Source organism: Nonomuraea sp. NPDC001636, from assembly GCF_040298265.1.
Taxonomy (GTDB): domain Bacteria; phylum Actinomycetota; class Actinomycetes; order Streptosporangiales; family Streptosporangiaceae; genus Nonomuraea.
The window spans coordinates 1-55,693 of sequence record NZ_JBEOZT010000026.1 but is presented as its reverse complement, the minus strand read 5'-3'; the positions used below and the strand labels follow the sequence as shown (position 1 = coordinate 55,693).

Annotated in this window: 54 protein-coding genes and 1 pseudogene (1 of these 55 cut by a window edge); 33 read left to right on the top strand and 22 right to left on the bottom strand. The window is 71.0% G+C overall.

Features of this window, described 5'->3' with window-relative positions; all coding sequences use genetic code 11:
* A protein-coding gene (locus ABT158_RS37605) for an FtsK/SpoIIIE domain-containing protein (protein ID WP_352361879.1) crosses the window boundary here: on the bottom strand, window positions 1-3,854 show its 5' portion. It extends 847 nt beyond the left edge of the window; 3,854 of the gene's 4,701 nt are visible here — the first part of the coding sequence; it begins with the start codon at window positions 3,852-3,854; its stop codon lies off the left edge, out of view.
* A gap of 351 nt (window positions 3,855-4,205) precedes the next feature.
* On the opposite strand from ABT158_RS37605, the gene ABT158_RS37600 reads away from it, so the two are divergent.
* The 12 genes from ABT158_RS37600 to ABT158_RS37545 all read left to right on the top strand — a co-directional run bounded on the left by ABT158_RS37600 (window position 4,206) and on the right by ABT158_RS37545 (window position 14,456).
* Window positions 4,206-4,883, top strand: a complete 678-nt coding sequence (locus ABT158_RS37600; protein WP_352361877.1) for a hypothetical protein — start codon at window positions 4,206-4,208, stop codon at window positions 4,881-4,883.
* A 1-nt stretch (window position 4,884) separates the two neighbouring features.
* Complete coding sequence (locus tag ABT158_RS37595; protein WP_352361875.1) at window positions 4,885-5,601, top strand: CpaE/TadZ family protein; 717 nt, start codon at window positions 4,885-4,887, stop codon at window positions 5,599-5,601.
* Window positions 5,598-6,893: a TadA family conjugal transfer-associated ATPase gene (locus ABT158_RS37590; RefSeq protein WP_352361873.1), complete on the top strand. Its 1,296-nt coding sequence runs from the start codon at window positions 5,598-5,600 to the stop codon at window positions 6,891-6,893. Before ABT158_RS37595 ends, ABT158_RS37590 begins: the two co-directional genes overlap by 4 nt.
* A gap of 2 nt (window positions 6,894-6,895) precedes the next feature.
* Window positions 6,896-7,744, top strand: coding sequence for a type II secretion system F family protein (locus tag ABT158_RS37585; protein WP_352361872.1), 849 nt, complete (start codon window positions 6,896-6,898; stop codon window positions 7,742-7,744).
* The gene (locus tag ABT158_RS37580; RefSeq protein ID WP_352361870.1) at window positions 7,737-8,657 is read left to right on the top strand and encodes a type II secretion system F family protein; all 921 of its coding nucleotides are present in this window, start codon (window positions 7,737-7,739) and stop codon (window positions 8,655-8,657) included. Before ABT158_RS37585 ends, ABT158_RS37580 begins: the two co-directional genes overlap by 8 nt.
* Window positions 8,657-8,890: a hypothetical protein gene (locus ABT158_RS37575; protein ID WP_352325818.1), complete on the top strand. Its 234-nt coding sequence runs from the start codon at window positions 8,657-8,659 to the stop codon at window positions 8,888-8,890. Before ABT158_RS37580 ends, ABT158_RS37575 begins: the two co-directional genes overlap by 1 nt.
* Entirely contained in the window at window positions 8,874-9,296 is a 423-nt protein-coding gene (locus ABT158_RS37570; RefSeq protein ID WP_352361867.1) for a TadE family protein, read from the top strand. Before ABT158_RS37575 ends, ABT158_RS37570 begins: the two co-directional genes overlap by 17 nt.
* A complete protein-coding gene (locus ABT158_RS37565) occupies window positions 9,293-9,688 on the top strand; it encodes a TadE family protein (protein ID WP_352361865.1) in 396 nt (131 codons plus the stop codon). Before ABT158_RS37570 ends, ABT158_RS37565 begins: the two co-directional genes overlap by 4 nt.
* Complete coding sequence (locus ABT158_RS37560; protein WP_352361863.1) at window positions 9,685-10,095, top strand: Rv3654c family TadE-like protein; 411 nt, start codon at window positions 9,685-9,687, stop codon at window positions 10,093-10,095. The genes ABT158_RS37565 and ABT158_RS37560 overlap by 4 nt, the downstream gene beginning before the upstream one ends.
* Window positions 10,096-10,267: 172 nt before the next feature.
* A complete protein-coding gene (locus ABT158_RS37555; protein WP_352361861.1) occupies window positions 10,268-12,904 on the top strand; it encodes an AfsR/SARP family transcriptional regulator in 2,637 nt (878 codons plus the stop codon).
* Window positions 12,901-13,527, top strand: a complete 627-nt coding sequence (locus ABT158_RS37550; protein WP_352361859.1) for a hypothetical protein — start codon at window positions 12,901-12,903, stop codon at window positions 13,525-13,527. The genes ABT158_RS37555 and ABT158_RS37550 overlap by 4 nt, the downstream gene beginning before the upstream one ends.
* The gene (locus ABT158_RS37545) at window positions 13,524-14,456 is read left to right on the top strand and encodes a hypothetical protein (RefSeq protein ID WP_352361857.1); all 933 of its coding nucleotides are present in this window, start codon (window positions 13,524-13,526) and stop codon (window positions 14,454-14,456) included. Before ABT158_RS37550 ends, ABT158_RS37545 begins: the two co-directional genes overlap by 4 nt.
* Before the next feature lie 9 nt (window positions 14,457-14,465).
* Here the strand turns inward: ABT158_RS37545 and ABT158_RS37540 are convergent, their stop codons facing one another.
* The 5 genes from ABT158_RS37540 to ABT158_RS37520 form a co-directional block, all read right to left on the bottom strand.
* Entirely contained in the window at window positions 14,466-14,897 is a 432-nt protein-coding gene (locus tag ABT158_RS37540) for a MarR family winged helix-turn-helix transcriptional regulator (protein WP_352361855.1), read from the bottom strand.
* Window positions 14,898-14,994: 97 nt separating this feature from the next.
* Window positions 14,995-15,150, bottom strand: coding sequence for a hypothetical protein (locus tag ABT158_RS37535; RefSeq protein WP_352361853.1), 156 nt, complete (start codon window positions 15,148-15,150; stop codon window positions 14,995-14,997).
* Between the two features lie 201 nt (window positions 15,151-15,351).
* Window positions 15,352-15,864, bottom strand: a complete 513-nt coding sequence (locus tag ABT158_RS37530) for a methylated-DNA--[protein]-cysteine S-methyltransferase (RefSeq protein ID WP_352361851.1) — start codon at window positions 15,862-15,864, stop codon at window positions 15,352-15,354.
* Window positions 15,861-17,264 carry a DNA-3-methyladenine glycosylase 2 family protein gene (locus ABT158_RS37525; protein WP_352361849.1) on the bottom strand — a complete coding sequence of 468 codons (1,404 nt, stop codon included), beginning with the start codon at window positions 17,262-17,264 and terminating at the stop codon, window positions 15,861-15,863. Before ABT158_RS37525 ends, ABT158_RS37530 begins: the two co-directional genes overlap by 4 nt.
* A 77-nt stretch (window positions 17,265-17,341) precedes the next feature.
* Complete coding sequence (locus ABT158_RS37520; RefSeq protein WP_352361847.1) at window positions 17,342-18,568, bottom strand: MFS transporter; 1,227 nt, start codon at window positions 18,566-18,568, stop codon at window positions 17,342-17,344.
* 90 nt (window positions 18,569-18,658) lie between these two features.
* Between ABT158_RS37520 and ABT158_RS37515 the strand changes: the two genes are divergently transcribed.
* Window positions 18,659-19,657 carry an ArsR/SmtB family transcription factor gene (locus ABT158_RS37515; protein WP_352361845.1) on the top strand — a complete coding sequence of 333 codons (999 nt, stop codon included), beginning with the start codon at window positions 18,659-18,661 and terminating at the stop codon, window positions 19,655-19,657.
* On the opposite strand, the gene ABT158_RS37510 is transcribed toward ABT158_RS37515, so the two are convergent.
* The 3 genes from ABT158_RS37510 to ABT158_RS37500 form a co-directional block, all read right to left on the bottom strand.
* Complete coding sequence (locus ABT158_RS37510) at window positions 19,615-20,556, bottom strand: NYN domain-containing protein (protein WP_352361843.1); 942 nt, start codon at window positions 20,554-20,556, stop codon at window positions 19,615-19,617. The two genes, ABT158_RS37515 and ABT158_RS37510, sit on opposite strands and share 43 nt — an antisense overlap.
* Before the next feature lie 107 nt (window positions 20,557-20,663).
* A complete protein-coding gene (locus ABT158_RS37505) occupies window positions 20,664-20,864 on the bottom strand; it encodes an acyl-CoA carboxylase subunit epsilon (protein WP_352361841.1) in 201 nt (66 codons plus the stop codon).
* On the bottom strand, window positions 20,861-22,450 hold the full coding sequence (locus ABT158_RS37500; protein WP_352361839.1) for an acyl-CoA carboxylase subunit beta: 1,590 nt from the start codon (window positions 22,448-22,450) through the stop codon (window positions 20,861-20,863). The genes ABT158_RS37505 and ABT158_RS37500 overlap by 4 nt, the downstream gene beginning before the upstream one ends.
* 36 nt (window positions 22,451-22,486) lie before the next feature.
* Between ABT158_RS37500 and ABT158_RS37495 the strand changes: the two genes are divergently transcribed.
* Window positions 22,487-24,970 carry an ABC transporter ATP-binding protein gene (locus ABT158_RS37495; protein ID WP_352361837.1) on the top strand — a complete coding sequence of 828 codons (2,484 nt, stop codon included), beginning with the start codon at window positions 22,487-22,489 and terminating at the stop codon, window positions 24,968-24,970.
* Between the two features lie 323 nt (window positions 24,971-25,293).
* Entirely contained in the window at window positions 25,294-27,870 is a 2,577-nt protein-coding gene (locus ABT158_RS37490) for a phosphoenolpyruvate carboxylase (protein WP_352362104.1), read from the top strand.
* Between the two features lie 50 nt (window positions 27,871-27,920).
* Here ABT158_RS37490 and ABT158_RS37485 read toward each other — a convergent pair whose 3' ends face one another.
* A complete protein-coding gene (locus ABT158_RS37485) occupies window positions 27,921-29,000 on the bottom strand; it encodes an epoxide hydrolase family protein (RefSeq protein ID WP_352361835.1) in 1,080 nt (359 codons plus the stop codon).
* Window positions 29,001-29,159: 159 nt separating this feature from the next.
* Here ABT158_RS37485 and ABT158_RS37480 point away from each other — a divergent pair, with 159 nt between their 5' ends.
* On the top strand, window positions 29,160-30,974 hold the full coding sequence (locus ABT158_RS37480; protein WP_352361833.1) for a hypothetical protein: 1,815 nt from the start codon (window positions 29,160-29,162) through the stop codon (window positions 30,972-30,974).
* A 65-nt stretch (window positions 30,975-31,039) separates the two neighbouring features.
* Here the strand turns inward: ABT158_RS37480 and fdhD are convergent, their stop codons facing one another.
* Together fdhD and ABT158_RS37470 are read right to left on the bottom strand one after the other, a co-directional pair.
* On the bottom strand, window positions 31,040-31,882 hold the full coding sequence (gene fdhD / locus ABT158_RS37475) for a formate dehydrogenase accessory sulfurtransferase FdhD (protein ID WP_352361831.1): 843 nt from the start codon (window positions 31,880-31,882) through the stop codon (window positions 31,040-31,042).
* Window positions 31,879-34,083: an FdhF/YdeP family oxidoreductase gene (locus ABT158_RS37470; protein WP_352361829.1), complete on the bottom strand. Its 2,205-nt coding sequence runs from the start codon at window positions 34,081-34,083 to the stop codon at window positions 31,879-31,881. The genes fdhD and ABT158_RS37470 overlap by 4 nt, the downstream gene beginning before the upstream one ends.
* An 85-nt stretch (window positions 34,084-34,168) precedes the next feature.
* On the opposite strand from ABT158_RS37470, the gene ABT158_RS37465 reads away from it, so the two are divergent.
* From ABT158_RS37465 to bfr, 7 genes are all read left to right on the top strand, one after another.
* Window positions 34,169-34,990 (top strand): biotin--[acetyl-CoA-carboxylase] ligase, encoded by an 822-nt coding sequence (locus tag ABT158_RS37465; RefSeq protein WP_352361827.1) that lies wholly within the window; start codon window positions 34,169-34,171, stop codon window positions 34,988-34,990.
* A gap of 45 nt (window positions 34,991-35,035) precedes the next feature.
* Complete coding sequence (locus ABT158_RS37460; protein WP_352361824.1) at window positions 35,036-35,554, top strand: PH domain-containing protein; 519 nt, start codon at window positions 35,036-35,038, stop codon at window positions 35,552-35,554.
* Between the two features lie 84 nt (window positions 35,555-35,638).
* Entirely contained in the window at window positions 35,639-36,556 is a 918-nt protein-coding gene (locus tag ABT158_RS37455) for an adenylate/guanylate cyclase domain-containing protein (RefSeq protein WP_352362102.1), read from the top strand.
* A gap of 15 nt (window positions 36,557-36,571) precedes the next feature.
* Window positions 36,572-37,657 (top strand): S-(hydroxymethyl)mycothiol dehydrogenase, encoded by a 1,086-nt coding sequence (locus ABT158_RS37450; RefSeq protein ID WP_352361822.1) that lies wholly within the window; start codon window positions 36,572-36,574, stop codon window positions 37,655-37,657.
* Window positions 37,657-38,277: an MBL fold metallo-hydrolase gene (locus tag ABT158_RS37445; protein ID WP_352361821.1), complete on the top strand. Its 621-nt coding sequence runs from the start codon at window positions 37,657-37,659 to the stop codon at window positions 38,275-38,277. Before ABT158_RS37450 ends, ABT158_RS37445 begins: the two co-directional genes overlap by 1 nt.
* A 120-nt stretch (window positions 38,278-38,397) precedes the next feature.
* Window positions 38,398-38,574 carry a (2Fe-2S)-binding protein gene (locus ABT158_RS37440; protein WP_125632481.1) on the top strand — a complete coding sequence of 59 codons (177 nt, stop codon included), beginning with the start codon at window positions 38,398-38,400 and terminating at the stop codon, window positions 38,572-38,574.
* A gap of 25 nt (window positions 38,575-38,599) precedes the next feature.
* Window positions 38,600-39,085: a bacterioferritin gene (gene bfr, locus ABT158_RS37435; RefSeq protein ID WP_352361818.1), complete on the top strand. Its 486-nt coding sequence runs from the start codon at window positions 38,600-38,602 to the stop codon at window positions 39,083-39,085.
* A gap of 1 nt (window position 39,086) precedes the next feature.
* On the opposite strand, the gene ABT158_RS37430 is transcribed toward bfr, so the two are convergent.
* Window positions 39,087-40,052 (bottom strand): GNAT family N-acetyltransferase, encoded by a 966-nt coding sequence (locus ABT158_RS37430; protein ID WP_352361816.1) that lies wholly within the window; start codon window positions 40,050-40,052, stop codon window positions 39,087-39,089.
* A 184-nt stretch (window positions 40,053-40,236) separates the two neighbouring features.
* Here ABT158_RS37430 and ABT158_RS37425 point away from each other — a divergent pair, with 184 nt between their 5' ends.
* The 3 genes from ABT158_RS37425 (at window position 40,237) to ABT158_RS37415 (ending at window position 42,995) form a co-directional block, all read left to right on the top strand.
* Window positions 40,237-40,776, top strand: a complete 540-nt coding sequence (locus ABT158_RS37425) for a hypothetical protein (RefSeq protein ID WP_352361814.1) — start codon at window positions 40,237-40,239, stop codon at window positions 40,774-40,776.
* Window positions 40,777-41,044: 268 nt separating this feature from the next.
* Window positions 41,045-41,713, top strand: a complete 669-nt coding sequence (locus ABT158_RS37420) for a response regulator transcription factor (protein ID WP_043620820.1) — start codon at window positions 41,045-41,047, stop codon at window positions 41,711-41,713.
* Window positions 41,714-41,717: 4 nt separating this feature from the next.
* Entirely contained in the window at window positions 41,718-42,995 is a 1,278-nt protein-coding gene (locus tag ABT158_RS37415) for an ATP-binding protein (protein WP_352361812.1), read from the top strand.
* Here the strand turns inward: ABT158_RS37415 and ABT158_RS37410 are convergent.
* Window positions 42,979-43,455, bottom strand: coding sequence for a GtrA family protein (locus ABT158_RS37410; protein WP_352361810.1), 477 nt, complete (start codon window positions 43,453-43,455; stop codon window positions 42,979-42,981). The genes ABT158_RS37415 and ABT158_RS37410 overlap by 17 nt on opposite strands.
* Window positions 43,456-43,682: 227 nt before the next feature.
* Here ABT158_RS37410 and ABT158_RS37405 point away from each other — a divergent pair, with 227 nt between their 5' ends.
* The 3 genes from ABT158_RS37405 (at window position 43,683) to purE (ending at window position 46,181) form a co-directional block, all read left to right on the top strand.
* Window positions 43,683-44,456: a hypothetical protein gene (locus tag ABT158_RS37405; RefSeq protein WP_352361808.1), complete on the top strand. Its 774-nt coding sequence runs from the start codon at window positions 43,683-43,685 to the stop codon at window positions 44,454-44,456.
* 79 nt (window positions 44,457-44,535) lie between these two features.
* On the top strand, window positions 44,536-45,684 hold the full coding sequence (locus tag ABT158_RS37400; protein WP_352361806.1) for a 5-(carboxyamino)imidazole ribonucleotide synthase: 1,149 nt from the start codon (window positions 44,536-44,538) through the stop codon (window positions 45,682-45,684).
* 20 nt (window positions 45,685-45,704) lie between these two features.
* Entirely contained in the window at window positions 45,705-46,181 is a 477-nt protein-coding gene (gene purE, locus ABT158_RS37395; protein WP_352362100.1) for a 5-(carboxyamino)imidazole ribonucleotide mutase, read from the top strand.
* 101 nt (window positions 46,182-46,282) lie between these two features.
* Here the strand turns inward: purE and ABT158_RS37390 are convergent, their stop codons facing one another.
* Window positions 46,283-47,596 (bottom strand): UDP-glucose dehydrogenase family protein, encoded by a 1,314-nt coding sequence (locus ABT158_RS37390; protein WP_352361804.1) that lies wholly within the window; start codon window positions 47,594-47,596, stop codon window positions 46,283-46,285.
* Window positions 47,597-47,719: 123 nt separating this feature from the next.
* Here ABT158_RS37390 and ABT158_RS37385 point away from each other — a divergent pair, with 123 nt between their 5' ends.
* Complete coding sequence (locus ABT158_RS37385; RefSeq protein WP_352361802.1) at window positions 47,720-48,883, top strand: acyl-CoA dehydrogenase family protein; 1,164 nt, start codon at window positions 47,720-47,722, stop codon at window positions 48,881-48,883.
* A gap of 159 nt (window positions 48,884-49,042) precedes the next feature.
* Here ABT158_RS37385 and ABT158_RS37380 read toward each other — a convergent pair whose 3' ends face one another.
* Window positions 49,043-49,243: a hypothetical protein gene (locus ABT158_RS37380; RefSeq protein ID WP_352361800.1), complete on the bottom strand. Its 201-nt coding sequence runs from the start codon at window positions 49,241-49,243 to the stop codon at window positions 49,043-49,045.
* Window positions 49,244-49,653: 410 nt separating this feature from the next.
* Here ABT158_RS37380 and ABT158_RS37375 point away from each other — a divergent pair, with 410 nt between their 5' ends.
* Complete coding sequence (locus ABT158_RS37375) at window positions 49,654-50,514, top strand: hypothetical protein (protein WP_352361798.1); 861 nt, start codon at window positions 49,654-49,656, stop codon at window positions 50,512-50,514.
* A gap of 538 nt (window positions 50,515-51,052) precedes the next feature.
* On the opposite strand, the pseudogene ABT158_RS37370 reads toward ABT158_RS37375, so the two are convergent.
* The 3 genes and pseudogenes from ABT158_RS37370 to ABT158_RS37360 all read right to left on the bottom strand — a co-directional run.
* A pseudogene (locus ABT158_RS37370) lies at window positions 51,053-51,373 on the bottom strand (transposase family protein); the annotation flags it as partial.
* Between the two features lie 28 nt (window positions 51,374-51,401).
* On the bottom strand, window positions 51,402-51,812 hold the full coding sequence (locus ABT158_RS37365; RefSeq protein WP_352361796.1) for a DUF1801 domain-containing protein: 411 nt from the start codon (window positions 51,810-51,812) through the stop codon (window positions 51,402-51,404).
* On the bottom strand, window positions 51,809-52,201 hold the full coding sequence (locus tag ABT158_RS37360) for a DUF1761 domain-containing protein (protein WP_352361794.1): 393 nt from the start codon (window positions 52,199-52,201) through the stop codon (window positions 51,809-51,811). Before ABT158_RS37360 ends, ABT158_RS37365 begins: the two co-directional genes overlap by 4 nt.
* Window positions 52,202-52,287: 86 nt before the next feature.
* On the opposite strand from ABT158_RS37360, the gene ABT158_RS37355 reads away from it, so the two are divergent.
* Window positions 52,288-52,926 (top strand): TetR/AcrR family transcriptional regulator, encoded by a 639-nt coding sequence (locus ABT158_RS37355; protein ID WP_352361792.1) that lies wholly within the window; start codon window positions 52,288-52,290, stop codon window positions 52,924-52,926.
* A gap of 38 nt (window positions 52,927-52,964) precedes the next feature.
* Here ABT158_RS37355 and ABT158_RS37350 read toward each other — a convergent pair whose 3' ends face one another.
* From ABT158_RS37350 to ABT158_RS37340, 3 genes are all read right to left on the bottom strand, one after another.
* Window positions 52,965-53,198, bottom strand: a complete 234-nt coding sequence (locus ABT158_RS37350; protein ID WP_352361790.1) for a hypothetical protein — start codon at window positions 53,196-53,198, stop codon at window positions 52,965-52,967.
* Window positions 53,199-53,421: 223 nt separating this feature from the next.
* Window positions 53,422-54,192 carry a transposase family protein gene (locus ABT158_RS37345; protein WP_352361788.1) on the bottom strand — a complete coding sequence of 257 codons (771 nt, stop codon included), beginning with the start codon at window positions 54,190-54,192 and terminating at the stop codon, window positions 53,422-53,424.
* Between the two features lie 66 nt (window positions 54,193-54,258).
* On the bottom strand, window positions 54,259-54,843 hold the full coding sequence (locus ABT158_RS37340) for an ankyrin repeat domain-containing protein (RefSeq protein ID WP_352361786.1): 585 nt from the start codon (window positions 54,841-54,843) through the stop codon (window positions 54,259-54,261).
* Window positions 54,844-54,948: 105 nt separating this feature from the next.
* On the opposite strand from ABT158_RS37340, the gene ABT158_RS37335 reads away from it, so the two are divergent.
* Window positions 54,949-55,602 carry a DNA alkylation repair protein gene (locus ABT158_RS37335; RefSeq protein WP_352362098.1) on the top strand — a complete coding sequence of 218 codons (654 nt, stop codon included), beginning with the start codon at window positions 54,949-54,951 and terminating at the stop codon, window positions 55,600-55,602.
* The last annotated feature ends 91 nt before the right edge of the window (window positions 55,603-55,693 follow it).

Genomic DNA, 55,693 nt, shown 5'->3' with positions numbered 1-55,693 from the left:
CGCCCCGGAGGCATGGACGCGGGCAGCCCCTTGAGCGGGAACCCGGCCAGCCCGTAGTCGGACGTGTCGGACAGGCGCAGCAGCAGGCGGTCGTCGAAGACCGTCGAGACCTGGCCGAGCAGGCCGGACCGGTCGCTGGTGACCACCGCGCGCAACCCCACCGCCGGGCCCTCGCGCAGGAGCTGGAGCAGGGCTTCGATCAGACGGCCGTAGTCGTAGCTCTCGAACGCGGCGACGAAGCCCTCCCAGCGGTCGAGCATGAACACCAGCCACGGCAGGCGGTGACCGGCCTGGCGGTATTCGGCGAGCGAGGCGTGGCCCGCCTCGGCCAGCAGCTGCTGGCGGCGGCCCACCTCGGCGCGCAGCCGGCCGAGCAGCCGCTCCACCCGTTCGATCTGGTCGCGGGTGACGACGGCGCCGCAGTGGGGCATCGCCATGACGGGCAGGAGCGCGCCCGAGCCGCAGTCCACCGCGTGGACGTGCACGTCGGCAGGCGATGTCCGGGCCGCGATGGCGCCGGCGATGGTCCGCAGCGCCGTCGAGCGGCCGCTGCGCGGGGCGCCCGCGATCAGCAGGTGGCCGCCGTTGGCCAGGTCGAGCGCCAGCGGGCAACGATCCTGCCGCCACGGACGGTCGGTCACCCCGAACGCCAACGGCGCCACCTCCTCGAACCCGCCGCCGGCTCCCTCGTACGGCGACGCGGGACCGGTGTGCCCGGCTCCGAGCGGGCCCTCCGGCGAGGCGGGCTCCGGCGGGGCGGCGGGCAGGTCGAGCACCAGGTGGGTGGGCAGGGGGTCGAGCCACGGGCTCGGCTGGGCCGGGACGCCCGCCAACCGGGCCGCCTCGACGAGCGCGTCCGCGACCAGGCCGAGATCGGTGACCGCCGACTCCTCGGCCGGCTCCGGAGGCGGCGGAAGCGGCCTGCCGAGCGAGCGCCAGTCCACGTCGAGCACCCGCACCCGCCCGGCCGGCCCGCCGGCGGACGGAACGCGCGCGGGGCTGCGCCCGCCCACCCTGGCCGTCTGGACGGCGATCGCCGCCCCCACCCCCGACCGCACGTAACACCGGCCAGGGGTGGACTTGGAGATCGCGGCCGCGTCGGGCAGGTCGATGACGTCGGTGGACTCGGCGGGCTCGGTCACCCGCAGCGCGATCCGCAACGAGGTGTTGGCCTGGATGTCGGCCGTGACCACGCCGGCCGGCCGCTGGGTGGCCAGGATGAGGTGGATGCCCAGCGAACGGCCCCGCCGCGCGATGTCCACCAGGCCGGCCACGAAGTCGGGCAGCTCGGCCACCAGCGCGGCGAACTCGTCGATGATCAGCACCAGGCGCGGCATGGGCGCCTGGCCGGCGTAGTCGTCGATGTCCTTGGCGCCCGCCGCCAGCAGCAGGCGTTCCCTGCGCCGGATCTCGGCCGCCAGCGAGTCGAGGGCCCGCTGGGTCAGGTGCCCGTCGAGGTCGCTGACCATGCCGACGGTGTGCGGCAGGCGTACGCACTCCTTGAAGGCCGCGCCGCCCTTGTAGTCGATCAGCACGAACGTGAGCTGGTCGGGCCGGTTGGCCACCGCCAGCGAGCAGATCAGCGTCTGCAGCAGCTCCGACTTGCCCGCGCCGGTGGTGCCGGCGATCAGCCCGTGGGGGCCGTCGAACTTGAGGTCGACCGAGAACGGGCCGTCGGGGCCGACGCCGATCAACGCCTCGGTCGTGCCGCGGGCCCGCCACCGGCCGGCCAGCTCCTTGCCGGACGGGTCGGGCATGCCCATCAGGTCGAGCAGGCGGACGGCTCCGGGCAGGTTGCCCGACGGATCGTCCCGGCTCACGTCGCGGATGGGGGACAGGGCCCTGGCCAGCCGGTCGCACCAGGCGGACGAGACCAGGTCGCCCAGCACCGGCCCGATCGCGTCGAGCCCGCCGCCGAGCAGGCGGACGAGCCCGTCGGAGCCGCACGCCGCCACCGTCTGGCACTCCTCGGGCAGCAGCCGCTGGTCGTCGTCGATGGCGAGGGTGTACACCCCGGACCGGGGGCCCTGCCGCAGGACCTGGGGCATGTTGGGCAGGCCGCGCAGGATCTGGGCGCCGTCGAGGATCACCAGGACGTCGTGCGGACGTACGTCGTAGGAGGAGAAGCTGGGCTTCTCGGGGCCGCCCAGATCGTCCCAGCCTGTGGGGATCTTGCCGAACTCGGGGATGGCGGTGTTCTGGCGTTCGTCGATGAGCGCGGCCAGCTCGGCGACGCGGCGGGCGGCCGACTCGGGGTCGGTGCCGACCAGGGTCACGCAGTCTTCGCCCGAACGCGGGGCGCAGTGCGGCAGCCAGCGCGTCCAGCCCCAGCGGCGTTCGCCGTCGGCGCGCGCGGACACGACCACGATGGCCAGGTCGCGCGGGCTGTGCAGGGTGGCGGCCTGGGCGATCAGCCAGCCGGCCAGACTGGTCGCGGCCCCGCGCGGGCCGGTGACGCCCGCGACGCCGAGCCGGCGCATGGCCAGCGCCACCGGCACGGCGCGGCAGAGCGGCGGCTCGATCGGACCGCCCTGCTCCTCCGACAGGTCGAGGTTGGCGGGCAGGTCGGCGAGGCCGACGCGCAGCCGCAGCGAGTCGGCGTCGTGGATGCGGCGCTCCCACAGACGCCTGCGCGGCCCGGTCGCGGTGAGCAGGACCTGGGCCGGGTCGGGCGCGTCGGACCTGCGCGCGGCCTCGTCGGCGGCCCTGGCCCGCTCGACCTCCTCGTCGTAGGCCCGGACGCGCTCGCCGAACTCCTTGAGCGCCTGCTTGTGCTTCTTCCTGCCGTGGCGGCGGTCGCTGACCCACTGGCCGATCATGATGATCGGCGTCATCAGGGCGACGAGCAGGTAGTAGGGGGCGTGCAGGGCGAACGCCAGCGTCACGCCGAGCACGGCGGGCAGGAGCGCGGCCAGCAACTGCAGCCGCATGCCCTCGGACCTGGTCGGCTCCTTGGGCTTGACGAACGTGCGCTCCGGCTCGGGACGGCGCAGCCTGGGCGGCCGGTTGTAGGCGAGGCCGCCCTCGCCCCTGGGCGCGAGGTGGGCGTCCTTCGGCTCGATGGAGGTCAGCACGAACACCGAGGACCCGCAGGTCAGCACCGCCTGGTCGGGCCACTCGGCGGGCCCGGTGAGCGCCCTGCCGTCGAGCTCGGGCATGTCGCCCTGCTCGGCGGCGAACTCGGCCGCCTCCCGCTCGGCGACCCGCGCGGTCAGCTCGGCGACCTCCTCGGCCCACCGCCCCTTCAGCTTCAGCCGGGAGGTCTGCCCGGAGCTCTGCCGGTGCGCCCGCTCGACGGTGATCGCGTCAGGCGTCACGCGCACGGCGACGGCCTCGGCGGCCAGGAGGGGATCGGCGACGGCCATCGCGCAGGTCGGGTCGGACCCGATGACGTGCACGCCCAGCCCCAGCCGGTGGACCGCCCCCGCCGCCGGGCCGCCGATCACGCGGATCTCGGCCACCCCGCCGGGCTCCTCGACCACGGTGGCGCGGGCCAGGCGCGGGTCGAGCGTGACCTTGTCGCCGTCGCGCAGGACGGCCGCCGCCGGCGCCCGCGGATCGAGCGGACGCCCGTCACGCCAGAGCAGCGCGGGAGAATCACCGGGCACGCCGGCGGGCACGTCGAGCCGGTCGGGGACGCGCGGACGGGGGATGCGCGCCTCGGTCCCGCCCCGCCCGCCGGCCTCGGGCGCCAGGCCGTAGGGCGCGCGCGTGCGCGGCAGGTGGACGACCTTCGCCATGGACGTGCGTCCGCTCAGCGCCTCGGTCACCCCGGCCACCGTGGCGCCGCCGTCGCCGTCGATCACGACGTCGCGGTCGCCCTGCTCGCCGAGCACGGTGAGCATGATCCGCATGTGCCGTCTCCTCGCTCGACCTCGGGCGCCAAGGTAGCGCCAGAAGCGAGAGTAGGCGTCCCGGTTGACGCCACCGGCATGAGAACGCGGTTCTGTGGATAACCCGCGCGCCGAGCGTCACGATCAAGCCTGAAAAAGCTGTGATTACTGCGACTCAAGATAAAACTGTGACCAGCATGCCGATAAATCGGTATTCGTCAACTTGGTAGAGACAATAGGCATTGATTATTCCGGGTTGACATCACGTCACCTGCGAAACAAGCATGGGTCCTCGCATTCCGCCCACGCCCCACCCGGACGCCCCACATAATGGGCGTGAATTCCGCATTTCACAATGGGAGCCCCCCACCCATGAGGACCAGTGAAAAACCTGTCGCCGACAACGCGGCGGCGGGGTTGTCCGGCCCGGCCTCGCGCAAGCTCCCCGTGCCCCCACGCGAACGCAAGCCGGCCCTCGCCGCGCTGGCGGTCCTGCTCATACTCGGCGGAGCGCTGGCCACCACGCTGCTCGTGCTGCGCAGCGGCGACCGCGTCTCCGCCATCAGGATCACCCAGCAGGTCGGCGCGGGCCAGAAGTTCGTGGACGGCATGCTCGAAGAGGTGAAGATCGCCTCGGACACGGGCGTCGACTACGTCCCCTGGTCCCGGCGGTCGGAGGTGACCAAGAGCTTCGCCGCGGTCACGATCCTGCCGGGCACCCTGCTGACCAACCAGATGGGCAGCAAGGCCAGCGACGAACTCGGCCCGGGAAAGGCGACCGTCGGCCTCGCCCTCAAACCCGGCCAAATGCCCGCCGGCATTCAACAGGGCGACCGCGTCCAGGTCGTGTACGTGCCGAACCGGACGGCCCAGGGGCAAAGTCGCGTACTGGCCGAGAGTGCGCTCGTGTTCAGCGCGGGCGACAAGAACCGGACCGGCGGTAATTCCGGGCAGATCACCGTGATCGTTGATTCGTCCGACTCACCGCAAATACTCGCCTATGCCTCCAGCGGAGAGATCGCGGTGGCCGAGCTCCCGGGAGCGCGCTGACGTGGCGCTGATCGTTCTGGCCGCCGACAAGGGCGCGCCCGGCGTGACCACCGCGGCCACCGCCCTCGCGGCGGTGTGGCCGCGGCCCGTGCTGCTGGCCGAGTGCGACCCGGCTGGCGGCGACCTCGCCTACCGGCTGCCCGCCGCCGACGGCGGCGTGCTCAACCCCGGCAAGGGCCTGCTCACGCTCGGCGCGACCGCCCGCAGGGGCCTCGAACCCGCCCAGATCCACCAGCACACGCAGAAGATCATCGGCGGGCTCGACGTGCTGGCCGGGCTCACCCACGGCGAGCAGGCGGCCGGGCTCACCTGGCTCTGGGGCCCGCTGGGCAGGTCGCTGGCCGCCATCCCCGACGCCGACGTGATCGCCGACTGCGGCCGCCTGGGCTCCCACCCGCAGATCGCCGACCTCCTCGCCGAGGCCGAGCAGGTGCTCCTGCTCACCAGGGCGACCCTCGACCACGTCGCCCACCTGCGCGAACGCCTCCAGATCACCAAGGCGCACGGCGTCGTCGTGATCGCCGACCCGCGCAACTACCGGGCCTCGATCGAGGACGTGCGCAGGATCGTCGGTCCCATCGTCCAGTTCGTCCACGGGCTGGCCCACGACCCCAAGGGCGCCGAGCTGCTGCGCGGGCAGTGGGGCGGCCGGCTCGACCGGTCCCTGCTCATCCGCACGGCCCGCGACCTCGCCGCGAGGCTGGTGAGCCACCGATGATCGACCACTCGCTCGTCAAACGTTTCCGCCAGGAGGTCGGCGACCGGCTGGCCCAGCAGCGCCGGATCGACCAGGCGAGCGGCGTCCCGCCGATGTCGGGCGAGGACGAGCGCCAGTTCGCCAGGGCGCTGATCTCGCAGGTGCTGGAGGAGCACGCGCGCAACGAGATCGGCCTCGGCCGCACGCCGCCCACCATCGAGGAGGAGGAGGCCCTGGCGGCCGGCATCCACGCCGCGCTGTTCGGCGTGGGCCGACTCCAGCCGCTGCTCGACGACCCCGAGGTCGAGAACATCGACATCAACGGCTGCGACCGCGTGTTCGTCAGCTACGCCGACGGCCAGGAGCTCATGCAGGACCCGGTCGCCGAGTCCGACGACGAGCTGGTCGAGCTGATCCAGATCCTGGCGGCGTACTCCGGGCTGTCCAGCAGGCCGTTCGACACCGCCAACCCCCAGCTCGACCTGCGGCTGCCCGACGGCTCCCGGCTGAGCGCGGTCATGGACGTCACCGTGCGCCCGGCGGTGTCGATCCGCCGCTCCCGCCTCGGCAAGGTCTTCCTGTCCGACCTGACCGGCAACGGCACGATCAGCCCGGAGATCGGGAGGTTCCTGACGGCGGCCGTCGCCGCCCGCAAGAACATCATGATCGCCGGGTCCACCAACGCCGGCAAGACCACCCTGCTGCGGGCGCTGGCCAACGAGATCCCGCCCAGCGAGCGCCTGATCACCGTCGAACGCGCTCTTGAGCTGGGCCTCGACCAGTTCCCCGAGCTCCATCCCAACGTGGTCGCCTTCGAGCAGCGCCTGCCCAACTCCGAGGGCCAGGGCGAGATCTCCATGGCCGAGCTGGTCAGGCGCTCGCTGCGGATGAACCCCAGCCGCGTCATCGTCGGCGAGGTGCTGGGCGACGAGATCGTCACCATGCTCAACGCGATGACCCAGGGCAACGACGGCTCGTTGTCGACGATCCACGCCAACTCCAGCATGGAGGTCTTCAACCGCATCGCCACCTACGCCCTGCAGGCCGGCGAGCGCCTGCCCATCGACGCCACCCACATGCTCATCGCGGGCGCGATCGACTTCGTCGTCTTCATCGAGAAGCGCAACGACTACCACGTCGGCGGCACCCTGCGCCGCTACGTCTCCAGCATCCGCGAGGTCAACGGCTGCGACGGCCGCGTGTTGTCGAGCGAGGTGTTCGTGCCCGGTCCCGACGGCACGGCCGTCCCGCACGCGCCGGTCTCGTGCCTGGAGGAGCTCGTCGCCCACGGCTACAACCCGGGAGGCTGGTGAGGATGGCGTTCGACCTCGACCCGCTCGCGATGGTGGCGGGCGCGGCCGCCGGCGGCGGCCTCTTCCTGTTCTTCCTCGCCCTGTACGGGCTGCGCCGCCGCCCGTCCCAGCCCAGACGGCCGCTCGTCAAGATGCTGACCACCCGCACCGCCGTCGCCGCGGTGGCCGCCGGCCTGGTCCTGGTGATCACCGGCTGGCCGGTCATGGCGGTGGGCGCGGTGCTGCTGGTGTTCGCCTGGCGTGGCCTGTCCGGCGGCGCGGCCGAGGAACGCGCCGCCATGCGCCGCCTGGAAGGGCTGGCCGCCTGGACCGAGTCGCTGCGCGACACCATCGCCGGGGCGGCCGGGCTGGAGCAGGCCATCCCGTCCTCCATCAGGGCCGCCGCGCCCACGCTCCGGCCGCACCTGCGGGCCATGGTCGACCGCCTGCACACCAGGATGGCGCTGCCCGAGGCGCTGTCCCGCTTCGCCGACGAGCTCGACGACCCCTCGGCCGACCTGGTGATCGCCGCGCTCATCCTCAACTCCCGGCTGCGCGGCCCCGGCCTGCGCGACGTGCTCGGCGCGCTCGCCGTCTCGGCCCGCGAAGAGCTCGACATGCGCCGCCGCGTCGAGGCCGAACGCCGCTCGACCAGGCGCAGCGTGCAGATCGTGGTGATCACGGCGCTGGTCTTCGCCGGGCTGCTCATCCTGTTCAACCCCGCCTACGTCAGCGAGTACAGCTCCACCCTCGGCCAGGCCGTGCTCGTGGTCGTCGGCGGCCTGTTCGGCGCCGGATTCGCGTGGATGCGGCGGCTGGCCAGGTTCGACAAGCCGACCCGGCTGCTGATGGGGGGAGGCGGCCATGGTTGAGGGCGTGCTGGCCGGGGCGGTGCTCGGCCTCGGCCTGTTCGTGCTGGTACGCGCGTTGTTCCCGGCCCGTCCCGGGCTGGTGGCGCGGCTGCTGGCGCTCGACGCCGTGCGCGAGGACGCCGACGCCCCGCGCATCCAGCTCCTGCTGCCCGACGAGGAGGTCAGCGCGTTCCGCCGCGGCCTCGGCGCCCGCCTGGCCCGCCTCTACGGCGCCCGCGGCTGGGAGGCCCGCTCGGTCAGGTCCGACCTGGCGCTGCTCGGACGCTCGTTCGAGGCGTTCCTGGCCACCAAGGTGCTGCTCGCCGCGAGCGGCCTGCTGGCCTTCCCGATCCTGCTCGGCTGGCTGGCGCTCATGGGGTGGGGCGTGTCGTTCACGGTGCCGTTCTGGTCGGCCGTGCTCGTGGCGCTGCTCTTCTTCTTCCTGCCCGACCTGCAGATCCGCAAGGAGGCCGCGGCCATGCGACGCGACTTCCGGCACGTCGTGGGCGCCTTCCTCGACCTGGTCTCGATGAACCTGGCGGGCGGGCGCGGCGTGCCCGAGGCGCTGATGATGGCCGTGTCGGTCAGCGGCGAGCAGCCCAACTGGGCGATGGGCCGCATCCGTGACGCGCTCGGCGGCGCCCGGATCGTCGGCATCACCCCGTGGCAGGCGCTCGGCCAGCTCGGCGAGGAGATCAACGTCGACGAGCTGCGTGACCTGTCGGCCGCGCTCGGCCTGGTGGCCGACGACGGCGCCAAGGTGCGCGCCTCGCTCACCGCCAGGGCCGCCACCCTGCGCCGGCGCGAACTGGCCGAGATCGAGGGACGCGCGGGCGAACGTTCGCAGTCGATGCTCGTGGCCCAGCTCCTCCTGTGCGCCGGTTTTGTGATCTTTCTCAGTTTTCCCGCCGCGATGAAGATGTTGGGGGCCTGATGAACCATCCCTGGATCGTCTATCTCACCGCCTACCTGGGGGTGCGGATCCAGCGCGCCCGCACCGCGCCCAGCAGGGGCGCCTCCGCCGTCGAATGGGTGATCATCACGGCCATCATCGCGGGCGTCGCGCTCGGGCTGGCCACGCTGATCAAGACCCTGGTCGAGCAGAAGTCCAGCGAGATCCAGGGCACGTTCGGCGGTGGCGGCGGCGGTGGTGGCGCGGACTCGTGAGCGGGGCGCGACCGTGATCGAGCTGGCGTTGCTGATGCCGGTCATCCTCGCGGTCGCGCTCCTCGTCGTGCAGGTCGCGCTCTGGTTCCACGGTCGCCAGATCGCCGAGGCGGCGGCCAGGGAAGGCGCGCGGGTGGCCAGGTCGGCGCCGTTCGACTCGGGCGACTGGCAGGGCGCGGCCACGGCGAAGGCCACCGACATCGTCAAGGCGGTCGGCCCGCGGCTGCTGGAGAACGCCGCGGCCACCACCTCCGAGCGCGACCCCGACCAGCGCTTCGTCACGGTCACGGGCAGCGCCGTGCAGGTCGTGCCGCTGCTGCCGCCGCTCACCTTCACGATCACGGCGACCGCGGGCGGGCCGATCGAGTGCTTCCGTCCCGACAACGGCGGTGATGACTGCCGATGAAGCCGGGCGAGCGCGGCTCGATGGCCGTGGAGACGGTGATGCTCGCCCCCGTCTTCCTGCTGTTCCTCATGTTCCTGGTTGGGGCGGGGGTGCTGGTGGAGACGCAGGGGCGGGTCAACGGCGCGGCCAGGGACGCCGCGCGGGCCGCGTCCGTGCAGCGCAGCTTCGACGACGCCGGCGCCGCGGCGGAGAGCACCGCCAAGAGCGCGCTGGACGGCAAGTGCGGCGCCGGCACGGTGAACCTGGACGGGTCCACCTGGGAGGCGGGCGGCCAGGTGCAGGCGGAGGTGACCTGCGAGCTCGACCTCGGCTTCCTCGGGTTCGGCGGCACCAAGCGGCTGACGGGCACCGCCGTGGTGCCCCTTGAGCAGCTCGTCAGGAGGGAGCCGTGAAGGCGGGGGAGCGGGGGTCCATGTCGGTCTTCACCGTGCTGTTCTCGGTCGTGGTGTTCCTGCTGGCCGGGCTGCTGGTCGACGGCGGCGCGGCGATCAACGCCCGGCTGCGCGCCGCCGACGTCGCCGAGCAGGCCGCGCGGGCGGGCGCGGACAAGATCGACATCGACCGCCTGCGCACCGGCGGCGAGGTCGCCCTGCTGGACGAGGGCCAGGTCTGCGCCAGGGCCGACGAGATCGTCGCGGCCCAGGGCGGCGACGGCGTGGCCCGCGGCTCCTGCTCGGTCCAGCAGGACCGGGTGACGGTCAGCGTCTCGGTGCGGTGGGAGGCGTTCTTCCTCGGGGCTCTCGGGTTCCCGGGCTCGGAGATGAACGGCGAGGCCACGGCCGCCCCGGAAGCCAGGTAGACCGATTCCCGCCACTCGGTGGCCGGGGCAACGCACGAGGCAGGACGCTGGACGGAAGAAGGGAGCGGCGATGCCGACGCGAGAGCCGACGCGAGAGCCGGCGCGCCCCCCGGGGCGACACCAGCCCAAGCGGCCGCCTGCGCGCATCCCGGCCAGGCGGACCTTCGGCGACGTGCTCGCCGGGCTCGCGGCGCTGGTGGCGCTGGTGGCGTTGGTGGGCGGGGTGCCGTACGCGCTGCTCAGGTTCGCCGGGCCGCCGGTCACGTCCGAGATGCTCGACCTGCGGTTCTTCACCGCCGAGGCCGGGCCGAGCACGATCCAGGCCGTGCTGGTGCTGCTGGTGTGGCTGGCCTGGTTCCAGCTCTTCGTGTGCGTGCTGGTCGAGGTGTACGCCGGTGTCCGAAGAGTCGGGATGCCTGCCCGCGTACCGCTGTCGGGCGGCACGCAGGCGCTGGCCAACAAGCTCGTCGGCGCGGTGCTGCTGCTGTTCACGGCCGGGGCCATGATCGCGCCCATCGCGCGGATGGCCGCGCCGCCCGCCGCGCCGCCGGTGACCGCGGTCGCCTACTCCGCGCCGATCGTCGAGCAGACGCTGGAGACCCACAAGACCAAGAAGGTGTACGTCGTGCAGCCCCCGCACGGGAGGCACCACGAGAGCCTGTGGGAGATCGCGGAGAAGTGCCTGGGAGACGGCCGCCGATATCCCGAAATTTACCGACTCAACCAGGCCAAGGAGCAGCCGGACGGCACCCGTCTGCGCATGGCCGACCTGATCAGGCCCGGCTGGGTGCTCGACATGCCGGACGACGCCAGGAACGTGCACATCGTCCCCGCCGGCCAGTCCCGCGAGCAGACGCTGCGCGAGCACCCCGGCGTGGCCCACACCCGCGCCCAGCCCGACGCCCGCCACCACGCCGCCAAGAAGGCCACGGAGGGCAAGGCCACCGAGAAGAGCGAGAAGGACCAGGCCAGGCACCGCAAGCCCGACGTCCGGCAGGACCAGCCCGAGATCACCATCAGGGAGGCGCAGAGCCTCGACCTGATCGACTACCTGGCCGGGGCCTCGCTGGCCGCCGCCGGGCTGCTGGCCCTGCTGGCCAGGAGGCGGCGGGAGCAGTTGTGGCGCAGGGTGTTCGGGCGCCGGATCGTCCGGCCGCGCGACGACGCCGCCCAGGCCGAGGTCGCGCTCAGGCTGGGCGGCGACGCGCCGGGCGCGCGCATCCTCGACATCGGGCTGCGGCTGCTCGGCGCCGAGCTGGCCGCCCAGCACCGCACCCCGCCCACCGTCTACGGCGCCCACCTGTCCCCGCGCACGCTCGACCTGTGGATCCACCCACCCGACGACGACCCGCCCGAGCCGTGGACGGCCCAGGACGGCGGCCAGGTGTGGCGTCTGCCCGCCCACGAGGGCCGCCTGCTGGCGGAACAGGCGGGCGGCGCGCCGTACCCGGGACTGGTCTCGATCGGCACGGACGCGAGCGGGCGGGTGCTGATCGACCTGGAGGCCGCGCAGGGCCTGATCAACATCCGCGGCCCGCAGACCACCGCGGCGCTGGCCGCGCTCGCCGTCGAGCTGGCCACCAACCGCTGGTCCGACCGCATGCGCATCACGCTCGTCGGGTTCGGCGAGGAGCTGACCGCGATCGCCCCCGACCGGATCAGGGCCGTCGGCGGCCTGGCCGAGGTGCTGCCCGAGCTGGAGGCGACCGCCGCGCCGCGCCGGGAGGTGCTCACCGGACGCGTCTCCGGCAGCCCGCGCGACGCCCACTACCTGCTGTCGGCCGTGGCGCCCACGCACGAGGAGGCCCGCCGCCTGGCGCTGCTGGCCCGCCGGGACACCGCCGGGTACGTCCTGGCCGGCGACGTCCCGCACGCCACCTGGACGCTGGAGATCGGCGACGACGGCAAGGCGCGCATCGCCGAGCTGGGCTTCGAGGTCGAGGCCCAGCTGCTGCCGCGCCGCCACTACAAGGCGCTGGTCGACCTCTTCCGCACCGCCGGACGGCTCGACGGCGAGGCATATCCCGAGGCCGAGCCGCTGGAGGGCCTGCACCCGCCCGCCGTCGAGATCAGGATGCTCGGCCCGATCGAGATCGCCGGGCTCGCGCCCCTCGAAGAGGGCCGCATGGCGCTGGCCACCGAGCTGCTGATCTACCTGGCCACGCATCCCGGCGGCGTGCACCCCGTCGTGCTCGGTGGCGTGTTGTGGCCGCGCGGGGTCCAGACCATGGTCAGGGACGCCACCATCGCCCGCGTCGCCGACTGGCTCGGCCCCGAGCACCTGCACGTCGACGAGGCCGGGCGGCTCAGGCTCGGCCCCGAGGTCCGTACGGACTGGGCCCTGTTCCGCGAGCTGGTCCGCCGCTCCCAGCACGACCCGACGGCCCGCACCGTCCTGCTGGAGAAGGCGCTCGGCCTGGTACGCGGCCCGCTCCTGGCCAACCGCCCGTCCGGCCGGTACGCCTGGCTGGCGGCCGACGACCTGGAGTACGACGTCGCGGCCAGCGTGGCCGACGCGGCCCACCGGCTGTGCGAGCTGCGGCTGGCCCAGGACGAGCCGGACGCGGCGGTGGCGGCCGTCCGCGCGGCGCTGCTGCTGGCGACCGACGACGAGGGGCTCTGGCGCGACCTGCTGCGGGCCACCCACGCCACCGGGGACGCCGTCCGCATGCGGGCCGTGGTCGAGGTCCTGACCCGCAGGGCCGCCTCCCACCCGTACGGCGGCGGGATGGCCCCGGAGACCGAGGCGTTGATCGAGGAACTGCTGCCCTCGTGGCGCATCCACGTGGTGAGGGAGTCGTCCGCATGAGACGTATGACGGTGATCGCGCTCGTCCTGCTGGTGGCGGGGTGCGGGCAGGCCGAGCGGCCGTACACGCCGCAGCCGGGCCCGTCAGGGATCACCTCGGCGACCGCGGCGGCGCCCGAGACCGGGGGCTCGGCGCGGCCCTCCGCGGACGCGCCCGGCGTCGAGACGGTCGAGGTCGGCGGCGGGAAGCTGCGGGTCGACATCGACTGGCCCGCCCGGCGCGACCCGCTCATGCGCGTCATCACCGACTGGTACCTCGCCTCCCGCAAGGTGATGGTCTCGGGAAGCGATCGATACCTGAAGGATCTGGATCTCGAACTCCAGGCGGTGCGCCAGGCGTATGACGGAGTACGCCGGTACACCGAGGAGGACAGAAGGGTGAAGGGCGTCGCCAGACTGTACGGCCTGCGGGTCACGAAGGTGCTGGACAAGGGTGCGCAGATCGACACCTGCGTGGACGAGTCGAAGGCCCGCGTGGTCAGCGCGAGCAGCGGCGAGGCCGTCTCGCCCCAGCCCTCCATCATGCGCGCCCCCTACCTCCAGAGGGCCCTCGCGCACCGCGGCGACGACGGCGTGTGGCGGATCCGGGAATTCCTCTATGACAAGGAAGGATGCGCGCGATGAACCGCGTGATCTCGCTGGCCACCGCGGCCCTGATGCTGCTGGGCCAGCTCGACGACCCCGGCGAGACCGCCGGCAGCCCCATCGAGCACGGCCGGACCAGAGGGATCGAGCTGCGCAACTCCAGGATCGTCATCTCCGGCAACGGCGCCAAGGGCGGCAAAACGGACGGATACGTCCTCAAGCGCCCCTGCTGGTACGAGCCCGGCATGACGGGCGCCGAGATGCTGAAGTCGCAGGAGGGCCTGCGCGACTACTGGTTCAGGTACACCAAGGACGCGTCCGAGGAGGGGTTCCAGGAGTTCCTCAAACAGTTCAAGGACAAGGTCGGCAAGGACGGACGCTGGTGGGGCCCCGCGTACGACGCCTCCGACCCGAAGGGCCAGGTCTGCTTCGCGGCGCTCGACCCGTTCGTGTTCGTGCCGCCGGGCACGACGCCGCCCTCCGGGATCACGATCCGGGAGCTCGCCGAGATCGCCAGGGCGTCCCTGACCGTGCCCGAGCCCACGATCAAGCTGAGCCCCGACGCCAAGAGCTTCGTCAACCTGCCCACCTGGGTCTGGCTGGAGGGCCTGGGCGAGCGGCGCAGATCGGTCACCGCGGAGATCCCGGGCGTCATGAGCGTGACCGTGGTGGCCACGCTGAAGAGCATCAAGATCGACCCGGGCACCACGAAGGACCGGGCGGAGGTGCACGAGGAGGGCTGCGGGGCGGCCGGACGTCCGTACGCCAAGGGGGCCTCGTTCACCTGTGGCGTGCGTTACCTGCGGGCCTCGATCGACCAGCCGCGCGAGGCGTACCGGCTCACCGTCACCACGTCGTGGCCGGTGGAGACGACGGGTGACGCGGTGCCGTTCCAGTTCGCGCCGGTCGAGGCGGGGGCGACCAGGGACGTGCCGGTCGGCGAGATCCAGAGCAACGTGAAGCCGTAAGGGGCCGAGCTAGGCGATCACTGCGGCCAGCGGTGCCAGCTCGGGCTGCTCGGCCGCCTCCGCCAGCACCTCCTTCAGCACGGTGTCGTGCGTCGGGCCCGCCGCGGTCAGCAGGTCGCGGCCGTCGGGGGTGACCTCGGAGTAGATGCCGCGCCGGTCGTCCTCGCACAGGTAGCGCTTGAGCAAGCCGCGCTTCTCCAGCCGGGTGACCAGCCGGGTCGTGGCGCTCTGGCTGAGCACGACCGCGCGGGCGAGCTGCTGCATGCGCATGTGCCAGCCGTCCTGGCGGGCCAGGGCGTCGAGCACCGTGTACTCGCTCACGCTCAGGCCGTGCGCCTTCTGCAGCGCCTTCTCCAGCCTGTCCTCGATCTTCGCGTGCAGGGCGGCGAGGGTGCGCCACCCCTGGGCACGCGCCTCCACGGCGTCGTCGGCCAGAGGCATGTGAACCCCTCCTCGTGCTCGTGTCCGCCATTAGTAGGCGCATGCAAATGATGCCTACGCCGTCTAACGTCGCATGAACCCCATTCTATGCCGCGGCTCAGTCGCTGAGCTCGTCCACGTTCTCGGTGGTGACGGCCCAGTCGACCCAGGTGGCGAGGAGTTCGGGATCGGGGCACTGCAGGATCCGCTCGGCCGCGTACTCGGGCACGGGGATGCCCCTGGCCGTCAGAATCCGCACGATCGCCTCAGCCATGCCCCTGGCTCTGCTGGACCTGTGCAAGGCCCTGATCTGGGCCCTGCGCAAGGCATGGTCGAAGGTCAGGCCTTCAGCTCTGCCTTCCGCGAACCATGCGACACGGCTCGGGAATCCGGGATCACGGCGCCCGTCCGTCGTCACAGGTGCGGATTCCAGGGTCGGCGACATGCGAACACATTACCGAACGCTTTCATGTCGTCACTGTAGGTTGAGGGTTTGTCCGCTTTCGTGGGCGAGGAGCCATTCCTTGACCGGGACGCCGTAGTAGTAGCCGCCGTAGCCGCCCGTGCTGGGCAGGACGCGGTGGCAGGGGACGAAGGGGGCGATGAGGTTCTGGGCGCAGGCGGAGCCGGCGGCACGGGCGGCGGTACGGGGAAGGCCGGCGGCCTGGGCCAGCTCGGCGTACGAGACCGTCGTCCCCGCGCGGACCTCGCGCAGCGCTTCGTGCAGGCGCTTTCGGGTGGGGGAGCCGGGCTGCGAGACCGGGACGGCGTCCAGGGCGTCGAGGTCCCCGTCGAAGTAGGCCCGGACGGCTTCGGTGGGGGCGCCGAGGTCGTCCACCACGTCGAGGCCCTCCGCCTGAAGGGCAGGGGTGAGGCGGACGAACATCTCCGCCGGGTCGGCCGTGAAGCCGCCCGCGACGAGGACGCCCTCGCGGGTGAGCAGCGACAGCGAGCCGATCGGCGTCGGCAGGACCTGGGCGGTGATCATGAAGAGCTCCAGAGGTGCAGGGCGGCGTAGGCCCGCCAGGGCCGCCACCGTTCGATGTGGTCGTCGGGGATGCCCAGGGCGGCCATGCGCTTGTTCAGCACGAGGTCGCCCGTGGGCCAGGCGTCGGGATCGCGCAGCGCGCGCAGCGCGATGTAGCTGGCGGTCCAGGGGCCGATGCCGGGCACCTTCAGCAGCTCGGCCCCGGCCTCGGCCGGGTCCTGGCCGCCGTCGAGGTCGATGTCGCCGTCGGCGACGCGGCCCGCCAGGTCGGCGAGGGTGGCGATCCTGCGGTTGGTCAGGCCGAGGCCCGTCAGGTCGGCCTCCCGCAGCTCGGCCGCGGTGGGGAAGAGCGGGCCGCCGGCCCTGGCGACGATGCGGCCGAGCAGCGTACGGGCTCCGGCCACCGAGATCTGCTGGCCGACCACCGCGCGTACGGCCAGCTCGAAGCCGTCGAACGTGCCCGGCACCCGCAGTCCGGGCCGGGCCTCGACGAGCGGGGCCAGCGAGGTCTGGCCGAGCGCCTCGGCGATGGCGTCGGGGTCGGCGTCCAGGTCTAGCAGGCGGCGGCAGCGGGCGACGATGCGGGCCAGCTGCCGGGTGTCGGCCAGGGCCACGTCGAGCGCGATGTGGTCCGGCCGGGGGGTGAGCGTGATCGTCCCGCCCGGCACGGCCCTGGAGTACGACTCCGGGCCCGCGACCTCAAGGCCGGGGATGGCGCGTGAGGTCAGGAAGCCGAACACGCCCGCCACGTCGTACGGCTCGCGGCGGTGCAGCCGCAGCCTCAGCGTGACCGGCCCGGCGGCCTCGGGCTCGGGCGGCGCCGCCGGACGTCCGGCCGTGGCGCGCAGCTCGCTGGGCGTGAAGCCGTACGTCTCCCGCATCGTGGCGTTGAACTGCCGCACGCTGCCGAACCCGGCCGCGAACGCCACCTCGGTGACCGGCAGCCCGGTCTCCGTCAGCAGCTGCTTGGCCAGCAGGAGCCGCTTGGTGCGGGCCACGGCCAGCGGCCCGACGCCCAGCTCGGCCACGAACAGCCGGTGCAGGTGGCGTTCGGTGATGTGCAGCCGCCGGGCCAGCCCGGCCACCCCGCGCTCGTCGGCGGCTCCGTCGTCGATCAGCCGCAGGGCCCGGCCGATGAGGTCGCCGCGCAGGTCCCAGCCGGGATCGCCGGGCGACAGCTCGGGCCGGCAGCGTTTGCACGGCCGGAACCCGGCCGCCTCGGCCGAGGCCGCGTGCCGGTAGAAGCGCACGTTCCTGGAGGAGGGGGTACGCGCCGGGCAGATCGGCCGGCAGTAGATGCGCGTGGTCGTCACCGCGGTGTAGAAGCGCCCGTCGAACCGGGAGTCCCTGGCGGAGACCGCCCGGTAACAGGAGTCGAAGTCGAGCTCTAGGGGTGACATGCCCCCGAGACTATGCGCGGGCCGCGGGTGCCGACCGGCGGAAATCGGACCTCACCATGAAAACGCAGGTCAGCAGGTCAGTACGGCCGATCGGCGGTATTCGGACCTGATCGGCGAAGGGCTGAGAAGTGGATCGGCAGCCAGCTCACGGCCATGATCACCGCACCGGCCCAGAGCGGCGCGCGCACCCCCCACACCTCGCCGAGCAGTCCGGCCAGCAGCCCGCCGAGGCCGACCGCGCCCATCAGCAGCAGCCGCATGGTGGCCGTCATCCGGCCGAGCAGGTGGTCCGGCGTGACGCGCTGCCGCATGCTCACCAGCAGCACGTTGTTCACCCCGGTACGGAACGTCAGCACGAACCACGCCGCCGCCGCGGCCCACAACCACGGCCCGGCGTCGAGGAACGGGATCACCAGCGCGGGCGGGGAGGTGGCCAGGCTGACCAGCCACACCGCGCGGCCCGTGCCGAAGCGCCGGCTGAGCAGATGGGCCGACGACGACCCGGCGAGCACACCGAGCCCGCCCACCGCCAGGTACGCCCCGAACACCCACTCCGGATAGCCGAGCCGCCCGACGATGAGCACCGGCAGCAGGACCGAGCAGAGCGGGAACGCCAGGTTCGCCATCGTGCTCTGGACCAGGGCCGCGACCAGCACCCGGTTGCCGAGGATGAACCGCACGCCCGCCGCGATCCGGGCCCGCAGGGGCTCGGCCGCCTCCGGCGAGCCGTCCAGGGGGATTGCCGGTTCGGGGACGCCGCGCAGCCAGGCCGCCGACCACAGGTAGCTCAGCGCGTCCAGCAGCACGGCCAGCGGTGCGCCCACGATCTGGGCCAGGACCCCGGCGAGGCTGCGTCCGGCGACGTCCATGCCCGCGGCCGTGCCCACGAGCAGCGAGTTGGCCGACGTCAGCCGTTCGCGCCCGACCAGCCCCGGCACGATGCTCATGGACGCCACGTCGAACAGCAGCGATCCCGCGCCCACGAGCACCGTCACCACGTAGAGCTGCGCCATGGACAACGTCCCGGCCCACCAGGCCACCGGCACCGACAGCAGCGCCACGGCCCGTGCGGCGTCCATCGCGATCATCAGGCGGCGCCGCCGGACGCGGTCCACCCACGCCCCGGCGGGCAGCCCGATCACCAGCGCCGTGAGCGTGGCGAGCGCCGAGAGCAGCCCGACCTCGCCCGCGCCCGCCCCGAGGGCGGTCACGGCGAGCAGCGGGAGGGCGACGTAGGTGATCTGGCTGCCGAGCTGGCTGACCGCGCCGGCGACGAACAGGTTGCGGAACGCGCGAAGCCGCAAGAGTGGAGCTTCCACCAAGGTTGCTGACATGTCTGCAGGATGCTGAAATGTCGGGCAAGGCCGCTATCGATTAAGTGACAAGCAAATTCAATGACCCTCGACCTGACGTTCACCGCCCACGACCTCGCCAACATCCGCTTCGCCGTCTCCCCGCTCGGCGAGGTCGTGGCCAGCGCGCGCGTGGTGAAGAACCCGGCCGCGCACCCGCTCCTGCGCCCCTGGGCCGATCAGGTGCGCCGCCGCCTCCAGGACGTGGACTGGCGGCTGCTGTCGGACCTGGTCCCGGTGCCCACCGTCTCGATCGCGGGCTTCACCTGCACCCCGCCCTCGACGTCCATGCCGGACCTGGAGCTGGAACTCGCCACGATGCGGGGTGCGGCCGCCCGGGTGCGCACGGACCTGGACCACATCGGCGGTCCCCGGACGAAACGGGTGCAGGCCCTCTACGACGACCCGGAACAGGGCCTCGAACGCCTGGCCACTGAGGTGGCCGGCTACTGGGAGGCGGCGATGGCGCCGTACTGGCCGCGGATCAGGTCGCTGCTGGAGGGCGAGATCCTGCACCGGGCCCGGCTGCTGGCCGAGGGCGGCGCCCGGCGCATGCTGGCCGACCTCGACGACGCCGTCACCTGGGACGACGGCACGCTGCGGCTGGAGCACCGGTACGTGTCCGGCCGCCGGTCGCTGAGAGGGCTCGGGCTGCTGCTGGTGCCGTGCGTGTTCGCCTGGCCGCGGGTCCTGTCGGTCACGACGCCGCCGTACCAGCCGACCGTGCGTTACGCGCCGCGCGGCATCGCGACGCTCTGGGAGCGCCGCGAGGTGGACCCGCCCGAGGCGCTGGCCGCCGTGCTCGGCAGGACGCGCGCCCGGCTGCTGGCCGAGCTGGACCAGCCCGCCTCGACGCGCGACCTCGCCCAGCGCGCCGGGCTCTCCGAGCCCGGCGTCAACCAGCACCTGACGGCGCTGCGCAAGGCCGGCCTGTGCACCGCGCACCGCACCGGCCGGTACGTGCTCTACGCCCGCACGGCGGTCGCCGAGACGCTGCTCTACTTGGAGGAGACCCCCACCCCCAGGTCGAACTCCCGGTAGACGCGCGCCCAGAACCCGTCACGCAGCCAGACCCGGGCCTCCGGGTAGGGCCGCAGCGAGTGCCCGAGCTCCTTCTCCGCCTCGATCAGCAGCTCGGTGTCGATCACCGTCGGCAGGATCGGGCCGGGCAGCAGGTCGCGGATGTTGTCGCGGCCGCGGGTGAGTATCCACTTCTGGGCGACGTGCTCGCCGACGTCCTCCACGCGCGGACGGCTGGGCCCGAGCTTGGCGACCTGGCCGGGCTTGGCGTGCGGCTTGACCGGCGCGCGCCCGGCGAACACCTGGGCGGGCGAGGGAGCCGTGACGGGCGGGGTGACCGCGACCGGCTGCGGAGCGCGACTGAAAAAGGGTCTCAGGAAATCGGCGGAGATCACTTCCACCGTGTCGGACTCCCACACCAGACGCTCGGCCTGGTTGGTGCCGTAGGGCGGCTCGACGCCCCACAGGTGGATGCGCACGCCGTACGCCTGCGCCGCCTCGACCGCCGGAACCATGTCCTCATCGCCCGCCAGCAGGATCGTGTCGGTCACCGCGTGATGCCGGGCGAGCGCCTCCAGGTCGCTCCTGATCTGCGCGTCGACGCCCTTCTGCTGGCCGCGGGCGTTGAGGTTGCCGAGGCGAACCTTGACCCACGGGAGCTGGGCGATGACACGCTGGTCGACGGTCGGCACACGGTCGCGGGCGGCGTCATACCAATAGATCCGCAGAAGTTCGCCGGAAATACGTTCCTCTGCATGTTTCTGTAGACTCTGGATGAGCTCATCGGCGGCCACCCGATATTCCTTGCGTTCCTTCGCGCCGAGCAGCACCTCACCTGCCGCAGCGTAGAGATAACCGACATCCACTAGGACGGCGTACTTGGCTGCCACAGGATGCGGCATGAGGTCTGGGATGGCCATGTCGTCCTCCAGGCCGCGGTGTTAGTTGATCGGCTGACTATATACGCCTACTTTCTCTAGATAGTCCCAACTCCCGGGGAACTTGACACCCGATTCCCGGGATCTATCTAGGGTAGTGCGCTCATCCGCCAAGCCGCCTTCCCTGGCAGGCCAGGGTTACGCATACCTCTGGCGGGGTTTCGCCATGTTTGTCTACGGGGTCTCTCGGGTTCGGCGTACGAGCTCCGCCGCGTGGCGAGCACGGCCACCACGGCCGCGATCTCCTCGGGCGTGGCGTCGCCGCGGACTATGCGCAGGTGGTCGCTCATAGAGGAATGTTCCCATGCTTCTTCGGCGGCAGCGAGGCTCTCTTGTTACGCAACGCGCGAAGAGCCCGGACAACTTGGGGTCGGGTTTCGGATGGCCGAATCACCGAGTCCACATAGCCGCGTTCGGCCGCGATGTACGGATTGGCCAGAGTGTCCTCGTACTCGGTGACGAGCCGGGCGCGCTCGGCGTCGGGGTCGTCGGAGGCCGCCAGTTCGCGCCGGTAGAGGATGTTGACCGCGCCCTGCGCGCCCATGACCGCGATCTGGGCGGTGGGCCAGGCGAGGTTGACGTCCGCGCCGAGGTGCTTGGAGCCCATGACGTCGTACGCGCCGCCGTACGCCTTGCGGGTGATGACCGTGACCAGCGGGACCGTGGCCTCGGCGTAGGCGTACAGGAGCTTGGCGCCGCGGCGGATGATTCCGTTCCATTCCTGATCGGTGCCGGGGAGGAATCCTGGTACATCAACAAAAGTCAGGATCGGAATATTAAAGGCATCACAAGTTCGAATAAATCTGGCGGCCTTCTCGGAGGCGTCGATATCCAGACATCCGGCGAAATGCATGGGTTGGTTGGCGACGACCCCGACCGGCTGGCCGTCCACGCGGCCGTAGCCGACCACGATGTTCGGCGCGAACAGCGCGTGGACCTCCAGGAACTCCCCGTCGTCGAGCACGTGCTCGATCACCTGGTGCATGTCGTACGGCTGGTTGGGGGAGTCGGGGATCACCAGGTCGAGCTCGGGGTCGGGCTCCAGGTCGGCGGCGGCGGCGAAGGCCGGGGCCTCGTCCAGGTTGTTGGAGGGCAGGTAGGACAGCAGCGCCTTGACGTAGTCGAGGGCGTCCTCCTCGTCGGCGGCCTGGTAGTGGGCCACGCCCGACTTGGTGTTGTGCGCGCGGGCGCCGCCCAGCTCCTCGAACGTGACCTCCTCGCCGGTCACCGTCTTGATCACGTCAGGGCCGGTGATGAACATGTGGGACGTCTGGTCCACCATGACAACGAAGTCGGTCAGGGCGGGCGAGTAGACGTGGCCGCCGGCCGCGGCGCCCATGATGAGCGAGATCTGCGGGATCACGCCGGATGCGTGCACGTTCCGCTTGAAGATCTCCGCGTAGAGGCCCAGCGCGACCACGCCCTCCTGGATGCGCGCGCCGCCGCCCTCGTTGATGCCGATGATCGGGCACCCGGTCTTGAGCGCCAGGTCGATCACCTTGACGATCTTCTCGCCGTACACCTCGCCGAGGGAGCCGCCGAAGACCGTGACGTCCTGGGAGAACACGCAGACCTGGCGGCCGTCGATCGTGCCGTGGCCGGTGATGACGCCGTCGCCGTACGGCCGCCGCTTCTCCAGCCCGAACATCGTGGACCGGTGGCGGGCGAACTCGTCGAACTCCACGAACGAGCCCTCGTCGAGCAGCGCGAGCACCCGCTCGCGCGCGGTCATCTTGCCCTTGGCGTGCTGTTTGTCCACCGCCGACGACGAGCCGGCGTGCACGGCCTCGTCGAGCCTTCGCTCCAGGTCGGCGATCTTGCCCGCGGTGGTGTGGATGTCCGGCATCTCCGGCATGGGATCGGCGGCTGCGCTCATGCGCGTTAGGCTAACCCGTCCTCCTAGAGTGGATCCATGACGGATGCGGTTCGCTCCCACGGCCTGTACAAGCGCTATGGCGCGCAGGTCGCGGTGGCCGGGGTCGACCTCGTGGTCCCGGCGGGCAGCTTCGCGGGCCTGGTCGGTCCCAACGGGGCCGGCAAGACCACCACGCTGAGCATGATCACGGGGCTGCTGCGGCCAGACGGCGGCCAGGCCGCGATCGACGGGTTCGACGTCTGGCGCGACCCGGTCGCCGTCAAGGCGCGCATCGGCGTGCTGCCCGAGGGGCTGCGGCTGTTCGAGCGGCTGTCGGGCCGCGAGCTGCTGCTCTACAACGGCCGGCTGCGCGGCATCCCCAAGGCCGACGTCGAGCAGCGCGCGGGCGAGCTGCTCGACGTGATGGACCTGACCGGCGCCGCCGACAAGCTCGTCGTCGACTACTCCACCGGCATGCGCAAGAAGATCGGGCTGGCCGCGGCGCTGCTGCACAACCCGTCCGTGCTCTTCCTCGACGAGCCGTTCGAGGGGGTCGACCCGGTCAGCTCCAACACCCTGACCGAGGTGCTGCGACGTTTCACCGCCTCCGGCTCGACGGTCATCTTCTCCAGCCACGTCATGGACCTCGTCGAGCGGCTGTGCGACTGGGTGTCGGTGATGAGCGGCGGTCACATCGTCGCCCAGGGGCCGCTGGATCAGGTGCGTGGCGGCTCCAGCCTCAACGAGGCGTTCATGCGGCTGGTCGGCGGCGGCTCCCGCGCCCACGGCGAGGCCGGGCTGAGCTGGCTCGGCGCCCGCCCCGGAAACCAGCCCCCGACCGCAACCCCTGCCGCGCCCCCTGCCACGCCCCCGACCGTGCCCCCCCGCCGCCGCCGCGCCCCAGGACACGCCGTGAGCGCCGCCGGGGCCGTCCCGGACAGAGCCGGCAGGGGGTCCGCCGTCACGGGGTCGCCCGTGGCGACGGCCGCGCTGTTCGCGCGGCTCAAGCTGCGCCTGCTGGTCGGCAACCTGCGCGGCGATGTGCAGCGCAAGCTCGGCTTCGTCTTCACCCTGCTCGCCGCGGCCGGCCTGGCCGTGCTCGGGTTCCTGCTGATGAGCCTGCTCAGGCTGGCGCCCTCCGACGTCGCCGCCGAGCTGGTGATCGTCGCGTTCGCGTTCTTCCTGGTGAGCTGGATGATCGTGCCGCTGCTGGCGTTCGGGCTCGACGACACGCTCGACCCGGCGCGGCTGTCGCTGTTCCCGCTGCGTACGCGCGAGCTGGCCGTCGGGCTGTTCACCGCGTCCGCGACGGGCGCGTGGCCGCTGGCGATGCTGGTCGTCACGGCCGGCGCGCTGGTCGGGCTGCCCACGGGCATCGGGGGCGTGCTGCTCGGCGTGCCCGCGGTGCTGCTGCAGTTCGCGCTCTGCGTGGTCACCTCGCGGCTGATCACCACCTCGCTGTCCGGGGCGCTGCGCAGCCGACGCGGACGTGACGTGCTGGCCGTGGCCGCCCTGTTCGTGGTGCTGCTGGCGCAGCTGCCCAACCTGCTGATGAACCGCGGCCTCGGCGACCCCGCCGCGATCCTCCACCGGCTGGCCGGCGTCCTGCGCTGGACGCCGCCGGGCATGGCCGCGCACGCCATGGCCGACGGCGGCCTGGTCGGCGTGGCGGAGCTGGCCGCCGTCGCGGCGCTGGTCGTGGTGGTCGCCTGGCTGTGGATCAAGGCGCTCGGCCGAGCCCTGGTCTCGCCGGACGCCTCGACGCAGGCGGCCTCCGTCCGCCGGGAGCGCGGCCTGACCGACCGGCTCCTGCCCGACGGGCCGCTGGCGGCCGTGGTGACCAAGGAGCTGAAGTACATCAGGCGGGAGCCGAGGTTCCGCGTGGGCTGGTTCTCGTCGGTCGTGGTGACCGTCGTCCTGGCGTTCTCGCTGAACAACAGCACCGGAGGGCAGGCGGGGCCGGTGCTGCCGGTGCTGATCACCGGCATGGGCGCGCTGATGATCTCGTTGCAGTCGGGCAACGCGTTCGGCATCGACGGGCGTTCCCTGTGGATGAACGCCGTGGCCTTCGGCTCGGAGGAGGACCTGCGCCGCGACCTGGCCGGCCGCCACCTGGCCAACAGTCTGGTCGCCACGCCGCTGCTGCTGCTCGTGGCGGTCGCGGCGGCGTTCCTCACCGGCAGCCAGGAGGCCGTCGTGCCGGCGTTCCTGACCGGGCTGGGCGCGCTCGGCGTCGGGCTCGGGGTCGGCTCGGTGACCAGCGTGACGATTCCGTACACGCTGCCCGAGCGGATGAACGCCTTCAGCGGCGCCGCGCCCGGCCAGGGCGGTCAGGCGTTCGCGTCGTCGATGGGGGCGATGCTCGGGATCGCGCTGATGTCGCTGCCGATCGTGCTGCCGCTGGCGTTCGGGCTGACGTGGGTCTCGGTGCTCGCGCCCTTCTACGGCCTGCTGATCGAAGTGCTCGGCAGACGCCTCGCCGGCAAGATCGGCTTCCCTCGCCTCCCGGAGCTCCTGGCGGCCGTCTCCAAGCCGAGTTGAGCCGGCCTCACTCCGTGAGGCCGGCTCGATCGCCGTATGCCGTCACCTTCCCCCGCTCTGGTCGCTGCGCTCCCGCCGCTCCTCCAGGTGACGGCGCTCCGTCGCTTACTGGCCTCACTCCGTGAGGCCGGCTCGATCGCCGGATGCCGTCACCTTCCTCCGCTCTGGTCGCTGCGCTCCCGCCGCTCCTCCAGGTGACGGCGCTCTCTCGCGGTGGTCTAGTCCAATGGGCGAGACCGCCATGCGGTCGCGGAAAGTGAGTCGATACCCTTCGAAGCATGATTGACCAGGGGCTCGAGCGTCGTAGTGCCGCCGTGACCGAGATGCCTGACGAGCTGCGCCACGACGTGCGCATGCTCGGCAAGCTGCTCGGCCAGGTGATCGCCGAACAAGGTGGCGAAGACCTGCTGGCCGACGTCGAACGGTTGCGCAAAGCCGTCATCGCGGCGCGCAGAGGCGAGATTTCCGCCGACGAGATCACCGAAATGGTCGCCGGATGGGAGATCGAGCGGGCGGTCGCGGTCGCCCGCGCGTTCACCTGCTACTTCCACCTGGCGAACCTGGCCGAGGAGCACTACCGGATCCGCACGCTGCGCGAGCGCGACGCCGAGGGGAGGGTGCAGCGGGAGTCGCTGGCGCAGGCCGTCCACGAGCTCGGCGAGGAGCGCGTGAGCGAGCTGCTGCAGGGGCTGGAGCTGCACCCGGTGCTGACCGCGCACCCCACCGAGGCGCGCAGGCGGGCGGTCGTCACCGCCATCCAGCGCATCAGCGGCCAGCTCACCGAGTACAACGCGCCCGGGCGCGGCGCGTCCGAGCGCGCTGAGAGCAGGCGCCGCCTGCTGGAGGAGATCGACCTGCTGTGGCGGACGGCCCAGCTGCGCTCCACCAAGCTCGACCCGCTCGACGAGGTGCGCACCGCCATGGCCGCCTTCGACGAGACGCTGTTCCGCATGGTGCCCCAGGTCTACCGCTCGCTCGACGCGGCGCTCGACGCGGGCACCGGCACCCGTCCGCCGCTGGCCAGGCCGTTCATCCGCTACGGAAGCTGGATCGGCGGCGACCGCGACGGCAACCCCAACGTCACCGCCAAGGTCACCCGCGACACGATCCAGATCCAGTCCGAGCACGTGCTGACCGCCCTGGAGACGGCCTGCACGCGCATCGCCCGCACGCTGACCGCCTCCGCCCAGTTCTCGCCCTGCTCGGCCGAGCTGAAGGGCGCGCTGGCCGCGGCCGTCGACGCGCATCCCGAGCTGGTCTCCGAGCTGGCCACCCGGTCGCCGCGCGAGCCGCACCGCCAGTGGCTGCTGTACGTGGCCGCCCGCATCGCCGCCACCCGCCGCCGCGACCTCGACCTCGCCTACCGCGCGCCCGCCGAGCTGCTGGCCGACCTGCGCCTGATGCAGGAGTCGCTGGCGGGCAGCGCGCCGCGGCAGGCGTACGGGGAGCTGCAGCACCTCGTCTGGCAGGTCGAGACGTTCGGCTTCCACCTGGCCGAGCTGGAGGTGCGCCAGCACTCGCAGGTGCACGCGGCGGCCCTGGAGGAGATCAGGGCCGGCGGCGAGCTGTCGGAGCGCACCGAGGAGGTGCTGGCCACGATCCGGGTGATCGCCTGGATCCAGGAGCGGTTCGGCGTCACGGCCTGCTCCCGCTACGTGGTCTCCTTCACCCGTTCGGCCGACGACATCGCGGCCGTCTACGAGCTGGCCGGGCACGCTCTGGGCGACCGGGCGCCGGTGCTCGACGTGGTGCCGCTGTTCGAGTCGGGCCAGGACCTGGCGAACTCGCCGCGCGTGCTGAGCGGCATGCTGGAGATCCCGCAGATCCAGGACCGCCTGGCCGCGACCGGCCGGCGCATGGAGATCATGCTCGGCTACTCCGACTCGGCCAAGGAGCTCGGCCCGGCGGCCGCCACCCTCCGCCTCTACGAGGCGCAGGAGGAGCTGACCGTGTGGGCCCACGAGCACGACGTCAAGCTGCGCATGTTCCACGGCCGCGGCGGCGCGCTCGGCCGCGGCGGCGGCCCGGCCAACCGGGCGGTGCTGGCGCAGGCGCCGGGCTCGGTCGCGGGCCGCTTCAAGGTTACCGAGCAGGGCGAGGTCATCTTCGCTCGTTACGGGCACATCGCCATCGCCCGCCGCCATCTGGAGCAGGTCACCAACGCCGTGCTGCTGGCCTCCTCGCCCACGGTCGGCGCCCGTACGGCGGCCGCCGCCGAGCGGTTCCGCGGCCTGGCCCAGCAGGTGGCCACGGCCTCGGAGGAGGCCTACCGGGCGCTCACCGAGGCCCCCGGGTTCCCCGAGTGGTTCGCGCTGGTCAGCCCGCTGGAGGAGATCGGCTCGCTGCGGCTCGGCTCCCGTCCGGCCCGCCGCGGCCTGGGCGCGCCGCGCTCGCTGGACGACCTGCGGGCCATCCCGTGGGTGTTCGCCTGGGCGCAGACCCGCGTCAACCTGCCCGGCTGGTACGGCCTGGGCACCGGCCTGGCCGCCGTCGGCTCCCTCGACGAGCTGCGCGCGGCCTACGCCGAATGGCCGCTGTTCAACGCGATGCTGGACAACGCCGAGATGTCGCTGGCCAAGACCGACCGGTCGATCGCCAAGCGCTACCTGGCCCTCGGCGGCCGCGACGACTTCGCCCGCCAGGTGCTGGAGGAGTACGACCGCACCCGCGAGCTGGTGCTGCGGGTGACCGGTCACACGCGGCTGCTGGAGAACCGCAAGGTGCTCTCGCGGGCCGTGCAGCTGCGCGACCCGTACGTCGACGCGCTGTCGCACCTGCAGCTGCGGGCGCTGCGCGCGATGCGCACCGAGGACCTGTCGGAGCAGGAGCGCGAGCGGCTGTCCACGTTGCTGCTGCTGTCGGTCAACGGCGTGGCCGCCGGCCTGCAGAACACGGGCTGAGCACGCGCGGACGGCCCGGCGGGTGGCCGGGCCGTCCGAAGTGCGCGCAATCAGCGCAGGCTGTCGAAGAAAGCCGTGATGTCGGAGGTGAGCGCCTCCGTAGCGGTGTGGGCCGTGTAGTGGCCGCGGGCGGGGGCGGGCAGGGTCTTCCACGAGACGATGCCGCGGTGGTCGCGCTCGGCGAAGCGGCGGATCGACTTGAAGTCGCCCTCACCCATCGCCAGCGCGGTCGGGGTGGTCGTCGGCTCCTGCGGCTGCTCCATGCGGGCGTTCTCCCAGTAGAGCCGCAGGGCCGAGCCGGCGGTGCCGGTGAACCAGTGGATCGAGGCGTTGGTCAGCACGAAGTCGTCGTCCAGGTCCTCGTCGAAGAGCTGGGCGAGCCAGCCGACGAGCCCGGCGGGGGAGTCGGCGAGGGCGTGCGCGAGCGTCTGCGGCTGCTGCGACTGCAGGACGTTGAACGCGCCCTTCTCCTTCCAGAACCAGTCGAGCACGGCCAGCCCGGCCTGGTCCTCCTCGCTCAGGTCGGCGAACTCGGCCGGGTCGCCGGAGGGGAAGGAGAACAGCTGGGTGACGTGCACGCCGACGACGTGCTCGGCGTCGATCCGGCCCAGCTCGGGGGAGATCATCGAACCACCGTCGTTGCCGACGGCGCCGTAGCGCTCGTAGCCGAGGCGGGCCATCAGCTCGGCCCACGCCCCGGCGATGCGCCGGTTGTTCCAGCCGAGCTCCTTGGTCGGGCCGGAGAAGCCGAAGCCGGGCAGCGACGGGACGACCACGTGGAAGTGGCGCGACAGCGGCTCGATCGCGTTGAGGTACTCGGCGACGGTGCCGGGCCAGCCGTGGGTGAGGATCAGCGGCAGGGCGTCGGGGTTGTCGGAGCGTACGTGGATGAAGTGGATGTTCTGCCCGTCGATCTCCGTGGTGAACTGCGGGTAGGCGTTGAGCCGGGCCTCCTGGGCGCGCCAGTCGAAGCCGGACTGCCAGTGGGCCACCAGGCGCTTGACCCGCTCGACGCCCACGCCCTGGTCGGCGCCGGGGATCTCGTCGGCGAAGCGGGTGCGCGCGAGCCGGTCCAGCAGGTCGTCGAGGTCGGCCTGGGGGATCTCGACGCGGAACGGGCGGATGCTCATGAGGGGTCCTCTCGACCGAAGAAGCGGAACGGCTTGTTCTGTTCCAACTATAGCAGAACGGAATACTTCATTCCACAACCTTCACAAGGCAGATCCAAGTGACCTCCAAGACCCACCGACGATCATGGGCCCCCTTGACAAGTGCAGAAAGGGACCCCGATGAAGACAGTCTTGCTGCTGGGCGCCATGCTGCTCGGCAGCCTGCTGGCCGCTCCTCCAGCCCAGGCCGCCGCCGCACCGGCGACCTCGGTGACCCAGGTCAAGGCGGCCCTCGCCGACCGGACGGGCGAGTGCCCCACGACGGTGGCCTTCGCCGCCACGGTGGCCGCCAAGGGCAAGGGCACCGTGCGCTACCGCTGGGTACGCGGTGACGGCAGCAAGAGCGCCATCAGGAGCTTCCGCGTCAACGGCGCGCGCAAGGTCGTCGTGCGGGACCGCCAGACGTTCGACCGCGACACGACCGGCTGGCAGGCCGTCGAGGTCCTCGGCAAGCGCGGGCTGTCGGCCAAGGCGCGCTTCCGCGTCGCCTGCGCCGGAGCCGTCCAGCGCTACGACGTCGTCAACCCGCTGCCTGCCCAGCCGCATCGGGCGCTGGTCGCCGCGGCGAGCGTGCAGGCGAGCCCGCCGTCCCACACCGGCACGTGCCCGACCACGGTGACGTTCACCGCGACCATCCAGGTCTCGCGCACCCCTGCCAAGGTCGGCTACCAGTGGATCGACAGCGCCACCGGTGAGAGCGGCCCCGAGGTGATGTACTTCGCGGCCGGCGGCCCGCGCAGCAGGCAGGTCACGCTGCCGCTGTCCGTGGGCGGGTCCACCGAGGGCTGGAAGTCCGTACGGATCCTGAACGCGGGCGGCCACGACTCGGGACGGGCCCCGTACAAGGTGACGTGCAAGACCACCCCGGGACCCACCCCGACCTCGACGCCCACGGGCACCCCGACCAGCACCCCGACCTCGACGCCGACCGGCACCCCGACGTCGACCCCCACGACCACGCCGACCACCGAGCCCCCGGCCAAGCCCGAGGTGGCGATCACCGACCTGACCCCGGACGGCTACGAGGGCTACTGCGACGAGCCGATCGCCTACACCGCCACCGGGCGCGTCACGCTCCCGGCGGGCGGGGCGACCCAGCTGTCCTACTGGTGGCTGCTCGACAACGTCGAGTGGCAGCACCAGGTGCTCGACTTCCCGGCCAGCGGCCAGCCGAGATCGCAGAACGTCTCCGCCGCCTGGTCGCTCGACTCGTCCAGGACCGGCACGCACAAGCTCGGCCTCGTCACCGACCGCGGCCCGGCGCAGCCGGTGGAGCACTCGTTCACCTTCACCTGCGCGAACGAGCCGCAGACGGCGAAACTGACCTTCCACGACATCCAGACGCCCCTCTACACGGGCGACTGCCCCGCCGGCTCCATCGGGCTCACCGTGGACGGCCACATCTCGACGGACAAGGACGTCGACATCCGCTTCCGCGTCGTCGTGGACGGCAAGCCGGGCGTTGTCAGGACCAAGCACATCTACCCCGGATACGCCAACGGCCTGGGCGACTTCTGGTACAGCTCGTTCAAGTCCAGCACCACCGGCAAGGTCCGCATCGAGGTGCTGAACCAGAACCAGCCGACCCTGGAAGCGCCGTACACCGTGACCTGCAAGCCGGTCGACCCGAACCCGGGCACCGTACGCATCAGCGAGTTCCGCCCGGTCGCCTACTACGGCGACTGCGTGCAGGCCCCGTACGTGACCGCGTTCGCAAGCTTCAAGGCCGCGCCGGGCACCGAGATCTCCTACCGATGGGTGATCGACGGGAAGCCCGGGGAGACGTACACGCACCAGGCCAACAGCGGTGGAAACCTCCAGGTGCAGTCCTCCTACTGGCACCGCGACTCCAAGACCGACGGAGTCGTCAAGCTTGAGGTGCTGAACCACAACAAGCCGTCCGCCGCGGGCGTCTACCCCGTGACCTGCCGATAGGCAGACCCGGCCGGGCGCGGGCCCGGCCGGGCCCCGGGGTTCCTCGTGGCCGAGGGCGGTGACGGCTAGGCCGTGACGATCCGCTCCTGACCGGCGTAGACGTTGCAGCGCTCGCCACGCAGGAACCCCACCAGGGTCATCCCGAACTCCCTGGCCAGGTCGACGGCCAGGGACGAGGGCGCCGACACCGCGCAGACCGCCGGGACGCCGGCCGCCAGCGCCTTCTGCATGATCTCGTAGCTGGCCCGGCCGCTGACCATGAGCACGTGCTCGGCCAGCGGCAGCCGGTCCGCCAGCGCCGCCCAGCCGACCAGCTTGTCCACGGCGTTGTGCCGGCCGACGTCCTCGCGCAACGCCAGCAGCGTGCCCGTCGCCGAGAACAGGCCCGCCGCGTGCAGCCCGCCGGTCTTGCCGAACACGCCCTGGGCCGCCCGCAGCGCGCCCGGAAGGCCGTAGAGGACCTCGGGGGTGAGCTGGAGCGAGCCCCTGGGGATCGGCTTGCACCGGCCGTGCAGCGCGTCGAGGCCGGCCGAGCCGCAGACGCCGCACGCGCTGGAGGTGAGGAAGTGCCGGTCGAGCGCGGGCAGGTCGGGCACCGGGCCGTGCAGGCGGACGGTGACGGTGTTGTAGCGGGCCTCGGGCGGCAGGTCGTCGTCCGTGCAGTACGCGATGGCCGCGATGTCGTCCGGCCCGGCCAGGCCCTCGCCGCTGAGGAACCCGGCGGCCAGCTCGAAGTCGTGCCCCGGGGTGCGCATGGTGATGGCCACCGTCTTGCGGGTGCCGTCGCCGCCGGTGAGGCGGATCTCCAGCGGCTCCTCCGTGGCCAGGTCGTCGCGCCGGTCGCGGGCCCCGGAGCCGGCCAGCTCCCGGATGCGGACGCGGGTGGTGGGCCCGGGACGCGCCTTCACAGCGGCCGCACGGTGACGAGCGCGTTGTAGTCGGGGATGCGCGCCTGTGGCGAGCGCCGGGCCTCGTCGAGCAGGACGTTCCCCTCCGGCCAGTGGATCTGCAGGTTGCCCGGCATCAGCGGGGCGCGCAGCACCTTGCCCTGGTAGGAGCGCTCGCCCGCGCGCAGCTCGACCGGCGCGCCGTCGGCCAGGCCGAGCCGGTCGGCGTCGTACGGGCTCATCAGCACGGCCTCGCGCGCCGCGCCGTTGAAGCCGTCGAGCCGCTCGTGGACCATGCTGTTGAACTGCTTGCCGCGCCTGGTCGCGACCTTGAACGTGCCGTCGGGGCGCTCAAGGGCGGGCGGCTCGACCACGGAGAAGACGGCCAGCCCGTCGGGCGTCTGGAAGCGGCCGTCGGCGAAGAGGTGGCGGCCGCCGTACTGGACGTTGTCCCCGAACTTCCGCAACCCGGAGATGCCCTGGTAGAACGGCACGACCTGCTCGATCTCCGCACGGATCTGCGGAGTGCCGGTGAACCGCACATGGTCGGCTATCTCCGGACGGGTACGGGCGGCCAGCTCGGAGAAGATCTTCCACTCCGGCCACGCCTCGCCCACGCGCGGCCCCTCGACCTCGGGCGAGAAGATGATCCGCCGCTCGGTGGAGGTCTCGGTCACGCCGCCGACCATCTCGTAACGCGTCTGGGCGGGCAGCAGCAGCACGTCGCCCTCGCCCGGCACGAGCATCTGCGAGGAAAGCACGATGTCGATGTGCACCCGCAGCCCCAGCCTGGACAGCGCCTCCCGGCAGTAGGCCGGGTCGGGCAGCACCTCCAGGAAGTTGCCGCCGGAGGAGACGAGCGCGTCGAGCTCGCCCCGGTGGGCCGCGTCGATCATGTCGGTCGCGGTCAGCCCGGCCGTGTCGGGCACCTGGAAGCCCCACAGGTCGGTGAACTTGGCGGCGTTGGCGGACGTGATCGGCAGGCCGCCGGGGAAGCCGGTCGCGTACGCGCCCATCTCGGCCCCGCCCTGCACCCCGCTGTGCCCCCGGATCGGCATCAGCCCGCACTTGTCGCGCCCGAGGAAGCCGCGCGCGAGCGCCAGGTTGACGATCGCCCGGACGTTGTCCTCCCCGTAGGCGTGCTGGGTGATGCCCATCGACCAGACCAGCACCGCCGAGCGCGCCTTGCCGAGCAGCTCGGCCAGCCGGAACATCTGCTCCTTGGTCGCCCCCGAAAGCGCTTCGAGCTCGGCCCACGACTGGGCCTCGACGGCCTTGCGCGCCTCCTCGAACCCGGACGTGCGCCCGGTCACGAACGCCTTGTCCACCCAGTCGTTCTCGATGAGGTGCTTGAGCACGCCGTTGAGGAAGCCGATGTCGCCGCCGACGTTCACGCCGAAGAACTCGTCGGTGATCTTCGTGCCGAACAGCGCGGACTCGGCGTTGGAGGGCACCCAGTACTTGTCCATGCCCGGCTCGCGGTAGGCGTTGACCATGGCGATCCGGGTGCCGGCCTTCTTGGCGTGGTAGAGGTACTTCATCGCGACCGGCTGGTTGTTCGACGGGTTCGAGCCGATGAAGACGATCAGGTCCGAGCCGATCCAGTCGGTGTAGGAGCAGGTCGTGGCCGCCGCGCCGATGGTCTGCTTGAGCGCGACCGTCGAGGGCGAGTGGCAGATGCGGGCGGCGTTGTCGACGTTGTTCGTGCCGAGCGCCCGCACCGCCTTCTGCGCCGCGTAGTAGTTCTCGTTGGGCACCCCGCGGCTGGTCAGGTACGTGCCGAAACGCGCGCCGCGCAGCCGCTCGGCCGCCACCCGCAGCGCCTCGTCCCACGTGAGGCGGGTGAAGCCGGGCTCGCCGGCCCGCCGCAGCATCGGGTACGGCAGCCGCCCCAGCTCCCGCAGCTCCGCGCTCTTGCGCCCGGTCAGCCCGGAGACGTCGCGCAGCAGCGACACGTCGAGCGCGGGCATGGTGTTGAGCGGCAGTAGGCGCAACCTGATGTTGCACAGGTGGATCTCGTCCATCGTCCAGTCGCGCATGCCGTGCGTGCCGAGCGCGCAGCCGTCGCAGGTGCCCTGGTTGAGTATGCGCCAGGCGTAACGCCTGTTCCCCTTGACCGACCTGAACGCCTTCCACAGCTCCAGGTAGTTGTTCGGCTTGCGCAACCCGAGGCCGAAGGGCCGCCACGAAGCCCAGTTGCGAGGGTCAGGACGTCTGCTCATCCCCCCATCTTTACCCCTCATGCGGACTTCGAGACCAGCCGGTGCGGTGCGACGACCTCGGCGCGGGTTCGGCCAAGATAGGGGGATGGCCTCCTCGCGCTACTCCGACCTCGACCGTCCGCCGCTCTCGGAGGCCGCGCTCAACCGCGCGCTCGTGCGTCCGGGCGGCTTGTGGACGGGCGTCACCGTCGTCGAGACCACCGGCTCGACCAACGCCGACCTCGCCCTGGCCGCCCAGGCCGGGGCCGAGCAGGGCCGGGTGCTGGTGGCCGAGTCGCAGGTCGCCGGCCGGGGCCGGCTCGACCGTGCCTGGTCGGCGCCGCCGCGGTCGGGGCTGACGTTCTCCGTCCTGCTCAGGCCCACGGCGCCGGTTCCGACCCAGGGGTGGCTGCCGCTGCTGTACGGCGTGGCCGCCGTCTCCGCCGTGCGCCGGCTGGCCGAGGTCGACGTGCGCCTGAAGTGGCCCAACGACCTGCTGGTGGGCGAGCGCAAGCTGGCCGGGGTGCTGGCCGAGCGGGTCGACGACGCCGTCGTCATCGGCATGGGGCTCAACGTCTCGCTGCGCGCGGAGGAGGTCCCGGTCGAGACGGCCACGTCGCTGGCCATCGAGAAGGCGGCCTGCGTCGACCGCGACCCGCTGCTGCGGGCCGTGCTGCGCGAGGTCGAGAGCCACTACCGCGAGTGGGAGGCGGCCGGCGGCGACGCCGAGGCCGCCGGGCTGCGCGCCGCCTACCTCGCCGCCAGCGCCACGGTCGGCCGCGACGTCCGGGTGGAGCTGCCGGGCGAGCAGGTGCTGACCGGGCGGGCCACCGGCATCGACGGGTCCGGCCACCTCCAGGTGGAGTCCGGCGGCGAGCGCTACACGCTGGGCGCCGGAGACGTCGTGCACGTGCGGGCCGCCCGATGAGCAAGGGCGTAGCCGCTCGGCCGGGTTGGTGGCAGCATGTGCGGCATGACCCTTCCCGACCACCATCTGACGCAGGGTGAGCAGCGCGTCCGATCCTTCCATCCCCACTGGAAGCGCCTTGTCGGCCCGTTCTTCGCGCTGATCCTCATCGCCGCGGCAGCGGGTGCGGCCCTCTACTTCTTCCCCACCGCGTGGGGGGAGAGCGTCACCTCCTACGGCAGGATCGCCGTCGTCGTCATCGCCGTGATCCTGCTGACGATCTTCTCGTTCGTGCCCTACCTGCAGTGGAAGAACACGGGGTACGTCCTGACCACCCACCGGTTCACGATCAGCATGGGCGTGCTCAACAAGTCCACCGACGAGATCCCGATGGCCAAGGTCAACACCGTCAGCTCCGACCAGACGTTCATGGAACGCATGCTCGGCTGCGGCACGCTGACCGTCGAGTCCGCGGGCGAGCGCGGCCAGATCGTCCTGCGCGACATCCCGCGCATCCAGGACGTCCGCATGGACCTGTTCAAGCTGGTCGAGGACGCGTCCGACGGAGAGATCGACGGCCACTGAGGTTGGCGTAGCCTGCTGATCGTGAACGCCACCCAACCGCCCGGCAGGCCGACGGCCGAGCAGATCGAGCGCGCGCTCGTCGGCATGCCGGCCCGCCACACCCGCGCGCAGGTCGCGGCCGGGGCCGGGGTGTCGCAGGAGCTCGCCCAGCGCATCTGGCGGGCGCTCGGCTTCGCCCAGTTCCCCGACGACGCCGTGGCGTTCAGCGACGCCGACGTGGCCGCGCTGCGCCGGGTGCGCAGCCTGATCGACGGCGGCCTGCTCGACGAGCAGACCGTCATCCGCATGGCCCGCGCGCTCGGCCAGACCACCGCCAGGCTGGCGCAGTGGCAGGCCGAGATCGTGATCGGCACGATGGTCCCGGACTCGCGCACCGACGCCGACCTGAACGGCGTCCTCGACACGGCCAAGGCCCTCCTGCCCGACTTCGAGCACCTGCTGGTGCACGTGTGGCGGGCCCAGCTCGCCGCCGCCGGCACCCGCCTGCTGGCCGTCGCCGACGACCAGGACGAGCGGGGGCCGGCCCGCGTGTCGATCGCCGTCGGCTTCGCCGACCTGGTCTCCTTCACCCGGCGTTCGCGCGAGCTGGACGAGCGGGCGCTGGCCTCGCTGGTCGAGGGCTTCGAGTCGCGCGCCGCCGACGTGGTGGCCGCGCACGGCGCGCGGCTGGTCAAGACGCTCGGCGACGAGGTGCTGTTCACCGCGCCCGCCCCGGCCCAGGCCGCGTCGATCGCCCTCGACCTCGCCGAGAGCCTGGAGCTGCGCATCGGCATGGCGTACGGGCCGGTCGTGCCCATGATGGGCGACGTGTTCGGCACCACCGTCAACCTGGCCGCCCGGCTCACGGCCATCGCCCGGCCGGGCACGATCCTGGTCGACTCCGAGCTGGCCGAGGGCCTGGCCGGAGCGCCGGACGGGATCGAGGTGCACAAGATCCGGAGGCGGCCCGCAAGAGGGCTCGGCGTGGTCCAGCCCTATGTCTTGCGGAGATCATCCTCCTGACACAAGATGGCTGCCATGCCGTACGAAGTGCAGGGCGTGATCGCCCGCGGTAAGGGCCAGGAAGTTTCGCTGGAGACGGTGGTCGTCCCCGACCCCGGGCCGGGCGAGGCGGTGGTGAACGTGCAGGCCTGCGGGGTCTGCCACACCGACCTGCACTATCGCGAGGGCGGGATCAACGACGACTTCCCCTTCCTGCTGGGCCACGAGGCCGCGGGCACGGTCGAGGCCGTCGGCGAGGGCGTCACCGGGCTGGCGCCCGGCGACTTCGTGATCCTCAACTGGCGCGCGGTGTGCGGCCAGTGCCGCGCCTGCCTGCGCGGCCGGCCGTGGTACTGCTTCGCCACCCACAACGCCACCCAGAAGATGACGCTCAAGGACGGCACCGAGCTGTCGCCCGCGCTCGGCATCGGCGCGTTCCTGGAGAAGACGCTGGTGGCGGCCGGCCAGTGCACCAAGGTGTCGGCCGAGGCGCCGGCCCAGGTCGCGGGCCTGCTGGGCTGCGGCGTGATGGCCGGCATCGGCGCGGCGATCAACACCGGCGGCGTGACGCGCGGCGACAGCGTGGCCGTGATCGGCTGCGGCGGCGTCGGCGACGCGGCGATCCTCGGGGCGTCGCTGGCCGGGGCGTCCCGGATCATCGCCGTCGACGTGGACGACCGCAAGCTGGAGTGGGCCCGCGGGTTCGGCGCCACGCACACGGTCAACTCGCGGGAGAACGACCCGGTCGAGGCGATCCGCGACCTGACCGGCGGGTTCGGCGCGGACGTGGTGATCGAGGCGGTCGGCCGGCCGGAGACGTACGAGCAGGCGTTCTACGCCCGCGACCTGGCCGGCACGGTGGTCCTGGTGGGCGTGCCGACGCCGGAGATGCGGCTGGAGCTGCCGCTGCTCGACGTGTTCGGCCGCGGCGGCGCGCTGAAGTCGTCCTGGTACGGCGACTGCCTGCCCTCACGGGACTTCCCTATGCTGATCGACCTGTTCCTGCAGAACCGGCTGCCGCTCGACCGGTTCGTCACCGAGACGATCGGGCTCGACCAGGTCGAGGAGGCGTTCGCGAAGATGCACCGCGGCGAGGTGCTGCGCTCGGTGGTGGTGCTCTGATGATCGACCGCGTCATCACCTCCGGCACGTTCTCGCTCGACGGCGGCACCTGGGAGGTCGACAACAACGTCTGGCTGGTCGGCGACGCGCGCGAGGTCGTGATCATCGACGCCGCGCACGACGCCGACGCCATTGCCGCGCGGGCCGGCGGCCGCCGGGTCAAGGCCATCGTGTGCACCCACGCCCACAACGACCACGTCAACGCCGCCGCCCGGCTGGCCGAGCTGACCGGCGCGCCGATCCTGCTGCACCCGGCCGACCAGGTGCTCTGGGAGCAGGTGTACGGGCCGGAGGTGGCGTATACGCCGCTGGCCGACGGCGAGAAGATCACGGTGGGCGGGGTGGCCCTGGAGGTGCTGCACACGCCGGGCCACTCGCCGGGCGCGGTCTGCCTGCACGTGCCCGACGCGGGCGTGCTGTTCAGCGGCGACACGCTGTTCAAGGGGGGCCCCGGGGCGACCGGGCGGTCGTACTCGTCGTTCGACACGATCATCGAGTCGATCGCCGGGCGGCTGCTGTCCCTGCCGCCCGAGACGGTCGTGCACACCGGTCACGGCGACTCCACGTCCATCGGGGCGGAGGCGCCGCACCTGGAGGAGTGGCGGGCGAGGGGCCACTGACCTGCGGGGTCAGGTGACTGTGACGCCTCTAACATAGGCAAGCCTTACCGAAGTGAGCTATCTTAGGTGTGCCTAACCTAAAGGCGTCCCCTTCTGCTCGCTTGAGAGGCCTGTCTCCGGATGTATGTGTGCATTTGTCGTGCTGTGACCGAGAACGAGGTCCACGACTGCATCGCCTCCGGGGCGAAGAGCGCGAAACAGATTCGCGACACCACTGGGGCTGGTGGGGACTGTGCCCGTTGTGTACGGAAGATCTGTGCGATCCTGAAGCAGTCTGAAGAACTGACGACCGCATAGCCGCACCGTGACGAGGGGCCCGTTCATGCAGGGCGACAAGCAGATCATCGAACTCCTCAACGAACAGCTGACCGCCGAGCTCACGGCGATCAACCAGTACTTCCTGCACGCGAAGATGCAGGAGAACTGGGGATACACCAAGCTGGCCAAGCACACGCGCGACGAGTCCTTCGAGGAGATGCGCCACGCCGAACGGCTGACCGACCGCATCCTGTTCCTCGAAGGGCTGCCCAACTACCAGCGCCTCGGCACGCTGCACATCGGCCAGACCGTCGAGGAGCAGCTCAAGGCCGACCTGGAGGTCGAGCTGGCGGTGGTCGAACGGCTGCGCCCGGCGATCCAGCTGATGAGGGAGAAGGGCGACATCACCTCCGCCCGCATCTTCGAGGACATCCTCGAGGACGAGGAGGAGCACATCGACTACCTGGAGACCGAGCTGGGCCTGATGCGCAGCCTGGGCGAGCAGCTCTACCTCGCCCGCTACGCCGAGCCCCAGTCCGTCGACGACTAGATCAGCCGATGGTCAGCGGCAGGGTGTAGTTGGCGCTGCGCAGGAGGGGCTCGAAGCCGGCGCGGGTGTAGACGCCGACGGCTCCCGTCGGGTTGTGCGCGTCGACGCCCAGCCCCGCGGTGTCGAACCCCTGGTCGCGGTAGGCGGCCAGCGCGCACGCGATCATCGCGCTCGCCACGCCCTTGCCGCGCCACTCGCGGAGCGTGCCGATGATCTGGATCCAGGCCCGGCGCGCCCCGGCCTGCTCGTTGTACCCCTCGAACGTGTGCGTGAGCAGCATGCCCACGACCTGTCCCTCGTGCAGGGCCACGAACGAGGACTCGGGGAGGAAGTGCCGGGTGCCGACGATGTAGGCCTGCCAGCTCTCCGGCGTGTGCGGGACGTTGCCCCAGTGGTCGACGAACGACTCGTTGCGCGCCTGGCGGGCGCCCTCGTCGAACTCGGGGGCCCAGGTGACGACGGACACGCCGTCGGGGGGCGTGAACCGGGGCAGCTCTCCGGCGAGTGACCGTCCCATGTAGGCGAACCAGCGGTTCGGGGTGAACCCGGCGCCTTCGGCCAGCGCCTTGAGACCGGCGTTGGCGTCGTACACGTTGAGGTGGAGCTCCAGCGGGACGCCGGGAAAGGCCTTGGCGCTCAGCACGGGCGCCGTGTCGATGCCCCAGTCGAGCAGGCGCCGGCCGAGGCCGCGCCTGCGGTGTCCGGGGTGCACGCCGCCCAGCATGCGCATGGTGTGGGCGTCGGTCACGGACTGCCTGACCGGCAGGTAGCCGTAGGCGACGATCCTGCCGGCGTCCCGGGCCGCGAGGGTGCCCGCGTCCAGGTCGAGCAGGGGGTGGGAGAGCTGCTTCCGTACGTCTTCGAGGTCGTGGACCTCGCCGGTCCTGTCCTCGGCCTCGATCGCGGTCAGCAGGTCGGCGAGCGGCTCGGCGTCGTCACGGGTCAGCGGTCCCCACTTCAGGCTCATGGCCCGCAGCCTAGGCGAGCCCGGCACGGCACCCCAATGGCCGCAGTGTACGGATGTCGGGACAATCCGGCGTCCTGGACCAGAGCCCCCGTTCTCTCCGGCCCCACCGCCCCCGGGCCGTCCACGGCGGCCTGACGGATACTGGGGGAGGCGAGCCCAGGACACCTGTGAGGGAGTGGTCTCCATGCTCTATCTCTTCGGCTTCGAGCGCATCGGCGTGGCCGTCGGCGACCTGTACTTCGTCGACCCCGACCCGGGGGAGCACCAGGAGGGCGCCGAGCACGGCGTGCGCCTGGAGATCCGCAGGCTCGCGCCGGGCGAGCTCAAGGGGTCGATCTACTCGGCCCGTCCGATCGTCGTCGATGAGCTCATCTGGCGGGTCGACCTGCTGGAGTCGGTCGACGGCACGCCGGGCAGCTTCGACCGTACGCACCACCACCCGGGCTCCAGCGGCTGGGAGCCCGACCGGCGGGTGTTCGACGAGGAGCTGTCGGCCGAGCCGCTGAAGTGGCTGGGGGAGCGGCTGGCCGACCTCGACGGCGTGCTGCGGCAGTCGGGCGTCGATCCCGCCGAGGTCGGCCCGGACGACGCGGCGAGCCTGCGGGAGACCGCCCCCGAGATCGTCGACACGGTCCGCCGCCTGCTCGACCGGGTACGCGCCGGCGAGCTCGGCACCGCCCCGGCCGGCGGCCCGGCGGCCTCCGTCCGGTCGAGCTGGCTCTGAACGGCACGTTCCAGGCATTCCGGCGCCCGGATCGGGGTATCACGCTCCGGGCGCCGCGCCAGAGGGCGACGCGTCCCGCGGATGCGGGCGTCCGTGGTGTGATGGGAAAGCCTGGAGCGCTTTGTGTTTTCCCCTCGATAATCGCGGTAATTTAATCACGACTAACCCTTATTTAGCTTCGTTTGCCCAGGTCAATGGATAGGTCAACGACAAGTCAAACCGCGCGCTGTGCCCGGGAAACGATCGCCTAAGGTCCTACGATCGCTTCATGACCTGCGTACTTCTCGCCGAGGATGACACCTCGATCTCCGAGCCACTCGCGCGTGCGCTACGCCGCGAGGGCTATCAGGTAGAGGTGAGCCCCGACGGCCCGCAGGCCCTGGAGAGGGCCCTGTCGGGCGGCATCGACCTCATCGTTCTCGACCTCGGGCTGCCAGAGATGGACGGTCTGGAGGTCGCCCGCCGGATCCGTGCCGAGGGGCACGGCACCCCGGTTCTGATACTCACGGCCCGCGTCGACGAGGTGGACACCGTCGTCGGCCTCGACGCCGGCGCCGACGACTACGTGACCAAGCCGTTCCGGCTGGCCGAGTTGCTCGCCCGGGTGCGCGCGCTGCTGCGGCGCGGCACCTCCGAGACCCCGGTCGTGCAGGGGGTCCGCATCGACGCCGACTCCCGCCGCGCCTGGATGGGGGAGAAGGAGCTGCACCTGACGACCAAGGAGTTCGACCTGCTGCGGGTCCTGGTCCGCGACGCCGGCAAGGTCGTCACCCGGGAGCAGATCATGCGCGAGGTGTGGGACACCAACTGGTGGGGTTCCACCAAGACCCTCGACATGCACATCTCCTGGCTGCGCCGCAAACTCGGCGACGATGCCGCCAAGCCCCGATACATCACGACGGTCCGGGGAGTCGGCTTCCGGTTCGAACGCGAGTAGGCGCATGCGCCGTCGACTGCTCTCCTCCACACTGGTCGTCGCGGTCATCGCGGTCCTGTTGCTGGGGGTCCCCCTGGGCGTCGTGGTCAGTCGTCTGATCGTCGACGAGGCGGCTCAGGAGCTCGGGGCGGAAGCCAAACGTCTTGTGGGCGAGGTCGAGTACGCCCGGGTCCAGGAGACCCCGCTCGACCCGCAACAACTGGAGCAGAAGTACCCGGGCAGGTACATCCAGATCTGGGAACGCGGAACCCCTCTGCGGGTGACCGTCGTCGGCACGGCGCCGGCGTCGGGTCACCTGATGACCGAGGACGCACAGACCAACACCGGTGTCTACGTCCGGATCAGTCGTGACCGGGATCAGGTCGAGCGCGACGTCCGGGCCAGGCTGCTGCTGATCGTGGCGCTGGCCGTCGCGGCGCTCGCGGTGGCCGTCAGCCTGGCCGTCGTGCAGTCACGCAGACTGACGCTGCCCCTGCAGGACCTGGCGAAGATCGCCGAGCGGCTGGGGTCGGGCGACGCGCGGCCCAGCAAGCACCGCTACGGCATCCCCGAGCTGGACCGCGTGGCCCAGGTGCTCGACCGCAGCGCCACCCGCATCTCCGACCTGCTCACCCGCGAACGCGAGTTCGCCACCGACGCCTCCCATCAGCTCCGCACGCCCCTGACCGGCCTGACCATGCGCCTGGAGGAGATCGTCGCCGCCTCGAACGAGCCGGAGGTCGTCCGCGAGGAGGGCGAGGCAGCCATCGTGCAGGCCGAGCGCCTGACCGCGGTGATCGACGAGCTGCTCGCGGCGGCCCGTCGCCAGCGCCACGCCCAGGCCGAGCCCGTCGCCATCGACGAGGTGCTCATCCAGCAGATCACCGAGTGGGAGCCGGTCTTCCGCGAGGCGGGCCGCACGCTGCACCTCGACGGCACCCGCGGGCTGAAGGCGATGGCCACCACCGGCGGCTTCGGCCAGGTCATCGCCTCGCTGCTGGAGAACTCCCTGCGCCACGGCGGCGGCACGGTCACCGTCACCAGCACCTGCGGCGACAACTACATCGTGATCGAGGTCGCCGACGAGGGCCCCGGCATCGCCGACGAGATCGCACCCAAGATCTTCGAACGGAACGTCAGCGGCGGTGGCGGCACCGGCCTCGGGCTCACTCTCGCCCGCGCGCTGGCCGCCGCCGACGGCGGACGGCTGGAACTGGTGCGCCGCCGGCCGGCGACGTTCGCCATCTTCCTGCGCCCGGCCGAGGAGGACAGCAGGAACCGCGTGGTCAGCGGTCCTGCCTGAGCTCCGGCAGCTCCACCGGGATCGGCTCGGTGGCCTCCAGGAACACCCACTTCTTGTACGACCAGTAGCGGAACAGCGTGCCGAGGCCGACGCCGGCGAAGTTGGCGATGTTCAGGCTCAGGCCGTCGTGCAGGTGGAGGGTGTACTTGGTGAAGCCGATCACCAGCAGGCCGAAGAGCAGGGCGACGCCGTTGAGCAGGAAGAACAGGAAGTATTCGCGGCCGAGGCCGCTCTGCTCGCGGTGGCGGAAGGTCCAGAAGCGGTTGCCCAGGTAGGCGAAGGTCGCCGAGAGCGTGGTGGCGAGCACCTTGGAGGTGAGGGGGCCCCACTCGAAGCCGAGCAGGAAGAGGTTGTAGACACCCGTGTCGAGCAGAAAGGCGACGGCCCCAATGCTCCCGAATTTGGCCAGTTCGTGAACCAGGGACTCGAACCGCTGGTAGAGGCGCTTGGCAAACTCCACGTCCGCGCTCGGTCCTTTCCCTCGTCGAGACTGACCACCTCAGCGTACCGGCGATGTCGTACGGCCGGTGTCAGAGGGCCGAACATACCCCGCAAAGACCACTTCTAGAAATATCGTCTTATGGGCGGCATTTCTGAAAGATCGGCATTACGCTGCCGTTCAGATCGCGGGCCCGCCCGCGATGTCGGACCTGCCGCTCCAGACGGCCGCCCTCCCGGGAGCCACCTGTGCCGCTTCGACTGCTCGCGTTGGTCCTGGCCCTGCTCACCGCGGGCTGTGGCGCGACCGGCGGCGCCCCGGTGCTCCAGGAGGACCGCACGCCTGCCCCGGCAGCCGCGCCACGGGTCGACCCGGCGACCGCCGAGCAGGCGTTCTCGCTGCTCGGGCAGCTCGACGGGGCCTGGCGGCGGCAGGACTGCGCCGCCGTACGGGAGCTGACCACGTGGGCGGAGCGGACGCTGGACGGCCGTGCCTGCGAGGCGACCCGGAACGGCCGTCCAGCCCGTCCCGCCGACCCCGTCTACGTGCTGCCCGACGCGGGCGACTGGTTCGCCGCGCTGGCCCGCGAGCCGTCGCCCGCGTACTACCTGTTCTTCCTGGAGGACGGCCGCTGGCGGCTGGGCGCGGGGCCGGTCCCGGTGCCCGGCGAACCGGCGCGGGAGGCCGCCGAGGCGCCGGCGTCGCTGGTCAGGCAGGCCCGGCTGGTGCCGCAGCGGCACCTGACGTACCTCACCGACCCGGCCGGGGTGGCGGGCGTGCGCTTCCCGCCGGGGGATCCGCTGCGCGGGCTGCTCAAGGACGTCACCGCGAACCGCGCCGACGTCGAGCTGTTCGGCACGCGTACCCTCGCGATCCCGGTGGCCGCCGGTTCCGTCCTGGTGTTCGACGCCCTGCGGCTCACGTACGAGGGAGGGCGCACGGATCTGGTGGTCATGGCCAGCCTGGTCGGCACGGGCAACCGGATCAGGACGCTCGGGCTGCGCCGGGGGCGCGCCGGTTGACGGCGGCGTGGTGCTGCGGCGGGAGGGCGGAAGTTGACAACGGCGAGGTAGTCGTTCCGTCCCGGTAAGCTCACCTCACGTGAGTTCCTACAGTCCCATCGGGCCGGTCGTCGGCATCGTCGGCGCCGGTCAGCTCGCCCGGATGACGCAGCCGCCGGCCATCGCGCTCGGGATCGAGCTGCGGGTGCTGGCCGCCGCCCCCGGGGAGAGCGCCGCACGAGTGATCGTCGACACCCAGGTCGGAGACTACCGCGACCTGGCCGACCTGCGGGCGTTCGCCCAGGGCTGCGACGCGATCACGTTCGACCACGAGCACGTGCCGACCGAGCACATCAGGGCCCTGATCGCCGACGGCCACGCCGTGCACCCGGGCGCCGACGCGCTCGTGCACGCCCAGGACAAGGCCGTCATGCGCGAACGGCTGACCGCCATCGGCGCGCCCTGTCCCGCCTGGGCCCGGGTCGCCTCGGTAGCGGACGTCGCGGCGTTCGCCGACGAGCACGGCTGGCCGGTCGTGCTGAAGTCGGTGCGCGGCGGCTACGACGGGCGCGGCGTGTGGGTCTGCCGCACCCCCGACGACGTGGCCGAGGCGTTCGCCACCGGCGTCGAGCTGATGGCCGAGGCGTTCGTGCCGTTCGAGCGGGAGCTCGCGGTGCTGGTGGCCCGCTCGCCCCACGGGCAGGGCGTCAGCTACCCGGTCGTGGAGACCGTGCAGCAGGACGGCATCTGCGTCGAGGTGATCGCCCCCGCCCCCGGCATGGACCCTGAGGAGGCCGCCGTCGCCCAGCGCATCGGCCTGAAGATCGCCCACGAGCTGGGCGTGACCGGGCTGCTGGCGGTTGAGCTGTTCCAGACCGCCGACGGCCTCGTGGTGAACGAGCTGGCCATGCGCCCCCACAACAGCGGCCACTGGACGATCGAGGGCTCCACCACGTCCCAGTTCGAGCAGCACCTGCGGGCCGTGCTCGACCTGCCGCTCGGTTCGCCCGCGATGACCGCCCCGGTCGTCGTCATGGCCAACCTGCTGGGCGGCGACGACCCCGACCTGTTCAAGCGCTACGAGCACGTGCTGGCCCACGACCCCGGCATCAAGCTGCACTTCTACGGCAAGGAAGTGCGTCCGGGCCGCAAGATCGGCCACGTCACGGCCCTGGGCGCCGACCTCGACAAGGTTCGCGCCCGCGCCCGCCACGCCGCCGTCTACCTCATGACCGGGGAGTACACGTGACAGAGCGAATCGGGATCGTCATGGGGTCGGATTCCGACTGGCCCGTGATGAAGGCCGCGGCCGAGGCCGTGGCGGAGTTCGGGGTGCCGTTCGAGGCCGACGTCGTCTCGGCCCACCGCATGCCGGTCGAGATGATCGAGTACGGCCGGCAGGCGGCCGCGCGCGGCATCCGGGTGATCATCGCGGGGGCCGGCGGGGCGGCGCACCTGCCCGGCATGCTGGCCTCGGTGACGCCGCTGCCGGTGATCGGGGTGCCGGTGCCGCTGAAGTACCTCGACGGGATGGACTCCCTGCTGTCGATCGTCCAGATGCCGGCCGGGGTGCCGGTGGCCACGGTGGCGGTCGGGGGCGCGCGCAACGCGGGGCTGCTGGCCGTCCGCATCCTCGGGGCGTCCGACGCCGGGCTGCGCGAGCGCATGGAGGAGTTCCAGGGGCGTCTCAAGGAGCAGGCGTACGCCAAGGGTGAGAAGCTGCGCGCGGAGGCCGCAGAGCTCTGAGCAGGCAACTCAGGGCCGTCCAGGGGCAGATCGGGCTTTCCCGGGCGCCCGGTTCCCCGAGGTGAGGGGTCCCGGGCGTTCGGAAGGGCGCCGCGGCGGGGTTACGGGCGGCCGAGCGCCCGGTAGTGCCAACCGGCCGAGCGCCACACCTCGGAGTTGAGCGCGTTGCGGCCGTCGACGATGCGCCGGGTCGCGACCACCGCGCCCAGCTCCTCCGGATCGAGCTCCAGGAACTCTTTCCACTCCGTCAGCAGCAGCACCACGTGCGCCCCGCGGACCGCCTCGACGGCCGACTCGCCGTAGTTCAGCTCCGGGTGAGCCTTACGAGCGTTGTCGAGCGCGATCGGGTCGTAGACGGTGACCTGTCCGCCCTGGTGGCCGATCGTCACGGCGACGTCCAGGGCGGGGGAGTCGCGAATGTCGTCCGAGTTCGGCTTGAAGGCCGCGCCCAGCACGCCGACCGTGCACCCGTGGAACGAGCCGCCCGCCAGCTCCCTGGCCAGGTCGACCATGCGGGCGCGGCGGCGCATGTTGATCGCGTCGACCTCGCGCAGGAACGTCAGCGCCTGGTCGGCGCCCAGCTCGCCGGCCCGTGCCATGAAGGCCCTGATGTCCTTGGGCAGGCAGCCGCCGCCGAAGCCGAGCCCGGCGTTGAGGAAGCGCCCGCCGATGCGGTCGTCGTACGAGAGCGCCTCGGACAGCTGCTTGACGTCGGCGTGCGCGGCCTCGCAGACCTCGGCCATGGCGTTGATGAAGGAGATCTTGGTGGCGAGGAAGGCGTTGGCCGCCGTCTTGACCAGCTCCGACGTCGCGAAGTCGGTCACCACGAACGGGACGTCCCCGAGCGGCGCGTACACGTCGCGCAGCACCTTCTCGGCCCGCTCCGAGCGCACGCCGAGCACGATGCGGTCGGGGTGGAGGGTGTCCTCCACCGCGAAGCCCTCGCGCAGGAACTCGGGGTTCCACGCCAGCTCGACGCCGACGCCCGCCGGCGACAGGCGGGCGAGCTTGTCGGCCATGCGCTCGGCGGTGCCGACCGGCACGGTGGACTTGCCGACGACCAGGCACTCGCGGTCGAGAAGCGGCGCGAGCGACTCGATGGCGCTGTCCATGTACGACACGTCCGCGGCGTACTCGCCCTTCTTCTGCGGTGTGCCGACGCAGACGAAGTGCACGTCGCCGAAGGCCGCGACCTCTTCGTAGGAGCTGGTGAAGCGAAGGCGTCCGGAGTCGAGCCCACGGCGGAGCACGGGTTCCAGCCCGGGCTCGTGGATGGGGAGCTCACCGTTGTTCAGCCGGCGGATCTTGTCCGCGTCAATGTCGAGGCCAAGGACTTCGAATCCGAGATCCGCCATGCAGGACGCATGCGTGATGCCCAGGTATCCGGTCCCGATCACCGTGAGGCGATATGGCACGAGCGAGCTCCTTTCGATCGCCAGGCATGCTACCGGCCTTCGCTACCTCCTTCGTGCCACCTCCTCCTGTTCGCAAACCGTACTAGCTGGTAACAAAGTGCTCGGACGTCCTAGTATCTACGCATGAGCTTCCCTCTCTATGCGCCCGCCGAAGAGCACGACATGCTCAGGGAGACGGTCCGCGCCCTGGCCGACGAGAAGATCGCGCCGCAGGCCGCGGCCGCCGACGAGTCCGAAGAGTTCCCCTGGGACGTCTACAAGGCCCTCGTCGCCGCCGACCTGCACGCCGTGCACGTCCCCGAGGAGTACGGGGGCGCCGGGGCGGACGCGCTGGCCGCGGTGATCGTCATCGAGGAGGTCGCGCGGGCCTGCGCGTCGTCCTCGCTCATCCCGGCCGTGAACAAGCTGGGCACCGTGCCGCTGCTGCTCTCGGCGTCCGAGGAGCTCAAGCAGCGTTACCTGGCGCCGGTGGCGCGGGGCGAGGCCATGTTCTCGTACGCGCTGTCCGAGCCGGAGGCGGGCTCCGACGCCGCCGCCATGAAGACCCGCGCGGTCCTCGACGGCGACCACTACGTGCTCAACGGCACCAAGATGTGGATCACCAACGCCGGCGTCTCCGAGTACTACACGCTGATGGCCGTGACGGACCCGTCCGCCGGCGCCCGGGGCATCTCCGCCTTCGTGGTGGAGAAGTCCGACGAAGGCGTCTCCTTCGGGCCGAAGGAGAAGAAGCTCGGCATCAAGGCCTCGCCGACCCGCCAAGTGATCCTGGAGAACGTCCGCATCCCGGCGTCCCGCATGATCGGCGAGCCCGGCACCGGCTTCAAGACGGCCCTCGCCACCCTCGACCACACCCGCGTCACCATCGCCGCCCAGGCGCTGGGCATCGCCCAGGGCGCCCTCGACTACGCGATCGGCTACGTCAAGGAACGCAAGCAGTTCGGCCGCCCGATCGGCGACTTCCAGGGCCTGCAGTTCATGATCGCCGACATGGCGATGAAGCTGGAGGCGGCCAGGCAGCTGACGTACCGCGCAGCCGCCAAGAGCGAGCTGGCGATGCACGGCCGGCCGCAGAAGGACCTGACGTTCCTGTCGAGCGCCGCCAAGTGCGCCGCCTCGGACGCCGCCATGGAGATCACCACGGACGCGGTCCAGCTCCTGGGCGGGTACGGGTACACGAAGGACTTCCCGGTGGAACGCATGATGCGCGACGCCAAGATCACCCAGATCTACGAGGGCACCAACCAGATCCAGCGCATGGTGATGGCCCGCCAACTCCTCAAGTAGCCCCTGACCTGGGATACCCCCGCCTGTGCGATGTCACAAGCGAGGGTGTCTCAGTCTTGGCGCGGTGCCAACAGGATTACTGTTCCGTATCCGTTCCGCAGATCAGGGAGCAGGCAGAGCGGTCTTCTGTCTGCCACCCATGTGTGACGTGACTGCGGCCTACCGTTTGAGCACCGTATGTATGGCAGCAGTGGCTGCGATCCATAGTCCTGCGCATCCGCCGGCGGCCTCCGCGCCGAAGATGATGGCTTCGGCGACCGCGTCCCCGTTGCCCAAGGCAAGCAAGGAACCAGCAACGCCGATCAAGAGTGAGAGCAGGGCGCCCACGATGGCCCACCAGATGAGGTTTGCCTTGCTCACGCCTCGTTCCCCTCTTGAGTGATGGCCCAGCATTTGCTCCCTCTGGGCGCTATGTGGAAGTTCATGAGAGTACGAGTAGCAGAGCGTGAGCCGCACGCACTCAACGTTGATCAAACCCGGATGCTGACGAGTCCTCTCCGGATGACCGGGCCGATGCTCCGGATGCGGGCGGACGTATCCGGAAGCATTGGGACGATTGGATCGACTCGGGTATGTCGGGCGCAGCGTGGTGAACGCCTACGAGTCTGACCTGTGGGACCATGGTTACTTCTCGGGCTCGAGGGTGGAGTGCACCTTCCTCCGCCTCGGCCTAACCCCTTCCGCCCACAATGGGCACACGATCCTGAACAGGTTGGATCATGAATGGAGCCAGCCCGGGCGGCACCCGCCTAGCGTTGCTTGCGACGCGGATGAGAAAGCTGTACTACGCCGAAGCGGGCCAGCCGTCATATCAGATGCTCTCCAGGGAAGCCGAACGCGTCATCGCCGAGGCGGATGAGGAGGACGGTGACTGGCTCCGACATCTCCCGCGAGCCACCGCTTGCGACCTCATCAGCGGGAAGTCCAAGAGGACTCCCGACTGGTTGCTTGTACGCATGCTGGTGGTCGTGTGCCACCGCATCGCCGTCAAGTCGAACCTCGACATTGCTCCCCAGGAGTCCCTGGTAAGGGAGTTCGGTCAGCTCTGGCGGGCCGCGAAGGCGGAGGAGGAGGGCGACTTATCCGCGTCGCAGCTTCACGTCGCGACCCACGGCAGCATCGGGGAACCTGCGGACGCCCCCATCGCTGATGACGTCTTGGAGCCGGCTCCCGGAGAAGGCCCTTCGCGGAGGACCTCACTGCCTGACGAACGCATGCCAGGCAGTTGGGGGCGTCTGGCGAGCCGACGACTCAAGCAGGCTGAGGATGGAGATGCTCAGGCTGCCTACGAGTTGGCTGTCCTGTTGGCATGCGAGGCCGTTGAGCTGGAAAGTGGCGGTACCGATCCGGAGGAAGTGGCGTACTGGCGGGACAAGGCGTCCTTCTGGAAAGGCAGGGCCATGGGCAAGATCCCTGCAGCTGCTGCTCTCCGGCTGCAAGGTCTTCAACTGGTCAACGCGGCGTACGAGCTAGCCATCAAGTACAAAAGGGCAGGTAGGGCTGGTTCGAAGGATTTCTTCATCGCTGCCATGCAGGCAGAAAGCTCCGTGGGAGGCCTGAACCAGACATCCGCCGGCGCCAGAGCAGATGATCTCGCCGTAGTTGATCCTCGCGATGAGGCGTGGCTGTAGTCGGAGAGCGCTGACCTGGTCGAGGTAAGGCATATGGAAAGAACACTCCGCCCGATCGCCAGTACGGGCGGATCGTTCTGCGTCGGGTGGTCGCCGGCTGCGCTGCGGATCTTCGGCCGGTCGCGGTCGCGCCGCCCACGCGCCTGCCTGCATCGTCTCTCCGACCGGACTATGCGGCAATGGAGGCACAACTCAGAGGGGCGAGATCAACAATTATGACTGAAGAATAAATTGCCGGATCCGCCAGAGCTGCATCTCGTAGTGGCCGTTTCAGGGGTCCGTACGCATCCAGGTTGTCGAGCGAATTGAAAGAAATCGCTATATGGCCCCATTTGTGCGACTCCAAGCCGTCGTTCCCGCGTGCAGGCCAGCCGAGTTGACGTAAGCGCTCCTATGCAATATCGCAGGCTTCCTCATAAGTGGAGGATTTGACGTCCATCAGTAAGATCTCATCAATCTGAGTGGAGCTTCTCCAGGTCCAGTCCGACTGGACCTGGAGCACCACCCTGCCTATACTGCGAACTTCTTTGACGGCGGCGCGCCAGCTCTTGAGCTGGGCGTTGGCGCGTTCACCCGGTCCCCGGAGCCGGGCGTGGGAGCGGTTGGCCGCCTTCTGCGACAAGGGCTTGTTGCGGCCCTTGTACGGCGTGGCCACCGGGCCTTCGGCGCCTTGGTAACCCTTGTCGGCCAGGGTCAGGATGCCGGCCTGGGCCGGCGCGCGCAGGATGCCCCAGGCGCAGGCGGCGGTCAGGTCGTGGGCGCTGCCCGGCAGCGAGCCGGAGGTCCAGACGACGCTGCCGTCCGGAGAGGCGATGACCTGGACGTTCATCCCGTGCCTGCGGTGCTTGGCCGAGTAGGCCGTATTCCGGTGGCACCCCTACAGCGGCCTACCTGCGTTGATCCTTAAGTTTGCGCCACCCGCCGGCCCGGTTGTCGGCGATGATCTGCCGGAACATCGCGATGAGGGCAGGAGCGTTGATCGTCTCACCTTCGCGGAACGCCACCGTACGGGCGGTCTTGTTGTCGTGGCCGGCCGTGATGATCCCTTCGGGGTCAGGGACAATGCCGCCGTCGTACAGGAACACGTTGACGTGGTCCTTCGCGGCGAGAAACGCGCACACGTTGCCCTGCAGCACGAAGTAGGGCCGGACGGTTCGCTTGATGGTCTCGGTGACTTCGGGGTCGGCGGCATGGATGAGGTCCCGGACCTGCTGGCAGATGTCCTGCTGCCACTCGGGCAGGGCTTTGATGTAGTCGTCCACGCGCGGGTCGGTCTCATAGGGGCGTACGTCGTTCACAGCCAGGCACCCACAATCGCCGAGATGACGAGAATCTTGATCAGCCAGTCGCCCGCGTGCAGCGCTGCGGTGGCGGCGGGGGTCTTCTCCCACATCATGGACCCGGTGAGCAGCACTGCCGGGAACCCGACCCAGAGCACGAGGCCGAGCACCACCGCCGACCACATGCCGGTGAGGCCGGCGTACCGGGCCAAGCCCGCGATCACGGCGGCGACCACGAGGCTGCGCGCCAGCTCCAGAAGGATCTTCAGTGGCGGCGGCCGATCGCCCCGGTCCGGGGCGCGCTCACCCAGCAGGCGCTTCTCGACCGGTGTGAGCAGGGCGTAGTAGGCCGAACTGAACACGAACGCCACGATTGCCGCGGCGATGACGGAGATCGAGCTTCCCACGTTCACCTCCTAAGTAAACTAAACGGTACCGTTTACGCGGTTCGTAAACTAAACCGTGTAGTATCCTCTGTCAAGGAGGTAGTTCGTTGTCCGCTTCGACACGGGCTGAGGCCCGCTCAGCGCGCAAGCGCCAGGAGATTCTCACGGCCGCACGGTCGGTGTTCACCGCCCACGGTTACGTCGGCACGAGCATGGACGCGGTGGCCGCCGCGGCGGGCGCCTCGAAACGGACGGTGTACCAGTACTTCGCCGACAAGGAGCAACTGTTCGCCGGCGTCGTGCTGGACACCGTCGATCGCGGCTACGAGCACTTCAAGCCCATGATCCTCGCGCTCGCCGAAGTGGACGACCTCGAGACAGCCCTGCGGGACCACGCCCGGATGACGCTCGCAGGGTTGATGAACCCGGAGATACTCCAGATGCGACGCCTCGTCGTCGCCGAGGCGGAGCGTTTCCCGGCCATCGGACGTGAGTACTTCGAACGGAGTTGGGACCGTACCCTAAAGCTCCTCGCGCAGACCTTCGCGAAGCTCACCGAACGCGGCCTGCTGAACACCCCGGACCCCGAGCGCGCCGCCTACATGTTCACCTGGCTGATCGTTTCGATCCCCACCAACCGAGCCGCCTTCCTGGGCGACGCGTCCGTCGGCTCCCCGGAGGAACTGACCGCCCTGGCCGACGAGGGCACCCGCATCTTCCTCGCCGCCTTCGCCGCCGGTAGCTAGGGGGCGACACACTCGGCCTATTGCGGGGGCGATCGCGTTCAGGGGAGAAGGCCGTTCACCAGGGCGCGTACGCCCTTGGCGTAGGTGTAGCGGGCGGTCAGGTCTTCCCATCGCCTCGCCACCGTGCTCAGCCGGGGGAACTCCTCGGCGTCCAGTTCGGCGAAGACGCGCTCCCGATAGGTGGGTCCGCCTTCTTCTCGTCGCTTGCGAGCCGCCGCCCGGCGGCTGATCTCGCGGGCGGTGTAGTGCCAGATGATCCGGTACACGTCCACCGCCTCCTTGATCGCCAGCCCCCGCGTACGGCGGCGTCGACGATCCGCTCCGGGTGGTGATGCGGGCGGAGGTTTCCTCACCGAGGCGGACGTAGCGTCCAAGGCTGGACAAGGCCGTGGGAGCGCGTCGTCCGGAGGTGGGACGCGTCGGTCGGGCAGAGAGACGGGGCCGGCTCGGCGCCCCATGGCAGGCAGGCGATTGCGGTGGCGCAGTGAGGCTTTTTCATCTGTGGGCGAGCTCGTAGTTCTGCAGGACGGCGATCGCCTTGCATAGCTGGCCCGCCTTGTGCGGGCAGCAGCGGAGCTTGCGGAGGACGCGCCAGCTCTTGAGCTGGGCGTTGGCGCGTTCACCCGGTCCCCGGAGCCGGGCGTGGGAGCGGTTGGCCGCCTTCTGCGGCAAGGGCTTGTTGCGGCCCTTGTACGGCGTGGCCACCGGGCCTTCGGCGCCTTGGTAACCCTTGTCGGCCAGGGTCAGGATGCCGGCCTGGGCCGGCGCGCGCAGGATGCCCCAGGTGCGGGCGGCGGTCAGGTCGTGGGTGCTGTCCGGCAGCGAGCCGGAGGTCCAGACGACGCTGCCGTCCGGAGAGGCGATGACCTGGACGTTCATCCCGTGCCTGCGGTGCTTGGCCGAGTAGTACGGCCGGTCGGCGCGCACCCGGTCGGTGGGGATTAGCGTGCCGTCCAGCACCAGGTAGTGCAGACCTTCCCGTACGGTCTTGCGTAAGGCGGGGCCGAGCTTGGGAGCGCGGGCGCGCAGCAGGGCTACGGTCTCCTCCACGTACCGCCAAGCGGTGGCGACCGAGACGCCGAATCCGGCGGCGAGCTCGGTGTAAGTCTCGCCTTTGCGCAGGTAGACCAGAACCAGCAGGGCCTGCTGGGCGGGGTTGAGGCGTCGCCACGTGGAGCCGATGGCCTTGCGGTGTCGGCGGATGATGCCGGCCACGTAGTTCAGCGTTGAGCGCGACCAATCGACCGCAGCACGATAGAACAGCATCCGGACCCCGGGTGGTGACGGTGTTGATTGTGGGATCCACCCGTCTATCAGGGGTTCTCTGCGTCTTCAGACGAACGTCGGACTCGCGATCACGCTGTGATCAGCAGGCACCCGCCGAGGATGAAAACGGCTCACTGCAGACTCCCTTGACGAACTGCGGCGGATCACCGCGTGAAGTTCATCGGTGAGTTGATCGCCGGCTTCGATGACTGAGGAGTCGGCGGCGCGTTCGTGGATCAGCGCGTGGAAGTGGCGCTGGATCGACCTCAGGGTTCCGGCCGGCAGGGGGTGGTGGATGACCGGGGTGAGTGGTGCCAGGAGGGGGTGGTGTCCGCGGCGGGTGGCGATGTCGATCGCCCGCTCTCCTTGAGCCGTACGGAGCGTGCGCCAGGCGCCGCGGGCGATCAGCCGGTGCACGACGCTGACGTCGGCGCCGTGCCAGGCGGCCTGGTGGAGTGGGGCGTAGCCGCTGGTGCCGCCGACTCTGCCGCCGTTGACCCACTCGGGATGCTCTTCGAGCAGCTCGAAGACTGTGGACCAGGCGCCGTCACGTGCGGCGTCGGCCAGTTCGTCGCGTCCTGCGATCAGATGGCCCTTGTAGCTCGACCGCAGAGTGACGCCGTCCCACTTCGAAGCCTTGTTCTGTTCCATGCAGTTCCTGTCCGCTCGGTCGCGGAGACACACCAAGGTACGTCACGACGCGTTTAGGCTGGAGCTGCTTTTGAGGAGGTGGCCAGGGTGACGTTGACCGAGGTGATGGCCGAGCTGGCCGCGCTGGAGGATCCCAAGGCGCGCGAGGTGAACGAGAGACACGGTGACGATCACGGCGTGAACCTCGGCAAGCTGCGCGCCCTCGCCAAGCGGCTGAAGACGCAGCAGGAACTCGCCCGCGGCCTCTGGGAGACGGGCGACACCGCGGCGAGGTTGCTGGCGACGCTGGTCTGCCGTCCGAAGGCGTTCGAGCGGGACGAGCTGGACACGATGGTGCGCCAGGCGCGTACGCCCAAGGTGCGCGACTGGCTCGTGAACTACGTGGTGAAGAAGAGCCCGTACGCCGAAGAGCTGCGGGTGGCCTGGTCGGCCGACCCTGACCCGCTGGTCGCGAGCGCCGGGTGGGCGTTGACCGTCGAGCGCGTGGCGAAGAAGCCCGAGGGGCTCGACCTGGTGGGGCTGCTCGACGTCATCGAGGCGGAGATGAAGGACGCGCCCGACCGTCTGCAGTGGGAGATGAACAACTGCCTGGCTCACATCGGGATCGAGCACGCCGAGCACCGCGCCCGTGCCATCGACATCGGTGAGCGTCTGGAGGTGCTCAAGGACTATCCGACGTCCCCGGGGTGCACGTCGCCGTTCGCGCCGGTGTGGATCGCCGAGATGGTACGCCGGGAGCAGGGCGGGGCGGCTCACTAGGGCCTGTTTCAGAAGTGGATCACCTGGGTGGTTCACTTCCGAGATGATCTTTGTGTGGGTCGAGGTGATTTGACCGCCGCGCAGTGGGCGG

Excerpts from the sequence above, each read along its gene's own strand:
- ABT158_RS37430 (WP_352361816.1), bottom strand. The coding sequence starts at position 40,052 with ATGAGCCTGAAGTGGGGACCGCTGACCCGTGACGACGCCGAGCCGCTC.
- ABT158_RS37530 (WP_352361851.1), bottom strand. The coding sequence starts at position 15,864 with ATGATCACCGCCCAGGTCCTGCCGACGCCGATCGGCTCGCTGTCGCTG.
- ABT158_RS37335 (WP_352362098.1), top strand. The coding sequence starts at position 54,949 with ATGGCCGAGCTGGCCGCGCTGGAGGATCCCAAGGCGCGCGAGGTGAAC.
- ABT158_RS37505 (WP_352361841.1), bottom strand. The coding sequence starts at position 20,864 with ATGAGCGACCACCTGCGCATAGTCCGCGGCGACGCCACGCCCGAGGAG.
- ABT158_RS37550 (WP_352361859.1), top strand. The coding sequence starts at position 12,901 with ATGAGACGTATGACGGTGATCGCGCTCGTCCTGCTGGTGGCGGGGTGC.
- ABT158_RS37455 (WP_352362102.1), top strand. The coding sequence starts at position 35,639 with ATGCCGGCCCGCCACACCCGCGCGCAGGTCGCGGCCGGGGCCGGGGTG.
- ABT158_RS37465 (WP_352361827.1), top strand. The coding sequence starts at position 34,169 with ATGGCCTCCTCGCGCTACTCCGACCTCGACCGTCCGCCGCTCTCGGAG.
- bfr (WP_352361818.1), top strand. The coding sequence starts at position 38,600 with ATGCAGGGCGACAAGCAGATCATCGAACTCCTCAACGAACAGCTGACC.
- ABT158_RS37375 (WP_352361798.1), top strand. The coding sequence starts at position 49,654 with ATGAGAAAGCTGTACTACGCCGAAGCGGGCCAGCCGTCATATCAGATG.
- ABT158_RS37445 (WP_352361821.1), top strand. The coding sequence starts at position 37,657 with ATGATCGACCGCGTCATCACCTCCGGCACGTTCTCGCTCGACGGCGGC.
- ABT158_RS37415 (WP_352361812.1), top strand. The coding sequence starts at position 41,718 with ATGCGCCGTCGACTGCTCTCCTCCACACTGGTCGTCGCGGTCATCGCG.
- ABT158_RS37495 (WP_352361837.1), top strand. The coding sequence starts at position 22,487 with ATGACGGATGCGGTTCGCTCCCACGGCCTGTACAAGCGCTATGGCGCG.
- ABT158_RS37450 (WP_352361822.1), top strand. The coding sequence starts at position 36,572 with ATGCCGTACGAAGTGCAGGGCGTGATCGCCCGCGGTAAGGGCCAGGAA.
- ABT158_RS37480 (WP_352361833.1), top strand. The coding sequence starts at position 29,160 with ATGAAGACAGTCTTGCTGCTGGGCGCCATGCTGCTCGGCAGCCTGCTG.
- ABT158_RS37535 (WP_352361853.1), bottom strand. The coding sequence starts at position 15,150 with ATGGCTGAGGCGATCGTGCGGATTCTGACGGCCAGGGGCATCCCCGTG.
- ABT158_RS37345 (WP_352361788.1), bottom strand. The coding sequence starts at position 54,192 with ATGCTGTTCTATCGTGCTGCGGTCGATTGGTCGCGCTCAACGCTGAAC.
- ABT158_RS37510 (WP_352361843.1), bottom strand. The coding sequence starts at position 20,556 with ATGGCCATCCCAGACCTCATGCCGCATCCTGTGGCAGCCAAGTACGCC.
- ABT158_RS37585 (WP_352361872.1), top strand. The coding sequence starts at position 6,896 with ATGGCGTTCGACCTCGACCCGCTCGCGATGGTGGCGGGCGCGGCCGCC.
- ABT158_RS37580 (WP_352361870.1), top strand. The coding sequence starts at position 7,737 with ATGGTTGAGGGCGTGCTGGCCGGGGCGGTGCTCGGCCTCGGCCTGTTC.
- ABT158_RS37485 (WP_352361835.1), bottom strand. The coding sequence starts at position 29,000 with ATGAGCATCCGCCCGTTCCGCGTCGAGATCCCCCAGGCCGACCTCGAC.
- ABT158_RS37425 (WP_352361814.1), top strand. The coding sequence starts at position 40,237 with ATGCTCTATCTCTTCGGCTTCGAGCGCATCGGCGTGGCCGTCGGCGAC.
- ABT158_RS37500 (WP_352361839.1), bottom strand. The coding sequence starts at position 22,450 with ATGAGCGCAGCCGCCGATCCCATGCCGGAGATGCCGGACATCCACACC.
- ABT158_RS37515 (WP_352361845.1), top strand. The coding sequence starts at position 18,659 with ATGACCCTCGACCTGACGTTCACCGCCCACGACCTCGCCAACATCCGC.
- ABT158_RS37545 (WP_352361857.1), top strand. The coding sequence starts at position 13,524 with ATGAACCGCGTGATCTCGCTGGCCACCGCGGCCCTGATGCTGCTGGGC.
- ABT158_RS37565 (WP_352361865.1), top strand. The coding sequence starts at position 9,293 with ATGAAGCCGGGCGAGCGCGGCTCGATGGCCGTGGAGACGGTGATGCTC.
- ABT158_RS37490 (WP_352362104.1), top strand. The coding sequence starts at position 25,294 with ATGCCTGACGAGCTGCGCCACGACGTGCGCATGCTCGGCAAGCTGCTC.
- purE (WP_352362100.1), top strand. The coding sequence starts at position 45,705 with ATGGGGTCGGATTCCGACTGGCCCGTGATGAAGGCCGCGGCCGAGGCC.
- ABT158_RS37470 (WP_352361829.1), bottom strand. The coding sequence starts at position 34,083 with ATGAGCAGACGTCCTGACCCTCGCAACTGGGCTTCGTGGCGGCCCTTC.
- ABT158_RS37440 (WP_125632481.1), top strand. The coding sequence starts at position 38,398 with ATGTATGTGTGCATTTGTCGTGCTGTGACCGAGAACGAGGTCCACGAC.
- ABT158_RS37525 (WP_352361849.1), bottom strand. The coding sequence starts at position 17,264 with ATGTCACCCCTAGAGCTCGACTTCGACTCCTGTTACCGGGCGGTCTCC.
- ABT158_RS37385 (WP_352361802.1), top strand. The coding sequence starts at position 47,720 with ATGAGCTTCCCTCTCTATGCGCCCGCCGAAGAGCACGACATGCTCAGG.
- ABT158_RS37600 (WP_352361877.1), top strand. The coding sequence starts at position 4,206 with ATGAGGACCAGTGAAAAACCTGTCGCCGACAACGCGGCGGCGGGGTTG.
- ABT158_RS37460 (WP_352361824.1), top strand. The coding sequence starts at position 35,036 with ATGACCCTTCCCGACCACCATCTGACGCAGGGTGAGCAGCGCGTCCGA.
- ABT158_RS37590 (WP_352361873.1), top strand. The coding sequence starts at position 5,598 with ATGATCGACCACTCGCTCGTCAAACGTTTCCGCCAGGAGGTCGGCGAC.
- ABT158_RS37420 (WP_043620820.1), top strand. The coding sequence starts at position 41,045 with ATGACCTGCGTACTTCTCGCCGAGGATGACACCTCGATCTCCGAGCCA.
- ABT158_RS37540 (WP_352361855.1), bottom strand. The coding sequence starts at position 14,897 with ATGCCTCTGGCCGACGACGCCGTGGAGGCGCGTGCCCAGGGGTGGCGC.
- ABT158_RS37340 (WP_352361786.1), bottom strand. The coding sequence starts at position 54,843 with ATGGAACAGAACAAGGCTTCGAAGTGGGACGGCGTCACTCTGCGGTCG.
- ABT158_RS37575 (WP_352325818.1), top strand. The coding sequence starts at position 8,657 with ATGAACCATCCCTGGATCGTCTATCTCACCGCCTACCTGGGGGTGCGG.